55 protein-coding genes and 1 riboswitch (2 of these 56 running past the window's edge) are annotated in these 56,880 nt (G+C 64.0%); of the genes, 42 read left to right on the plus strand and 13 right to left on the minus strand.

The window, feature by feature from the left end:
• The 3 genes from AC27E8_RS12025 to rpoN form a co-directional block, all read left to right on the plus strand.
• Positions 1–541, plus strand: partial view of a sigma-54 interaction domain-containing protein gene (locus tag AC27E8_RS12025; RefSeq protein WP_487098988.1) — the 3' portion only. It extends 923 nt beyond the left edge of the window; only the last 541 of its 1,464 coding nucleotides appear in the window; its start codon lies beyond the left edge, outside the window; the stop codon is at positions 539–541.
• Between the two features lie 262 nt (positions 542–803).
• Positions 804–2,192 (plus strand): amino acid permease, encoded by a 1,389-nt coding sequence (locus AC27E8_RS12030; RefSeq protein WP_487098989.1) that lies wholly within the window; start codon positions 804–806, stop codon positions 2,190–2,192.
• On the plus strand, positions 2,192–3,457 hold the full coding sequence (gene rpoN, locus AC27E8_RS12035) for an RNA polymerase factor sigma-54 (RefSeq protein ID WP_487099042.1): 1,266 nt from the start codon (positions 2,192–2,194) through the stop codon (positions 3,455–3,457). Before AC27E8_RS12030 ends, rpoN begins: the two co-directional genes overlap by 1 nt.
• A gap of 102 nt (positions 3,458–3,559) precedes the next feature.
• On the opposite strand, the gene AC27E8_RS12040 is transcribed toward rpoN, so the two are convergent.
• Positions 3,560–4,003, minus strand: a complete 444-nt coding sequence (locus AC27E8_RS12040; protein ID WP_487098990.1) for a hypothetical protein — start codon at positions 4,001–4,003, stop codon at positions 3,560–3,562.
• A gap of 257 nt (positions 4,004–4,260) precedes the next feature.
• Positions 4,261–4,344, minus strand: a riboswitch (cyclic di-GMP riboswitch).
• A 219-nt stretch (positions 4,345–4,563) separates the two neighbouring features.
• On the opposite strand from AC27E8_RS12040, the gene AC27E8_RS12045 reads away from it, so the two are divergent.
• Genes AC27E8_RS12045 through AC27E8_RS12055 form a run of 3 tightly spaced genes read left to right on the plus strand, consistent with a single transcriptional unit; the run spans position 4,564 to position 10,011 of the window.
• Complete coding sequence (locus tag AC27E8_RS12045) at positions 4,564–6,183, plus strand: DUF4855 domain-containing protein (protein WP_487098991.1); 1,620 nt, start codon at positions 4,564–4,566, stop codon at positions 6,181–6,183.
• Positions 6,170–7,612, plus strand: a complete 1,443-nt coding sequence (locus AC27E8_RS12050; protein ID WP_487098992.1) for a hypothetical protein — start codon at positions 6,170–6,172, stop codon at positions 7,610–7,612. Before AC27E8_RS12045 ends, AC27E8_RS12050 begins: the two co-directional genes overlap by 14 nt.
• Before the next feature lie 11 nt (positions 7,613–7,623).
• Positions 7,624–10,011: a peptidoglycan-binding protein gene (locus AC27E8_RS12055; protein WP_487098993.1), complete on the plus strand. Its 2,388-nt coding sequence runs from the start codon at positions 7,624–7,626 to the stop codon at positions 10,009–10,011.
• A gap of 44 nt (positions 10,012–10,055) precedes the next feature.
• Here the strand turns inward: AC27E8_RS12055 and AC27E8_RS12060 are convergent, their stop codons facing one another.
• A complete protein-coding gene (locus AC27E8_RS12060; protein WP_487098994.1) occupies positions 10,056–10,952 on the minus strand; it encodes an SDR family oxidoreductase in 897 nt (298 codons plus the stop codon).
• A 134-nt stretch (positions 10,953–11,086) separates the two neighbouring features.
• Between AC27E8_RS12060 and AC27E8_RS12065 the strand changes: the two genes are divergently transcribed.
• Entirely contained in the window at positions 11,087–13,360 is a 2,274-nt protein-coding gene (locus AC27E8_RS12065) for a glycoside hydrolase family 3 C-terminal domain-containing protein (protein WP_487098995.1), read from the plus strand.
• Positions 13,361–13,819: 459 nt separating this feature from the next.
• On the opposite strand, the gene AC27E8_RS12070 is transcribed toward AC27E8_RS12065, so the two are convergent.
• Positions 13,820–15,256 (minus strand): catalase, encoded by a 1,437-nt coding sequence (locus AC27E8_RS12070; RefSeq protein WP_487098996.1) that lies wholly within the window; start codon positions 15,254–15,256, stop codon positions 13,820–13,822.
• A 132-nt stretch (positions 15,257–15,388) separates the two neighbouring features.
• Between AC27E8_RS12070 and AC27E8_RS12075 the strand changes: the two genes are divergently transcribed.
• The gene (locus AC27E8_RS12075) at positions 15,389–15,814 is read left to right on the plus strand and encodes a Fur family transcriptional regulator (RefSeq protein ID WP_487098997.1); all 426 of its coding nucleotides are present in this window, start codon (positions 15,389–15,391) and stop codon (positions 15,812–15,814) included.
• Between the two features lie 151 nt (positions 15,815–15,965).
• On the opposite strand, the gene AC27E8_RS12080 is transcribed toward AC27E8_RS12075, so the two are convergent.
• A complete protein-coding gene (locus AC27E8_RS12080; RefSeq protein ID WP_487098998.1) occupies positions 15,966–19,172 on the minus strand; it encodes an MMPL family transporter in 3,207 nt (1,068 codons plus the stop codon).
• Positions 19,173–19,424: 252 nt separating this feature from the next.
• On the opposite strand from AC27E8_RS12080, the gene AC27E8_RS12085 reads away from it, so the two are divergent.
• The 4 genes from AC27E8_RS12085 (at position 19,425) to AC27E8_RS12100 (ending at position 25,349) form a co-directional block, all read left to right on the plus strand.
• Positions 19,425–19,940 (plus strand): CcdC family protein, encoded by a 516-nt coding sequence (locus tag AC27E8_RS12085; RefSeq protein WP_014463340.1) that lies wholly within the window; start codon positions 19,425–19,427, stop codon positions 19,938–19,940.
• Between the two features lie 27 nt (positions 19,941–19,967).
• Entirely contained in the window at positions 19,968–21,182 is a 1,215-nt protein-coding gene (locus AC27E8_RS12090) for a D-alanyl-D-alanine carboxypeptidase family protein (RefSeq protein ID WP_487098999.1), read from the plus strand.
• Between the two features lie 19 nt (positions 21,183–21,201).
• Positions 21,202–23,802 carry a transglycosylase domain-containing protein gene (locus AC27E8_RS12095; RefSeq protein ID WP_487099043.1) on the plus strand — a complete coding sequence of 867 codons (2,601 nt, stop codon included), beginning with the start codon at positions 21,202–21,204 and terminating at the stop codon, positions 23,800–23,802.
• Positions 23,803–23,972: 170 nt separating this feature from the next.
• Positions 23,973–25,349, plus strand: a complete 1,377-nt coding sequence (locus tag AC27E8_RS12100; RefSeq protein WP_014463343.1) for a sugar phosphate nucleotidyltransferase — start codon at positions 23,973–23,975, stop codon at positions 25,347–25,349.
• On the opposite strand, the gene AC27E8_RS12105 is transcribed toward AC27E8_RS12100, so the two are convergent.
• Complete coding sequence (locus tag AC27E8_RS12105) at positions 25,346–25,666, minus strand: thioredoxin family protein (protein WP_487099000.1); 321 nt, start codon at positions 25,664–25,666, stop codon at positions 25,346–25,348. The two genes, AC27E8_RS12100 and AC27E8_RS12105, sit on opposite strands and share 4 nt — an antisense overlap.
• A 126-nt stretch (positions 25,667–25,792) precedes the next feature.
• On the opposite strand from AC27E8_RS12105, the gene AC27E8_RS12110 reads away from it, so the two are divergent.
• Both AC27E8_RS12110 and AC27E8_RS12115 read left to right on the plus strand, forming a co-directional pair.
• Entirely contained in the window at positions 25,793–25,918 is a 126-nt protein-coding gene (locus AC27E8_RS12110) for a hypothetical protein (RefSeq protein WP_008336326.1), read from the plus strand.
• Positions 25,919–26,200: 282 nt separating this feature from the next.
• The gene (locus AC27E8_RS12115) at positions 26,201–26,599 is read left to right on the plus strand and encodes a toprim domain-containing protein (protein WP_230088101.1); all 399 of its coding nucleotides are present in this window, start codon (positions 26,201–26,203) and stop codon (positions 26,597–26,599) included.
• Between the two features lie 56 nt (positions 26,600–26,655).
• On the opposite strand, the gene map is transcribed toward AC27E8_RS12115, so the two are convergent.
• Both map and AC27E8_RS12125 read right to left on the minus strand, forming a co-directional pair.
• Positions 26,656–27,420: a type I methionyl aminopeptidase gene (gene map / locus AC27E8_RS12120; protein WP_014463347.1), complete on the minus strand. Its 765-nt coding sequence runs from the start codon at positions 27,418–27,420 to the stop codon at positions 26,656–26,658.
• Positions 27,421–27,468: 48 nt separating this feature from the next.
• The gene (locus tag AC27E8_RS12125) at positions 27,469–27,657 is read right to left on the minus strand and encodes a hypothetical protein (protein ID WP_014463348.1); all 189 of its coding nucleotides are present in this window, start codon (positions 27,655–27,657) and stop codon (positions 27,469–27,471) included.
• A 101-nt stretch (positions 27,658–27,758) separates the two neighbouring features.
• Between AC27E8_RS12125 and AC27E8_RS12130 the strand changes: the two genes are divergently transcribed.
• Positions 27,759–28,460, plus strand: coding sequence for a hypothetical protein (locus AC27E8_RS12130; protein WP_487099001.1), 702 nt, complete (start codon positions 27,759–27,761; stop codon positions 28,458–28,460).
• 66 nt (positions 28,461–28,526) lie between these two features.
• Here the strand turns inward: AC27E8_RS12130 and AC27E8_RS12135 are convergent, their stop codons facing one another.
• A complete protein-coding gene (locus AC27E8_RS12135) occupies positions 28,527–28,874 on the minus strand; it encodes a phage holin family protein (RefSeq protein ID WP_487099002.1) in 348 nt (115 codons plus the stop codon).
• 152 nt (positions 28,875–29,026) lie between these two features.
• Here AC27E8_RS12135 and acpS point away from each other — a divergent pair, with 152 nt between their 5' ends.
• From acpS to AC27E8_RS12175, 8 genes are all read left to right on the plus strand, one after another.
• The gene (acpS, locus tag AC27E8_RS12140) at positions 29,027–29,425 is read left to right on the plus strand and encodes a holo-ACP synthase (protein WP_487099044.1); all 399 of its coding nucleotides are present in this window, start codon (positions 29,027–29,029) and stop codon (positions 29,423–29,425) included.
• Positions 29,426–29,508: 83 nt separating this feature from the next.
• Positions 29,509–31,011, plus strand: coding sequence for an NAD(P)H-hydrate dehydratase (locus AC27E8_RS12145; protein WP_487099003.1), 1,503 nt, complete (start codon positions 29,509–29,511; stop codon positions 31,009–31,011).
• Between the two features lie 9 nt (positions 31,012–31,020).
• Positions 31,021–32,052, plus strand: a complete 1,032-nt coding sequence (locus AC27E8_RS12150) for a LolA family protein (RefSeq protein ID WP_487099004.1) — start codon at positions 31,021–31,023, stop codon at positions 32,050–32,052.
• Positions 32,053–32,145: 93 nt separating this feature from the next.
• On the plus strand, positions 32,146–33,348 hold the full coding sequence (alr, locus tag AC27E8_RS12155) for an alanine racemase (RefSeq protein ID WP_487099005.1): 1,203 nt from the start codon (positions 32,146–32,148) through the stop codon (positions 33,346–33,348).
• 112 nt (positions 33,349–33,460) lie between these two features.
• Positions 33,461–33,709 carry a hypothetical protein gene (locus tag AC27E8_RS12160; protein WP_012809791.1) on the plus strand — a complete coding sequence of 83 codons (249 nt, stop codon included), beginning with the start codon at positions 33,461–33,463 and terminating at the stop codon, positions 33,707–33,709.
• Positions 33,710–33,713: 4 nt separating this feature from the next.
• Entirely contained in the window at positions 33,714–34,064 is a 351-nt protein-coding gene (locus AC27E8_RS12165; protein WP_008336350.1) for a type II toxin-antitoxin system PemK/MazF family toxin, read from the plus strand.
• Between the two features lie 89 nt (positions 34,065–34,153).
• The gene (locus AC27E8_RS12170) at positions 34,154–35,407 is read left to right on the plus strand and encodes an adenosylhomocysteinase (protein WP_487099006.1); all 1,254 of its coding nucleotides are present in this window, start codon (positions 34,154–34,156) and stop codon (positions 35,405–35,407) included.
• Between the two features lie 14 nt (positions 35,408–35,421).
• Complete coding sequence (locus tag AC27E8_RS12175) at positions 35,422–36,192, plus strand: gamma-glutamyl-gamma-aminobutyrate hydrolase family protein (protein ID WP_237700079.1); 771 nt, start codon at positions 35,422–35,424, stop codon at positions 36,190–36,192.
• On the opposite strand, the gene AC27E8_RS12180 is transcribed toward AC27E8_RS12175, so the two are convergent.
• On the minus strand, positions 36,132–37,688 hold the full coding sequence (locus tag AC27E8_RS12180; protein WP_487099007.1) for an HD-GYP domain-containing protein: 1,557 nt from the start codon (positions 37,686–37,688) through the stop codon (positions 36,132–36,134). The genes AC27E8_RS12175 and AC27E8_RS12180 overlap by 61 nt on opposite strands.
• A gap of 224 nt (positions 37,689–37,912) precedes the next feature.
• Between AC27E8_RS12180 and AC27E8_RS12185 the strand changes: the two genes are divergently transcribed.
• On the plus strand, positions 37,913–38,227 hold the full coding sequence (locus AC27E8_RS12185; protein ID WP_487099008.1) for a DUF1659 domain-containing protein: 315 nt from the start codon (positions 37,913–37,915) through the stop codon (positions 38,225–38,227).
• Between the two features lie 59 nt (positions 38,228–38,286).
• Positions 38,287–38,505 (plus strand): DUF2922 domain-containing protein, encoded by a 219-nt coding sequence (locus tag AC27E8_RS12190; RefSeq protein ID WP_012809796.1) that lies wholly within the window; start codon positions 38,287–38,289, stop codon positions 38,503–38,505.
• A gap of 44 nt (positions 38,506–38,549) precedes the next feature.
• On the opposite strand, the gene AC27E8_RS12195 is transcribed toward AC27E8_RS12190, so the two are convergent.
• Positions 38,550–38,816 carry a YuzB family protein gene (locus tag AC27E8_RS12195; protein ID WP_487099009.1) on the minus strand — a complete coding sequence of 89 codons (267 nt, stop codon included), beginning with the start codon at positions 38,814–38,816 and terminating at the stop codon, positions 38,550–38,552.
• A 2-nt stretch (positions 38,817–38,818) separates the two neighbouring features.
• Positions 38,819–39,439 carry a DedA family protein gene (locus tag AC27E8_RS12200; protein WP_014463362.1) on the minus strand — a complete coding sequence of 207 codons (621 nt, stop codon included), beginning with the start codon at positions 39,437–39,439 and terminating at the stop codon, positions 38,819–38,821.
• A gap of 153 nt (positions 39,440–39,592) precedes the next feature.
• On the opposite strand from AC27E8_RS12200, the gene thiL reads away from it, so the two are divergent.
• Genes thiL through tsaD form a run of 5 tightly spaced genes read left to right on the plus strand, consistent with a single transcriptional unit; the run spans position 39,593 to position 43,307 of the window.
• Positions 39,593–40,564, plus strand: coding sequence for a thiamine-phosphate kinase (thiL, locus tag AC27E8_RS12205; RefSeq protein ID WP_487099010.1), 972 nt, complete (start codon positions 39,593–39,595; stop codon positions 40,562–40,564).
• Positions 40,565–40,571: 7 nt separating this feature from the next.
• Positions 40,572–41,057 carry a tRNA (adenosine(37)-N6)-threonylcarbamoyltransferase complex ATPase subunit type 1 TsaE gene (tsaE, locus tag AC27E8_RS12210; protein ID WP_487099011.1) on the plus strand — a complete coding sequence of 162 codons (486 nt, stop codon included), beginning with the start codon at positions 40,572–40,574 and terminating at the stop codon, positions 41,055–41,057.
• Entirely contained in the window at positions 41,054–41,767 is a 714-nt protein-coding gene (tsaB, locus tag AC27E8_RS12215; RefSeq protein ID WP_014463365.1) for a tRNA (adenosine(37)-N6)-threonylcarbamoyltransferase complex dimerization subunit type 1 TsaB, read from the plus strand. The genes tsaE and tsaB overlap by 4 nt, the downstream gene beginning before the upstream one ends.
• The gene (rimI, locus tag AC27E8_RS12220) at positions 41,764–42,267 is read left to right on the plus strand and encodes a ribosomal protein S18-alanine N-acetyltransferase (RefSeq protein ID WP_014463366.1); all 504 of its coding nucleotides are present in this window, start codon (positions 41,764–41,766) and stop codon (positions 42,265–42,267) included. Before tsaB ends, rimI begins: the two co-directional genes overlap by 4 nt.
• Positions 42,264–43,307 (plus strand): tRNA (adenosine(37)-N6)-threonylcarbamoyltransferase complex transferase subunit TsaD, encoded by a 1,044-nt coding sequence (gene tsaD / locus AC27E8_RS12225; RefSeq protein WP_487099012.1) that lies wholly within the window; start codon positions 42,264–42,266, stop codon positions 43,305–43,307. Before rimI ends, tsaD begins: the two co-directional genes overlap by 4 nt.
• Before the next feature lie 265 nt (positions 43,308–43,572).
• On the opposite strand, the gene AC27E8_RS12230 is transcribed toward tsaD, so the two are convergent.
• Positions 43,573–45,546, minus strand: coding sequence for an ABC-F family ATP-binding cassette domain-containing protein (locus AC27E8_RS12230; RefSeq protein WP_487099013.1), 1,974 nt, complete (start codon positions 45,544–45,546; stop codon positions 43,573–43,575).
• 63 nt (positions 45,547–45,609) lie between these two features.
• Here AC27E8_RS12230 and AC27E8_RS12235 point away from each other — a divergent pair, with 63 nt between their 5' ends.
• From AC27E8_RS12235 to AC27E8_RS12290, 12 genes are all read left to right on the plus strand, one after another.
• The gene (locus AC27E8_RS12235) at positions 45,610–46,521 is read left to right on the plus strand and encodes a phosphatase PAP2 family protein (RefSeq protein WP_487099014.1); all 912 of its coding nucleotides are present in this window, start codon (positions 45,610–45,612) and stop codon (positions 46,519–46,521) included.
• Positions 46,514–47,086 carry a 5-formyltetrahydrofolate cyclo-ligase gene (locus AC27E8_RS12240; protein WP_487099015.1) on the plus strand — a complete coding sequence of 191 codons (573 nt, stop codon included), beginning with the start codon at positions 46,514–46,516 and terminating at the stop codon, positions 47,084–47,086. Before AC27E8_RS12235 ends, AC27E8_RS12240 begins: the two co-directional genes overlap by 8 nt.
• Positions 47,080–47,691: a molybdenum cofactor guanylyltransferase gene (gene mobA, locus AC27E8_RS12245; RefSeq protein ID WP_487099016.1), complete on the plus strand. Its 612-nt coding sequence runs from the start codon at positions 47,080–47,082 to the stop codon at positions 47,689–47,691. Before AC27E8_RS12240 ends, mobA begins: the two co-directional genes overlap by 7 nt.
• Positions 47,688–48,680: a molybdopterin-binding protein gene (locus AC27E8_RS12250; protein WP_487099017.1), complete on the plus strand. Its 993-nt coding sequence runs from the start codon at positions 47,688–47,690 to the stop codon at positions 48,678–48,680. The genes mobA and AC27E8_RS12250 overlap by 4 nt, the downstream gene beginning before the upstream one ends.
• Entirely contained in the window at positions 48,673–49,230 is a 558-nt protein-coding gene (mobB, locus tag AC27E8_RS12255) for a molybdopterin-guanine dinucleotide biosynthesis protein B (protein ID WP_487099018.1), read from the plus strand. The genes AC27E8_RS12250 and mobB overlap by 8 nt, the downstream gene beginning before the upstream one ends.
• A 157-nt stretch (positions 49,231–49,387) precedes the next feature.
• Positions 49,388–49,675 carry a co-chaperone GroES gene (gene groES, locus AC27E8_RS12260; RefSeq protein WP_008336392.1) on the plus strand — a complete coding sequence of 96 codons (288 nt, stop codon included), beginning with the start codon at positions 49,388–49,390 and terminating at the stop codon, positions 49,673–49,675.
• A gap of 66 nt (positions 49,676–49,741) precedes the next feature.
• Complete coding sequence (gene groL / locus AC27E8_RS12265) at positions 49,742–51,358, plus strand: chaperonin GroEL (RefSeq protein ID WP_012809810.1); 1,617 nt, start codon at positions 49,742–49,744, stop codon at positions 51,356–51,358.
• Between the two features lie 213 nt (positions 51,359–51,571).
• Positions 51,572–52,759 carry an NAD(P)/FAD-dependent oxidoreductase gene (locus AC27E8_RS12270; protein ID WP_487099019.1) on the plus strand — a complete coding sequence of 396 codons (1,188 nt, stop codon included), beginning with the start codon at positions 51,572–51,574 and terminating at the stop codon, positions 52,757–52,759.
• A gap of 17 nt (positions 52,760–52,776) precedes the next feature.
• Complete coding sequence (locus tag AC27E8_RS12275; RefSeq protein ID WP_487099020.1) at positions 52,777–53,364, plus strand: DUF1641 domain-containing protein; 588 nt, start codon at positions 52,777–52,779, stop codon at positions 53,362–53,364.
• A 54-nt stretch (positions 53,365–53,418) separates the two neighbouring features.
• A complete protein-coding gene (locus AC27E8_RS12280; RefSeq protein WP_487099021.1) occupies positions 53,419–54,834 on the plus strand; it encodes an MBL fold metallo-hydrolase in 1,416 nt (471 codons plus the stop codon).
• Between the two features lie 42 nt (positions 54,835–54,876).
• Complete coding sequence (locus AC27E8_RS12285; RefSeq protein ID WP_487099022.1) at positions 54,877–55,905, plus strand: sensor histidine kinase; 1,029 nt, start codon at positions 54,877–54,879, stop codon at positions 55,903–55,905.
• A gap of 20 nt (positions 55,906–55,925) precedes the next feature.
• The gene (locus AC27E8_RS12290) at positions 55,926–56,600 is read left to right on the plus strand and encodes a response regulator (protein WP_487099023.1); all 675 of its coding nucleotides are present in this window, start codon (positions 55,926–55,928) and stop codon (positions 56,598–56,600) included.
• A gap of 72 nt (positions 56,601–56,672) precedes the next feature.
• Here AC27E8_RS12290 and AC27E8_RS12295 read toward each other — a convergent pair whose 3' ends face one another.
• Positions 56,673–56,880 carry the 3' portion of a hypothetical protein gene (locus tag AC27E8_RS12295; protein ID WP_487099024.1) on the minus strand. The gene runs 194 nt beyond the window's last position, so only the last 208 of its 402 coding nucleotides appear in the window; its start codon lies beyond the right edge, outside the window; it ends in the stop codon at positions 56,673–56,675.

The following is a 56,880-nucleotide window of genomic DNA, read 5'->3' on the forward strand; positions in this document are numbered from 1 at the left end:
CACCGTGCCTCCACTGCGATCCCGCCGCGAAGACATTCCGCCGCTCGTGGCTCACTTCATCCGCCGGCTCAACGGCGCATTTGGGCTCCGGGTGGAGGGTTGCGAGCCGAGGCTGATGGACGCGTTCCTGGCGTACGACTGGCCCGGCAACGTCCGCGAGCTGGAGCACGTGATTGAGGGCGCCATGAACCTCATGGAGGATGAGGCGAAGATCGGGTTTCAGCATCTGCCAGGGCACGTGCGTCGCAGGCTGGAACAGGCGCTCGACGAGATGCAGGGAGACGGGGAACAGCGTGGGCGTGACGCGCGCGCCGAGGTGGTGCACGAGCCTGCGCCTGAAGGCGCTGCGGATGAGATCGGCCGAGATCGCCCATCGTTTCGCCAACTCGTCCGCGATTACGCTCGGACCGTGTTGCAGTCGGCGCTCGAAGAGACGCGCGGGAATGTCTCGGAGGCGGCCCGAAGGCTCGGCATGTCTCGGCAGAACCTGCAGTACTGGCTGCGAGAGGTGGGGGTCGATCCAGCGCGATACCGCGCCTGATGTATAGGCATGCAGGCTTGGATGGGCTGCTTGCATCGAAGCAAGCGCTTGTTTTACGTGCAAAGATGATGGGCACCGCCAAGCGCCATTGCACCCTGCTTCAGCGTGGGTGTGGCTCCGCGCGATGCAGGACGCGGGCGCGTCCGATGCTGCGCTCCGTCGCGCGCTTGGCACAAGATTTGCTAAACTACGGGAGTCAAACACGCCGCGGCCGCACGTGTAAGCGTTGTCGCGAGCCAGATGAGGAGAGACGACGTCGCGCATGAAGCAATTGGACGACATTCTGGAAAAGGAATCGAAGTTGCGCCGCGGGATGCAGGCGCGCCACATGTTCATGATTTCCATCGGCGGGGTCATCGGGACGGGGCTGTTTCTGAGCTCCGGCTACACGGTGAACCAGGCCGGGCCGGGCGGTGCCGTGCTGGCGTACGTGCTCGGCGGCGTCATTGTGGCCATCGTCATGATGTGCCTCGGCGAACTGGCGACGGCCATGCCGGTGGCGGGATCGTTCAAGACGTACGCGCAGGAGTTTATCAGTCCATCGATTGGCTTTTTGAGCGCTTGGCTGTACTGGCTAAACGGCGCGTTTACCATCGGCGGCGAGTGGATTGCCGCGGACATCATCATTCATCAGTATCTGCCGCACGTGCCGGACGTGGTCTGGTATGCGATTTTCGCCGCCATCTACCTGGCGCTGAACCTCACGCGGGTCGGGGTGTACGGCGAGAGCGAGTTCTGGTTTGCGAGCATCAAGGTCATCGGCATCATCGCGGCGTGTATCGCGGGCGTGCTGGCGCTGTTTGGGCTGACGGGTCACCCGGCGATTGGTCTGCGCAACTACACCGGGCAGGGCGGGCTCTTTCCGCATGGGCTCGGCGCGGTGTTCCTCGCGCTCGTGCCCGTGAGCTTCGCGTACAGCGGCACAGAGCTCATCGGCATTGCGGCGGGGGAGAGCAGGGACCCGGCCAGGTCAGTTCCGCGCGCTGTGCGGACCACGAGCGTGCGCATTCTGCTCTTCTACGTCATCTCGATGATCGTCCTCGTCGGCATCATTCCCTGGCAGAAGGCGGGCGTGAACGACAGCCCGTTTGCGACCATCTTCCAAGTGGCAGGAATCCCGTACGCGCACCTCATCATGGACCTCATCGTCATCACGTCGGCGCTGTCGGCCGGATCGTCCTGGACGTACGCCTCGTCGCGGCTGCTCTGGTCCATGGCGCTGGACGGCATGGCGCCGCGGTTTTTGACGTATCTCTCGAAGCAGAAGGTGCCCGTGTGGTCGGTCATCGTGACGCTCGTCGTCGGCACGCTGTCCCTGTGGTTGTACGACGTCTCGCCGAATACGCTGTACCTGTGGATTGTCTCCGGCATAGGGCTCATCGCCGTGCTGTCGTGGGCCATCATTTGCGCCTCGCAGATCGGCTTCCGGCGCAAGTACGTGCGCGAGGGCGGCGACGTGTCGAAACTCGCGTACCGCACGCCCGGTTACCCGGTGGTGCCGATTCTTGGCGTCGTGCTGAACCTTGCCATCGCGGTCAGCCTGCTTTTTATCCCGGGCCAGCGGGTCGCCATTTACGCCGGCGTTCCCATCATCCTGTTGGTGCTCCTAGGCTACTACTTCATCTACAAGCCGAGGATGGCGAAGTCGTGATGCAATCGCTCGGTCTCGAGCTCTCCATGAAACAGGAACTCAGGCTCACGGCGGAGATGCGGCTTTCGCTGCGCATCTTGGCGCTCTCGTCTGCCGATCTCGCCGACGAACTGGAGCGATTCGCGGAGGAAGAGCCGTGGTTTCGTTATGAGCGACCACGGCCAGCCATCGTCTCGCGCGCCGAGGACGTCGATCCCTTGGCGCGCGTCGCGAGCCGCGAACCGCTTGAGGAGCGGCTGAAGCAGGAGCTCCGCCTCATGGACCTCCCGGCCCCGGTGCTGCGCATCGCGCTCTATCTGGCGGACGATCTCGACGAGCGCGGCTACCTCGCCGAGCCCATCGACGTGATCGCCCGGCGCCTCGGCGCCTCGCCAGCCCAAGCGCGCGAGGCGCTCGCCGCGCTCCAGTCGTGCGATCCGCCCGGCATCGGCGCCGAAGATCTGACATCCTGTCTCCTCCTGCAACTGCGCCATGAGCGGGAGCCCCTGAAGTCGCTCATGGCTTCCATCATCCGCTGCCATCTGAGCGACGTCGCGGAAGGTCGCTTGGACGACATTGCGTCGAGCCTGTCGGTGTCCTTGGAACAGGTGGAGGAGGCCGTGCGCCGCATCCGCCGCCTGACGCCCGCGCCAGCCGTCGCCGCCTCGAACGATCCCGTCGCCCCGTTGATGCCGGACGTCGTCGTGCGAAAGGCGGAGGGCGAGTGGATTGTCGAAGTGACGGAGTGGGCCGCGCCGCGCTTGGAACTTCGCGCGGAATATCGGCGATTGATGCAGCGCGGAGAGGAAGAGGCGCGTCGGTTTGTCTCGGCGCGGCTCAAGCGCGCGGCCTGGCTCACACGCGCCATTGAGCGCAGACGCTTGACGCTCCAGATGGTGGCGGAGGCGCTCGTGAGGCGCCAGCAAGCTTATCTCGAGCGAGGGCCCGTGGCCATCCGCCCCCTCCGCTTGGCCGACATCGCCGACGAGCTCGGCGTGCACGAGTCGACTGTGAGCCGCGCCGTTAAGGACAAGATCCTCGGTTCTCCCCAAGGTCTGATTCCGATGGAGCGCCTATTTTCGGTGGAGGTGGCCCCGGGGTGGTCGCAGGAGGCGGCGAAAGCGCGCCTCGCGGAAATTGTGCGGGCGGAGGACAAGGCGAGCCCTTTGTCCGACCAGGCGATTGCGAATCTTCTGGCTTCCGAGGGCTGCAGGCTCTCGCGCCGCGCCATCGCGAAATACCGCGAGGCGCTCCGCATCCCAAACTCCTTTCAGCGCAGGCGCTGAGCTTGATGTTCTGCTGCCGCCCACTGGAAATGCGGTGCGGTGCGTTCGATTCGCGCGCCGCTGGACGAGAGCCCGTGCTTGCCGCAATAACCCAGCGGAACTTCATGCACCGTCCTGCACGGTGCCATCGCCGCCTTCCTCGCCAGCCTCCGCCTCGCCATTGGGGCGTGGCCCAGCGTCGTTCGCAGTCGAATGCCACGCGTTCAGCGGGCCATCTGCAGGGACTGAGCTTGATTCGGTGCGTTCGGCCACCGCCTCAGCGTCCGGCCACAGGTCGAACATCGCGACGAATTCATCGCGCACGCTCTCGACCGCCTTCAATTCGCCGAGGAGCGTCGGCCTTAGATCCGCGAATTCCGGCTGATCCAGTTGGCGCAGAAGCGTCGCTCGGCGAACATTCAAGAACTCGAGAAACTGCAGTGCGCGCCCACGGCGGAACGTCTGCGGGCCGGCAGGTCGGCCGAGCCCCAGGTGTTCTCCATGCCCGCGAAGATGGCCGCCGTGAACTTCCCGCCCGCGATGATGATGGGGATGTGCATGTCGCATGCGATCACGACCTTTCGAATTCTTTTGTATACGTTTGTATGCGATCTTACACGTCTCATCCGTGACTGTCAACTTTCTTCGGCGTACGCCGTGGTTTGCTGGGACCGCTGAAGACGGAAAAACGACCGGGACATCACGCATCCCGGCCGTTTTTCACGCCATCCGGCCATTTTTCTTTGGCTTTCCCCTTTACCCCTACATGGGGCCGCGCCAGATGACCACGAAGTTGGAGAAAAGCAAAGGCCACCCACGCGCTAACCGCGGGTGGCCGGTTGCACAACTCGCTCCCTCAGGCCTTATGTGCCCAGATGACGACCTGAGATCTTCGCGTCCACCGTCGTGCCGAATGTACACTATTCTATGCTGAGTATACCCCCGGGAGTGGGGCAACGTCAATCGCCTCGAACCTGGTCGTCGCATGGTTTCACCCCTGCCCGGCTGGTGACACCCCGAATCCAATGAGAAATGTTTCCGATCTGCCCTTAAAAAATCGTCTTGACGATCGAACCGTATCCATGTCGCTGGTTGTCGATGAGGTCCGATCACCAGGAGAGAAGGGTGTGTTCACATTGGCGTTCAGCTTCCGCGGAGCCATCGCTCGAAGCGCGAGTGCGGTGGTCGCCGCCATGGCCGCCTCGCAGGTGCAGCTGCACGCGCAGACCGCGCCGGCCGGTGCTCCGCAGGACCTGACCGGACTGGGCCAAGTTTCGGTGTCCATCGACGGTGTGCCGGATCCGGTGTTCGCGGCCGAAGAGGCCAAGTATCCAGGGGACGTCACCTCGTTCGACACGTGGCGAGGTTTCAGCCACCAGGGCAAGCGCGTGATCACCCTCGCGCTGCCGAAGGCCGCGGACGTCGTCTCCGTGTCGGTCCGAGCACTTCAGGATTTTCCTCTGGGCATCTACTTTCCGCGCTACGTCGAGTTTCAGTTCGAGTCGAACGGCAAATGGTATAGCGCCGGGCGCGAAGCTTCCGCATATCCATTGAGCACGCGCAATGTGATGGCGCAGACCTTTACGTGGTCGTCGCAAACCGGCGTGGAAGCGTCAGCGGTCCGAATCATCGTCCCTGTCGACGTGTGGGTCTTCCTGGACGGTTTTGACGTCAAGGGCTTCTTGAACGTCAATGGGGCGCCTGCCAGCACGCTGACACCGGTTGCTTCCAATCCGGACAAGCCGCTTGGGCCCCTTCTGCCTACGGCGCCGAACGCGTACGGGATCCGCAACATGTTGCTGGTCGAGACGGGCGCCAACGGCTTGCTTGGGACGTGGAGCGAGCAGGACTTCGTGCCGATGCTTGCCTACGTGAATGACAGTGGTCAGATCACGGCGCCTTTATTCGACACGATACTCTTCCTTCCCTACGGTTCCGTGCCGACAACGCAGGTGGGACTTTCCGCGTATCTTCAAGACCTGTTCTCGCCTGGTAAACAGCTTTCTGCGCTCAACGAGGCTGTGGGTTACGTCAATCAGGTGCTGCACCGTCCCGGTTACAAGGAGCGCGTTGTACTCTCGTTGCCCTACTTCGCCTACGGCCAGACCACCTTCGGCACCATCGGCGGGTCCACCGTGACCTTCGCCGGTTCCCCGGCCGATCCCGACGCCCTCGCGGCCCGCGAAACCGCCGAAACGTGGTACTTGCAGCAGTTGCTCGACGACTGGAACCGCGCGGGATTCAGCAATTTGCAGCTCGTCGGCCTGTACTGGAACGAGGAGCAGTTCCGCGAAACCATGCCGGGCGAAGCGGCGTACGTGGCGTTTGCCTCGCAGCTGGCTGCTGCGCATCATCTCCCTCTGTTTTGGATCCCGTTCTACGGGGCAGCGGGTATCCCCGACTGGAAGAGCCTCGGCTTCTCCGCCGCATGGATTCAGCCGAATTTCGTCGAGCAGGGTTCGCAAGCGTATCTCGCCCGCATGGTGAATGCCGCACAGACCGCGGCCCAGTACGGCATGGGGGTCGAGGTGGAGCTCACGGGCATCAGCCAGCAGGACCAGGCGCTTTACGACAGCTCGCTGGCGCAGCTGTCCGCGTATGGTTTCGGAACCAATCAGGCGTCGCACGCGTACTACGACGGATCAAAGCTTCTCTTGACCTCGGCGAAATCCACGGGACAGGCCCGGGTCGCGTACGACACGACGGCGAGCTTTATTGCGGGGGTGGCCATTCGTGGCGGTTCATAATGCCTGGTTCGCCGCGCCCTTGTGTGCGGGCGCGCTTTGTCTTCCCTGGCCGGTTCAGGCCGCGGCCGCGACCGCGTTGGCCAAGGGGCAGGCCAGTTTCTCGTCCATCCGCGTGTCGGTTGGCACTTCGACCCTGTCCGTCCCGACACTCCTCCAAGGCACTCAGACGGATATCGCCCTGTGGGACTTGATGCAGGTATTGAACCAGATCGGTTTCTCCGCCTCGTGGTCAAAGGGCCAGTTCGTCATCTCGGCGCCGGTGTCCGTGCCCGTCAACGACGCGCCGGGTCCCGCAGGCAAGGGAGGAGCTGAGGTCGTGATCGACGGCCAAGTGGTCGAGCGCGTTCCCACGGCCATCGCCACACCGCCTGGTGCATCGTCGCCTGAGGTGTTCCTCCCGCTCTCCAATGCGGAAGAGATCCTCGCGCGGCTGGGCATCCAGACGACGCTCAATGGGAACCAGTTGGACCTTGACACGTCGGCCGTGCCGCAGCCCTTGCCGAACAACGAGGTGGCGGTCTGGAACGTGCTGGCTGCGTTTGCGTCCGATCTCGGCCTGCCCTCGGCGCCGGCCGGATCGAGCGCCTACACGGATCTGTCGGCGGCGTCCCCTGCCTGGGGCGTGGTGCAGGCCGCGATTCGCGAGGGCTGGTACCAACCGCCTTCGCCGACATCGTCTGGGGCATTTCAGCCCATCACCTGGGGTGAGGCCGCGCAAATTCTGTGGAATGCCCTTGGCATTTCGATGCAGGATGCGGCGTATCAGCCCGGGGGATCGCCTACGGCGTGGGCAAGCGCCATCGGGCTCGTTCCAGAAAACTGGGATCCAGCTTCGAACATGACAGCGCAGGAATTGGACACGCTGGCGTCGAATTTGCACGAATGTCTGCAAGGTGATGTCGAAACGGCTGCAAACACCTGGCGGCTGTGGTATCCGCCGGCCGATGAATATCAAGCCACGCTCCAATCCGGGGGTGGTCAGCCGCTGTTTGCGTCCACGGCTGACGCGCAGGCAGCCATCTCGGCGACCTACCAATTTTTCAATGAGCTTGTGGTGACGCAGAGCGGCCAGCATTGGTTTCTGACCCTGCCCTCCGTCCCGAGCGGGTACGGGTTTGCCACGCTCTCCGCGCTCGGCGGTCTGTCGTACCAGACGAAGCCGGGAGGCGCGTGGATTTCGGCGCCGTCTCTGGATACGCGGGACGTGTCCGTCCCCAAGCAAGGCAGGCTCATCGTGACCATTCCTCCGGATGGGCTCATGATCACCCGGAACCAGATGATGCCATCCTTGGGCGGGACGGTGGCGCTCGGGGCATTGGACGTGAGCCCTGGCGTGTCGGGGCCGTCAGTCCAGCGCGTGAACATCGCATCGCCCAACTTGCCTCCACCCATCACGTCGTCGGTCGCTTCCCTGCATGTGCAGCAATGAGAATGGAGGTCATGGTTGTGAAGACGCATCGCCTGCTCGCGGTCATGGCGCTGCCAGCCACGGTGCTTTGGACGACGCCGGCGTCTGCGCTGGCGCAGACCTCGAGCTCGCCGAGCGCTTCGGCGTCGTCGCTTAACGTGCCCGTGGCGGCTCTCACACTTGCGGGCGTTCAATCGTATCCCATGTTGAGCTATGGATCCACGGGCGCCTATGTGGCCATTTTGCAGAATGCGCTGAATGCACTGGGCTATGACGTGGGACAAGCCACCGGTGTCTTCGACGCCACCACACAGGCACAGGTCAAGGCGTTTCAACAGGCCGAAGGCCTCGGCGTCGATGGAATCGTCGGGCCGCTGACGTGGGGGGCTTTGGCCAAGGCCGTCGCGGATTATCGCCAGGTGATGACCGTGCTCACGCGTCAAAGCTCCTTCGTTCAGAACGTCGAATGGAAACGGATTGTCTGGAACGGGCAACTCATTTCGAAGCCCGTCGGCTTCACGTATCAGGGGACGGCCTACATGCCCATTTGGTATGTGATGGAGGCGCTTCGCAAGGCCGGGATCGCGAGCACGTGGTCGGGGGGTGTGTGGACGCTCACACCGCCTAAGGGACAGAACGTGGACTACGGCAAAATCTCTTACGGCCCTGGCAGCGCCGCCATCGCCATCGGCCAGACGGTGGTCGCGAATGTGCCCGCGGTGGTGTATCCAGATCCGGCGTCGGGCAAGCTGACGACGTTCATGCCCGTGTGGTACGTGATGAACGCGCTTCAGCGGCTTGGAATCGCGTCGACATGGCAGGGCACCGAATGGGATATGAAGCCGGCTCCGGTCGTCATCGAAACGGGCGATCCGTCCTCCAACTCCACGGGTTCAGAGGGGCCTGGCGCGGACAACGGCACAGGCAACTCGACAGGCAATAGCACAGGCAACGCCACCGGCGCCCTGCCCGGCGGCAACACCGTGACCAACGTGACGAATGCGACCGGACCAGCCAACGCCACAGGTAACGGCGTGAGCAACGGAACCGGGAACGCCACGAGCCCCGGCAATTCCACGGGGAACGCTGTCGGAAACAGCACGTCAAATGGCACGGGCAATTCGGCGGGGAATTCCACCGGCAATTCGTCGGGCGGATCGAGTGGGCTGTCGTTCACCAATGTGGATCTCCGCTATCCGGCGCCGTCCAACATCAATGCGCAGAGCATCAATCAGTTCTTGCTCGAGAACAGCTCCCCGCTGAACGGGCTCGGCAATTCGTTCATGGACGCACAAAACCTGTACAGTGTGGACGCCAACTATCTGGTCTCCCACGCCATCCTCGAGAGTGCATGGGGTCAGAGCCAGATTGCTCTGCAGAAGAACAATTTGTTTGGCTATGGCGCGTACGACTCGAATCCGGGGCAGGACGCGGGCGTGTTCCCAAGCGACGACTACGCCATTCGCTTCGAGGCGTGGACGGTGCGGATGAACTATCTCACGCCCGGCGCGAGCCTGTATGTCTCTCCGACGTTAAGCGGGATGAACGTCAATTATGCGACGGCGAAGACGTGGGCGAGTGGCATCGCGGCCCTGATGACGCAGTTCGCGACATCCGTTGGGTCGAGCGTGAGCGCGTATGTGCAGTATTCGCCGTCCAACAATCCGCCAGCCCCGAAGTCGACGGCCGAGCCGGTGTATTACGTGAACGGGGCGCAGGGTGTCACACAGCCGGATCCGTATTACCCCAACCAAGGCGTTCCGTACTACCCGAGCATCGCCCAGGGCGAGAATCAGCAGTTCTTCGGCCAGCTCAGCGTCGGCAGCTTCGGGCAGCCTGTGGTGGAAATCCAGCGATTCCTCAACCAAACCATCAACGCGGGGCTCACGGTCGACGGCCAGTTCGGCCCCCTGACGCAAGCGGCGGTGGAAAAGTTCCAGTCGCAGGTCATGCACATGTCGAACCCGAATGGCGTCTGGACGTTCAGCATGTGGGTCCAGTACATTCAGCCCTCGCAATCCAATGCGAATCTCATCCCCGCGGGTACGACGGTGAAGATCGATCAGATTGCCGAAGGCATGGCGGGGCCGTACGTCGTACCTTGGTACCACGTCGTGGGCTACGGCTGGGTGGACTCGCAGTATATCAAGCTGACCAACGTGTATCGGGTCATTGTCCGGAACCCGGCGGGGACAGCGACGACGATCCCGGTCTATCAGGTAGGGGATCTGTCGAAGGTCTTGTTGAACCTGCACAGCGGCGATTGGGTGGTGGCCAATTCCGCGCAGCCCTCGGGCGGCGTGTACACGATTCAAATTGCCGCGCAGGATCCGGTGGTTTCGAACGGCTACGCGGCCGATACGCTGCTGACCGGCGTGATACCTGCCAACGGCACCGTGACCCTGGTGCCGCAAAGCTGAGGACGCAAGGGCGCCGCCTGCGACGGGCGGCGCTTTGCGCTTGATTATCCGTTGACCATCTCGCCGCCATTCACATGAAGAACCTGCCCCGTCATGTATGACGAGTCGGCCGACGCGAGGAACACATACGCTGGCGCCAACTCTGCCGGCTGGCCGGCGCGCCCCATCGGCGTGTCGCTTCCAAACTTGGTCACCTCGTCCGCCGCGAAGCTCGCCGGAATGAGCGGCGTCCACACGGGGCCAGGCGCCACGGCGTTTACGCGGATGCCCTGTTTCGCCAGCGACAGCGCGAGCGATCGCGTCAGGGTCACAATGGCGCCCTTGGTGGCCGCATAGTCGATGAGGGTCTCGTGGCCGCGATAGGCCGTGATCGACGCGGTGTTGATGATGCACGCGCCCGGCTTCATGTGCGGAAGCGCGGCCTGAATCATGTAGAAGTAGCCGAAGACGTTTGTTGCGAACGTCATCTGCAACTGTTCCGGCGTGATGTCGAGAATACTCGGCTGCGGATGCTGGCGTGCCGCGTTGTTGACCAGAATGTCGACTTTGCCGAATTGTGCGATGGCCTGCTGTACGACGCGATCGCATTCGGCCTTGTTGGACACGTCAAATGCCAACTGCTGCGCGCGGCGACCGTACCGCACGACGTGTTGCACCGTCTCCTCGGCGTCCGATTCTTCGTCTCGATACGCGATGACGACGTCCGCGCCCTCTTTGGCAAACGCGACGGCCACCGCGCGGCCGATGCCACTGTCGCCGCCCGTGATGAGTGCCACCTTGTCCTTCAGTTTGCCCGCGCCGCGGTACTCGGGGTGATCGAAAAACGGGCGCGGATTCATCTGTGACTCGATGCCAGGCTGGCGATCTTGATGCTGCGGCGGAAACGACGTCGGATACGACGGCGCTTGCGCCGCTTGGGGTGGGGCAATGGTGGTGGGCATGGGTCACGCTCCTCTCCATGGGGCATCATGCGTTAGCATGTGGGTGACTTGCGCCACGTATGCACGTGCGCGGACCCGCGTACACGTTGTGGTGGAGTCATGAGCAGGACGAATTTCAGAAAGGAGCGAAACCTTTGGCATATCACGATCTCGTCCCGCACCTCACCCTCGAAGAAAAAGCATCCCTCTGCTCCGGGCTCAACTTCTGGCAGACCAAGCCCGTCGAGCGCCTCGGTATCCCGTCTCTCTGCATGACGGACGGCCCGCACGGCGTTCGGCTGCAGCGGCCAGGCGGATCGTTCACCGATTCGGAGCCCGCCACGTGCTTCCCGACCGCCGCGGCACTCGCGAGCTCCTGGGATCCCGCGCTCGTGGAGCGAGTCGGCCAGGCGCTCGGCGACGAGTGCCGCGCGCTCGGCGTTCACGTGTTGCTCGGGCCCGGCGCCAACATCAAGCGATCGCCCTTGTGCGGGCGCAACTTCGAGTACTTCTCCGAGGATCCGCTTCTCTCGGGTGAAATGGCTGCGGCGCATATCCGCGGCGTCCAATCGCGCGGCGTCGGATCGTCGCTCAAGCACTTTGCAGCCAACAACCAGGAGTATCGGCGCATGACGACGAGCGCCGAGGTGGACGAACGCACCCTTCGCGAGATTTACCTCGCGAGCTTCGAAGGCGCGGTCAAGGGCGGACGCCCGTGGACGGTCATGTGCGCGTACAACCGCTTAAACGGCACCTACTGCTCGGAGCACCCGTGGCTTTTGAGCCAGGTGCTGCGCCGGGAATGGGGATTTGATGGCGTTGTGGTGTCGGACTGGGGGGCGGTGAACGATCGCGTCCAAGGGCTTGCCGCAGGGCTAGACCTCGAAATGCCCGGCGGGCCGTACGCGCAGGACGCCGAGATTGTCCAAGCTGTGCGAGACGGCCGCCTGGACGAAGCCGTGCTCGATGCGGCCGTGGAGCGCCTGCTCGCGCTCGTCGACCGGGTCTACCAGCCGCAGGGTCAACCCGCTGATTTCGACGCGCATCATCGCCTGGCCCGCCAGGCCGCGGCCGAGTCGATGGTGCTTCTGAAGAACGACGAGGCCGTATTGCCCATCGCGCCAGGGCGGCGGGTGGCGGTGATTGGCGCGTTCGCCGTGTCGCCGCGCTACCAGGGAGGGGGAAGCTCGCACGTCAACCCCGCGCGCCTCGACGAGCCGCTCGCGGAACTGCGCCGCGCGTTTGGGGATCAGCTTGTCCTGTACGCGCCGGGGTACGCGCTCGACGACGACGCGCCTCGCCCGGATCTCATCGAGGAGGCCGTGTGCGCTGCGGCGCAGGCGGATGTCGCCGTCATCTTTGCAGGGCTGCCGGAGAGCTGGGAGTCAGAAGGGTACGATCGCCCGCACATGCGCATGCCAGACGCGCACGTGGCGCTCATCGAAGCGGTGGCCTCGGCTCAGCCCCGCACAGTTGTCGTGCTGTCGAACGGCGCGCCTATCGAGATGCCGTGGATCCAACGCGTGCCGGCCGTGATCGAGGCGTATCTCGCGGGGCAGGCCTTCGGCGGCGCCATCGCGGACGTACTGTCGGGCGCTGTGAACCCGTCCGGCAAGCTGGCCGAGACGTTTCCGCTTCGGCTCGAGCACAATCCGTCGCATCCATTCTTTCCTGGCGAAGGTGACAGATCTGAATACCGAGAAGGCGTCTTTGTCGGCTATCGCTACTACGACACCAAGGAGATGGACGTGTTGTTCCCCTTCGGGCACGGGCTGTCGTACACCACGTTCGAGTACGAGGCCATCCGCGTGTCTCGCGAGATGATCCGAGACGACGAAGTGCTCACCGTGCAGGTGGACATTCGCAATACGGGGCAGCGCGCGGGGAAGGAGGTGGTCCAGGTCTATGTCGAGCCGAGGGCCTCGCGAGTGATACGGCCGCGGCGTGAGCTCCGCGCATTCGCCAAGGTGGCGCTGGCTCCCGGCGAGACGCGTACGGTCGAGTTTCAACTGGACAAGCGCGCGTTTGCCTACTACGACGTCGATGGCGGCGACTTCACCGTGGAAAGCGGCTGGTACGAGATCCGCGTCGGATCGTCCTCGCGCGATTTGCGCCTCACCGCCTCCGTGGAGGTGACATCCACCGCCCCGCGCAGGCCGGTGCCGGTGCATGCCCATGCGACGCTCGGCGACCTTTTGGACGATCCGGCCACAGGCCCGGTCCTCCGCGAACTGTTGAACGAGAAGCTCGCCGCTTCGCCGCTTGGCAGCGAGATAGACGCCAATCCCATGTTCGAAGCGTTCATGCGCTTCACGCCCATCGGTCGTGTCACGACGCTGTTTGGGGTGCCGCGGGACGAGATCGAGCGAGTGCTTGCGAAACTGCGGGCTGCGCAGGAAAGGTGGCAAGCGGAGAATGGGCAGGGGTGAGTGGATGCAAGCCAGCTTTGCGCGGGGGGCGAGCCGCGCGAACACAAACAAGGCTCAACCAGATATTGAGCCTCGTCCACATGGCTTCTCAGAGGAAATGGCAGGCGCCAAACACCCGAAAATATCTGAACATTCGGTTGAAATTCTGCGGCTCCCGTGGTATGATGAGTCTCAATCGAAAAGAGACGTGATTCCAACGGGAGTGGTGAGAATCATGCAGAAGACGGCGGAGACCACTACATGTGTGCTGTGCGGATCAGAGATCCCGGAGCCGTGCCGCCCTTGGGAAGAGCGCGAATGGGATCGGTTGTGCGACGACTGTGTGGACCGCTGGGTGCGTGATACGCAGTCGGAATGGTAACTCGTGTCAATCGTGAAACGCGCATGCGGTGGTCGCAGAAGAGGGCGCCTGTCCGGTGAGCCGGACGGCGCCCCTTCGCGTGTGCGCATACTCGAGCGTCAAGCTTTCCTGAGTCCTTCCGACACCCTCCGGGCGAGATCCGCGTCAATCTGCTCGAAGTGAACCATCTGTCGCTCGACGATCTCGCGATCGACCTGGCGCAGGGAGGCGGCGAGATTGTCGGCGAGGTCGGCCCGCTCTTGCTCCGGCATCACGTGGTATAGCTTGCGGGGCTGGGTGTAGAAGTCGCGATCGCGATACTCATAGTGCCCAACAAGCCCTTGCACGGGGTACTCAGGTCCGCGCGCGCGTTCCGTGGGCGCCGGATGGCCAAGGCGGTTCGGATAATAGTTCGGCGACGATCCTCCGTTGTCGTCGAAGCGCATGGCGCCGTCGCGCTGATAGTTCTGCGCCGTCGTGGCGTGCGGGCGGTTGACCGGCAGCAAGTTGTAGTTGGCGCCCAGGCGATACCTGTGCGCGTCTCCGTAGGCGAACAGCCGCCCTTGCAACATCTTGTCGGGCGAAAAGCCGATACCGGGCACCACGTGAGCGGGCGAAAAGGCCGCCTGTTCGACCTCGGCGAAGTAATTCTGCGGGTTGCGGTTCAAGACGAGTTTCCCGACGGGAATGAGCGGATAGTCTCCGTGCAACCAAACCTTCGTCACATCGAACGGATCGAACGTATAACGTTCCGCGTCCTCAAACGGCATAATCTGGACGTACAGCGTCCAGGAAGGATATTCTTTACGTTCGATCGCGTCGAACAGATCGCGCGTGGCGAAGTCTGGATCGCGACCTGCCATGTCCACGGCCTCGTGTCGCCGAAAGTTGCGAATGCCTTGGTTGGTCAGGAAGTGGTACTTGACCCACACCACTTGGTCGTCTTCATTGATCCAAGAGAACGTGTGCGAGCCAAATCCGTGCATGTGGCGATATCCATAGGGCGTCCCTCGGTTGGAAAAGAGAATGAGCACTTGGTGCATGGACTCCGGGGTCAAGCTCCAGAAATCCCACATCATGTTCGGATCCTTCAGGTGTGTCTGAGGATGGCGCTTCTGCGTGTGGATGAAGTCCGGGAACTTGAGCGGGTCTCGAATGAAGAAGACCGGTGTGTTGTTCCCGACGAGATCGTAGTTGCCTTCTTCGGTATAGAACTTGACTGCGAACCCCCTGGGATCCCGCTCCGTGTCTGCCGAGCCCTGTTCGCCTCCGACGGTGGAGAATCGGACGAACACCTCGGTTCGCTTCCCAATCTCACTCAGAAAGGCCGCTCGCGTGTAACGAGTGACGTCGTGTGTGACCTCGAAGTACCCGTATGCGCCGGCGCCCTTGGCGTGAACCACCCGTTCGGGAATCCGCTCCCGGTTGAAGTGAGCCAACTTTTCAATCAGATGGACGTCTTCGAGTGTCACGGGGCCGCGCGGACCCGCGGTTCTCGAATGCTGGTCGTCATAGACGGGTGCTCCCGTTTCGCGCGTCATGGGACGTTCGGTCATAAACTTCACCTCATATCAAGTATTAGTGTTAGACTAAGTATAAATTCAATATCTGTTCTTCGCAAGAGCAGCATCGAAAGTCCGAGTTGGATCCTTTATCATAGTCCGCAGAGGGCAAAAGAGGTGTTGATGATGACGAAGGGAGTCAACTGGACCGCGCAGCGGCGGGCCGTTTTCGATATCGTGCAGGCGTCGCCCGATCACCCGACCGCGAACGAGATCATGGAGCGGTTGACGGCGCGCGGGCACCGCTACGCGTACGCGACTGTGTATAACGCGCTTCGCTACTTGACCGAAAAGGGACTGCTGCGCGAGGTGAAGATTGGGGAGTCGGCAAGCCGGTATGACGCGAATACGCACGAGCACGCGCATGTCGTGTGCGAGCGCTGCGGCGCCATTGCCGAATTTGAGCAAGCCTTGCCCGAAAGCTGGATGAACGACATGGCCCAACAAACGGGATACCGGGTGGTGGGGGCTGACTTGGTGTTTCGTGGCATTTGTCCGGATTGCCAGCGTGTCGCCACCACCCATGCCGCACCCGGTTTGGAGAGAGGCTAAGCACCGATCCGCCATGATGCGGATCGGACCCGGCTCGCTTGGGTCGCCAGTTGGCCCGGAGCACCGGAGACAGGCCAAACGCCACCTGCTGCACCCTGGTGAGCAGGTGGCGTTTGTCTTTCGCCTTCCTCAACCCTGAACGCTTTCCCATTTACTCCGCAGCCAGTTCTTGTGGCAGCCTGAGCTCCTGCTCCTCCCGGGGCACTCTGCGAAACGGCCAGAAGTGCGCCGCTCCGACAATCGAGGTGCAGGCCGGCACGAACAGCGCCAGCACGATGAGCGCGTACAGCGCGAGGCCGATGATGACCGACAACCCAATTTCCACAAGCGTCGTCACGCCGGAGACCGACAAGGAGCCAAACGTGCCCGCCATAATGGCGGCGGCCGAGAAGACGACGTTGCCCATCTGCCGCATCGCGTAAAGCATCGCGCTGCGCAGGTTCAACTCCGGATGGCGCCTTAGTTCCTCGTCGAAGCGCGACATCAAGAAAATCGAGTAATCGACGCCGAGCGCCACCAACAGCAGAAGCGAGAAGAACGGAACCGTCCAGCTGATGCCCGCCTTGTGCATCACATCCACGGCGACAAACTGCAGGCACCCCATCGTCACGAAGTACGTGCCGGTGAGTGAAGCAATGACGTACAAGGGTGCGATGAGGGAGCGCAGCATCACCACGAGCAGGATGAAGATGGAACCCAGGATGAGCGCCATCATGCGGACGAAGTCCTGATTCGAGAGTTGGTTCAGCGCATACTGCGTCGGTGTCGTTCCCGTGAATCCGACTTGCCCAGTGTGGATAGGCGCGGCCGTGAAGGCGGCCTGGGCCACGGTTTCGAGCTTGGGCATTTCATCAATTGCCGTCATGGAATACGGGTCCGATTTGAGGGTCACGCGAATGTCCGCCACGTGCCCATCCGGCGAGATGTAGCTGTCCAGAGCTTGGCGCAGGCTCTTGTTCGACGAGATGGCGGACGCAGGCACGTAGAAGCCGGGATCGCCCGAGGTCTGCGCCTTGGCGGTCTCGTCGAGCGCGGACTTGACCGTGCCCACGCCGTTCGAGAGCTTGACGAGCGCGCTGTGAAGCTGATTTTCTCCGGCGCCCGCGTTCGCGAGGCCAGCGCCCAATTGCGAAGCTCCACTCGCCCACTTGCCAAGCCCTGCCTGAAGTTGGCGAGCGCCGCCACTCAACTGATTCAGTCCCTGGGCCAACGACGAAGCGCCTTGGCCCACTTGGGCAGCCCCATCGCTCAGACGCGTGGCGCCAGATGCCGCGCCGAGGTTTCCGTTCGCAAGCTCATTCGCGCCAGCGGCGACTTTACCCGCTCCTTCTGCGAGTGTGGATGCGCCATCCGCCCACTGATTCGTGCCGTTCGCCAGCTGGCTGGCCGCCTTCGCCGTCTGCTGAGCACCGGAGGCGTTGCCCTGCGCCAGCGCGACAATCTGCTGCCAATTGGGATCGGACGCTTCCGCTGGGTGCGCCTTCGTCCAGGCCGCGATGGCGTTTGCGAGCTGCTGCGCCGCCTGTGCTTCGCGGGCCGCGCCATTCGCCAGCGCCGTCTGTCCTGATGCAAGGTTGCGCGCGGAAGCAGCGAGCTTGTCAACGCCTTGCTCCAACTGTTGCGATCCGGCCGCGACCTGCGCTGCCCCCTTCGCCAACTGCTCATTCGCTTGCGCCAGCCGCGCCGCGCCGCTCGACAGCGCCTGTGCGCCGCCAGCAAGCTTCGAAGCCCCGTCCTGCGCTTGCGCTGCGCCTTGGCTGAGTTTTCCGCCGGCTTGCGCGAGCGCCGCCGCTCCGCTTGAAAGCTGCATCGCTGCGTCGGCCGCCTGGTGAGCGCCCTCCGGGCCGACGCGGCTCGCCACCTGATTCAGGCCGCTCTGCACCTTGGCCAGGCCGTTGGCCGCGAGCTGGTTCTGCTTGGCCAACTCGAACTCGCTGATGACGCTGCCTGTGGGACGGGTTGCGCTCTGCACCTGTTGCACAAACGGTAGCTTCGCGAGGGCCTCGGACACCTGTTCGATGGTCGCCAGCCCTTCCGGCGTGCGCAAATTGTCCGGCGTATCGATCACGACGTCCATCGGCAGGACCTTGCCGGGGCCGAACGCCTTGGACACCACGTGAAAGCCCACGACCGAAGGCGCCGTCGGGATGTCGGAGGTCGGATCGAACGTGCGCTGGTCCGTGAAGGAAAGCGCAATGGGTGTCAGCACCACGAGCACGCCGGCAAGCGTCCACCAGGGATGCCGGAGTGCCGTTCTGCCGGTCAGATCCCAGATGCGCGAGGGCTTGTGGCTTGCGCCGTCGATGTCACGCCGTGGCCAGAACACGTAGCGCCCGAGCGCCATCATGAGCGCCGGGAGGAATGTGAGGCAGGCGAACAGGGTCACGGCCAAGCCCACTGCCACACCGACGCCGGATCGGAACAGGCCAAAGCGCGCGAAATACAGCGTGGCGAACGAGAGAAAGACCGTGAGCGCGCTGTAGACCACCGTCTTGGCAATCCCCGACATGGCCCGCGCGAGGGCGTCCACGGGGGCGAGGCCTCGGCTCGCCTCCTCGCGGAATCGATTCAGCACGATGATGCTGTAGTCGGTTCCCGCACCGAAGATGATGGCGATGAGAAACGTGTCCGTGAAGGTCGAGACCGGCAGGCCGACGTTGGCCAACACGGCCACCAGATTCGTCGTCAGGAGATAGGAAAGCCCGATGCAGAGCAGGGTGAGAAACGGGGCCACGATGGATCGAAAGACGACGAGCAGAATGACCAGCACGAGGGCGATGGTCACGCCGGCCGTCTTTGAAGCACCGTCCATCGAGATGTTGATGTTGTCGTTCTCGATAGGTGTGTCGCCCGTAAACAGCACCTGCGCGTCCTTCGGCGGCTTCTGAAACACTTGGTGAAGCTGGTTGAGCGATGCGTCGGTGGCTTTGGATACGTCGTTTCCCGGAAAGCCGACGGTCGCGATCTCCACCGTACCATCCGCGCTGAAAAACTGATTCTGCACGGACTTCGACTGGTTGTAGGCAGCCGTGACGGTTTTCACCCCGTAGGCGGCCTTGTGGTCGGCCACCTGCTTCAGTTTCTGCGTGAACCACGCCTTGTCCGCTGCTGTCAATCCGTGCGGGTTGTAAATCGCGACGACGGCGCTAGACCCCGCCTGGCGCGCCGGATCGACCCGCTTTAACCAATTGCTCGCGATCACGACGCTCGACGAGTTCGGCAAAAATTCCGTGTTCTTGTGGGCGACAATCGCGTTCAGCTGCGGCAAGAACACGTGCGCCACCGCCACGGCCAGGACCCAGATGGCGATGATGGCATACTTGAAGCGCGCGACGAAATGGGCGTAACGCTCTGCCACGGACTCGCCTCCTTCCGCAAGATGGGCTTGACAACTGATTTAGTGGCCGAAAGAATTCTACCAGGGAACTGTCAGGTTTTCCAGACGATTTTCCTCACGCTTTGCCGACTCGTGTGCAAAGTTCGCAGTTTTGTAGATCGCTGTTCAAGAAACCGTTGAGTCAAAGGTGGTATACTCACACGTAGTCCGCATGGGGGAAGCGATTGCCGCTCGGTCAGCTCGTCGGATCTCGCAGGAAAGCGAGGGGAGAGCGTGAATCACAGCGAAGTCACTACGCTGATTGCAACCGTTGTCGCTGTCGTGTTCGCCATCACGGTCATTTTTGTGCGGCTACGGGCGTCCAAGCGCCCGACCAATGCGCGGAAGATCCTCATCCCGCCGCTCGCCATGAGCACGGGGTTCCTGATGTATGTCTTTCCGTTCACGCGCGAGCCGATTCTCTACGCCATTGCGGCGTTTTTGGTCGGCTGCATGTTCAGCTATCCGCTGATAGCCACGAGCCATTTTTACGTTGGAGAAGATGGCGTCTATCTGAAGCGGTCGAGGGCGTTCATCTATATTTTGCTCGGACTGCTGGTGGTGCGCATTGTCCTCCACAGCGTCGTCGAGCGGTATGTGGACGTATATCAGACGGGATCGCTCTTCTTCTGCCTGGCATTCGGCATGCTCGTGCCCTGGCGCATCGCGATGTTTGTGCGCTACAAGCGCTTGGTGCGCGAGATGGAGGCGTCGAAGTCGGGCGCCAAGACAGAACAGCCCGCGACCTGATGAGCGCGGGACGAGCAGCATAGGAGGATGGTTGTGCGTAGTCTGCGCGGGTTCGTCATTGCTATCGTGATTGCCATCATCGTCATCGGCGTGCCCATTGTCCAGTTGGTGCGCCCCGTTCCTCAGGCGGCCGCCGATGTGGCCGCGCCACTGCCGCGCGCCATTCCGGGAGAAAAACCTGTCATCCATTGGCCCTCGCAGGGTGAGGCCGCACTGATGGCCGATGGGGTGGGCAGCTTCGGGACGTACGGGCCCCAGGTGGCGGTACCTATCGCGAGTGTGACCAAGGTGATGACGGCGTATCTTGTGCTTCAAAAGCACCCGCTGCAACTGGGGCAACAGGGCCCTTCCATCACCATCACGCCGGACGACGTGAAGGTGTATCAGCAGGATAAGGCCTTGGGACAGTCCGTGGTCAAGGTGGCTGCGGGAGAACAAATCACGGAATACGAGGCACTCGAGGGATTGCTTTTGCCTTCCGGCAACAACATGGGCACACTCTTGGCGAAGTGGTGCGACGGTTCCGTGCAGGCGTTCGTCCGGGAGATGAACGCGACCGCGAAGAGGCTTGGGATGACTGAGACGCACTACGCCGATCCCACGGGGTACTCGCCGGCGAGCCAGAGCGATGCGGTTGATCAGATGAAGCTGTTTGCGCTCGCCATGCAGAATCCGGTGTTTCGCCAGATTGTGGGAGAGGCCCAGGCGGAACTTCCCGTCGCGGGGCTTGTGTACAACGTCGATTCGGTGGTGGGGCACGGAACCATCATCGGAGGCAAGACGGGATCGACCCTCGAAGCGGGCGGCTGTTTTGTGTTTGCCGCGCGCAAGGTCATCGGCGGCCGCGAGGTGCTGATCATCGGTGCGGTTTTGGGTCAGAAGGGCCCGCAGCCTCTTGCTGAGGCACTGAACGCAGCCGTCGCGATGTCGCAGGACGCCCAGAAGGCACTTCGGTCGGTTCCACTCGTCTCCGCCGGTCAGACGGTGGGGACGCTGTCTGCGCCGTGGGCGAAGCCCGTCTCGCTCGTCGCGACGGAACCTGTGCAGGTCATTGGCTGGGGAGGGCTCCCTGTCAAGCAGTCGTATCGGGCGGATGTGCTCGATTCGAAGAAGCCGATTGCGGCTAACCAAGTGGTGGGCCAGCTCCAAATCCAGGTTGGGGCGCAGACGGTGCGCGTGCCCGTTGCGGCCGCATCCTCCGTTCCGGCGCCCACGCTCAGTTGGCGCATGAAGCGTCTCTGAGAAGTCCATATCGATGGAGGTGGGCCGTTTGGTTCGACGATGGATTGCCATCGCCTTCGGAACGGTCGTCGCGCTTGTCGTGGTGATTGCGGTTGGGTTTTACCTCGCGGTCCGGCTCACGCCGTTCGACGCAAGCCTCTTGGAGGAATCGCATCAACCGACGGTCGTGTACGCCGCCGATGGGACGAAGCTCCTGACGCTCGGCTCGCCGAACACGGATTTAACGTATAACCAAGTTCCGAAAGACATTCAGGACGCGATTGTTGCAACCGAAGATCACACCTTCTGGACCAATCAGACAGGTATTGATCTCAAATCCATCTTTCGCGCGCTGTTCGTGGACGTCTCTTCAGGCAGCTTGGCTCAGGGCGCGAGCACCATTCCCGAACAGTTGGCGAAGATGGTCTATCTGACGGATCAGAAGACGTTTGCGCGGAAGTTCAAGCAGATCATCTTGGGTCTGCAGATCGAGCGCAACTTCACCAAGCAGGAGATCCTCACGATGTACCTGAACCGCATTCCGATGGGCGAGAGTGCGGTGGGCATTGAGCAGGGGGCTCTGCGGTATTTCGGCATCGATCTCAAGACGGAACCGAACAAGCTGACGCTCGCGGACGCGGCGCTCTTGGCGGGGCTGCCCCAAGCGCCGTCGGCGTATGACCCGCTCGTGCATCCGCAAGCGGCGCTCGAGCGGCGCAATCAGGTCCTGCAGAACATGGTGCGTTACGGCTATATCACGCAAGCGCAGGCCGATGCCGCGGAGAAGCAGCCACTAGGCGTATCGTTTCATTCGTTCCCGGGGGACGGTTGGGACACCCAGCCGCTTCTCACGAACTTCCTGCTCGACTATCTGAATCGGCACGGCATCCCGCCTCAGGAGGTCATGCAGGGCGGGTTGAAGATCTACACCACCATCGCGCCGAACGTGCAGAACGCGATTAACGAGGTGTTCTGGAGCGGGAAGTACGACTCGGACTTCCCGGGGCCGACGACCGGGACCGTCGTGGAAGGTGCGGCCATTTTCGTGGATCCGAAGACCGGTGCCATTCTTGGCGCGGCGGGATCGCGCAGGCAGGGGTATGTGCCGCTCGGGCTGGATCGCGTCTACCAGGCGAGCTCGCCGGGATCGTCCATCAAGCCTATCATGGATTACGCGCCGGCTCTGGCTACGGGCAAGTGGACGTACACGTCCATCCTGGACAACACGCCCCAGGATTTCGGCGGAGGTTACATCCCGCAGAACTGGGATCCAAACGCGCCCCCAAAGGTGACCCTCCAGTACGCGCTGGAATGGTCGCAGAACGTCGCGTCGGTGTGGCTTTTGTCGCAGATCGGCATTGACACGGGGGCCAACTTCGCCAAGGCGGACGGCATCCCGCTCACGCTGAAGGACTATGAGCACCTCGGCATCGCCATCGGCGGTCTGGAGAATGGGGTCACGCCGATGGAGATGGTCGCTGCATATACGCCATTTGACAACAACGGCATTCGGTCTCAGCCGTATCTCATCACGAAGATTGTGAACAGCCAGGGCGGGATCATCTATCACGAAGGGCCGCAGCAGACGCAGGTGATGACGCCGCAGGTGGCGCTCGACATGACGCGCCTGATGGAGGACGTCGTGGATTACGGCACGGGCCAGAATGCCAAGCTTCCGGGCTGGGGCGTCGCGGGCAAGACCGGGACCGTGCAGTACAGCGCCGGCCTCGTGAGCGATCATCCGAACTGGGTGCGCGACGGCTGGTTCGACGGCTACACGCCGAACCTCGTCGGCAGCATCCACATCGGGTATGACGTGTCGACGCCGGAACATCACATGACGATGTCGCCGGTCGATCCGTCCGCGAACGCGGCGCAGATCTTCCACGACATCATCGCGCTGGCGCTGGCGAACGAGGCGCCCGAGCAGTTCCCGGTGGGGCCGTATCCTTACATCACCGGCACGGCGCAAGGGGTCGACTACGTCAATCAGATGAACAGCGGGCAGAACAACTCGAACCCGACGAACGCCATCTCCAACCTGACCGCGACGTACAACCCGAGCGCCAACACGGTCACCCTGTCCTGGTCCGGCAGCTTCTCGCAGCCTGTCACCTACGTGGTGACGCGCGTGTCTACGAATGGCGCGGATGAGACGGTGCCCGTGGGGCAGACGACGGCACAGACCATCACGGACACGTCCGTACAGCCCAATGAGACGTACATCTACACGGTTCAGGCCACGAGCCAGGCGACCGGACAGGCCGTGGGCAAGCCGGCATCGGTGACGGTGACGACAAGCCAAGCGCCACCGAATGGGAACAACCAAACAAACACGGCGCCGCCTGGAAACGGCTTGAACAACACGCTCCCGGGAAACGGGACGGGCGGCCTCGGGAACCAGAGCTTGGGGAACACGACCGTTGGAAACACCACCACAGGCACGAGTAACGACACCGGCAACACGGCGAACGCGTTGCCGACCAACAGCGCGGTGACGTCGACACCTCCCGAGGCCGCCAGCCCGACCCCCAAGTCCCAGGTGATGTCGTCTGGGAAAGGCGGCCATGGCAATGGGAACGGGGATACCAACGGGTCGACCTCGAATGGCACCCAAGCGAACATCGCTAATACACCATGAGCAAGCGGGGCTGCTCCCGGCCATGCGGATGGCGGGCCGGCCCCGTTTTCGTTTGCCCGAGAGCGTCTCGAACCCATGGACGAAATGTGAGCCCATGTTTTATAGTGGGAACTGTGAGTGATGGGGGCTGTATCCATCCGCCACGACAACACGTGGGAAGGGAGTGGTGCATGGTGAAACTGGTACTCCTGAGCGGCGGATCGGGCAAGCGCCTGTGGCCGATGTCGAACGACGTTCGGTCCAAGCAATTTTTGCGCATTTTGCCTCGTCCCAACGGCGAAGGACTCGAGTCGATGCTCCAGCGCGTCTGGCGGCAGATTGGCCAGGCGGGCCTTGCCGCGAACGACGTGTTCGTGTGCGCGTCGAAGCCTCAGGTGGAGGTCATTCACGCGCAGATCGGCGAGATCGACGTGATTGAGGAGCCCGCGCGGCGGGACACCTTCGCGGCCATCGCCCTGTCGACGTTGTACCTCGTCGACGAACAGGGCATGGATCCCGACGAGCCCGTGGTCGTCTGCCCCGTCGACCACTTCGTGGACGATCACTACTTCCAGGAAATCCAAAACCTCGGACCGATCTTGCTCCGCGAAGGCGCCGAAATGGCGCTCATGGGGGTGTGGCCGACGGAGCCGACGAGCAAGTTTGGCTACATCGTCCCGGAGGCGCCCGCCGACGGGGACTGCTTCCGCGTGAAGCGATTCGTCGAGAAGCCGGAGCGCGCCGTGGCCGAGGAACTGATTCGCCAAGGGGCGCTGTGGAACTGCGGCGTGTTCTGCTTCCAGCCGCGAACCATCGTCCGCATCCTGCGCGATCGCGGCCTGCCGTCGACGTATGCGGAGGCGCGCCGCGGCTTCGATCAGTTTCCCAAGCGCAGCTTCGACTACGAGGTCGTGGAGAAGCTTTCCTCCATCGTGGCGCATCCGTACCGCGGCACCTGGTCCGATCTCGGCACCTGGTCGTCCCTCGCCGAGCAGATGGAGAGCGAGGCGGTTGGCCGTGCGATTCTCTCCCAGTGCGAGGACACGCACGTCGTGAACGAACTGGGGCTGCCGGTCGTGGCACTTGGCTTGAAGAGGGCCATTGTGGTGGCCACGCCGGACGGGATTCTCGCGGCGGACAAGGACATGGCCGCGGGGCTGAAGGACGTTGTGGCGCCCCTCGACAATCGGCCGATGTACGAGGAGCGCCGCTGGGGGCGCTATCGCGTGATTGACTATCAGTTGCTCGACGACGAGACCGAGGTTCTGACCAAGTGCGTGGAACTCCTGCCCGGCCGCAACCTCAGCTATCACCGGCACAAGTGGCGCGAGGAGATCTGGACCATCATCGAGGGCGAGGGCGAGATCGTCGTCGACGACCGGTGGCAGAAAGTGGCGGCGGGCGACATCGTGCGCGCGCCACAGGGGGTGTGGCACGCGATTCGCACCGAGACGGGCATGCAGTTCATCGAGGTTCAGCGCGGTCGGGGGCTCGTGGAAGAGGACATCGAGCGCAAATACCTCACCTGGGAAGAGCTCGCGGCGGTGCTGCCCGGCATTCCGCGTTAACGCTCGAGAAACTGCCGGATGGCTTCGGCGAGGTCGACCACGTCGCCAAACCGGTATTGGACGTGGGCGATCTCGCCGTTTTTCACGTACAAAAGCGCCGGCACGCTCTCGATCCTCCACGACTGCATGGCCTGGGGGGCGAGGTTGGCGTCGAGATCGTAGAGCGGAAGCCGGTTGGCGTGCGCCGCGTCGACCACCTCCAGCATGCGCCGCGCGAGTTGACACGTGCCGCAGAGCGGCGTGTGGACGAAGACGAGGGCCTCGTGGGGCAGGGCGCCGAGCGCCTCGGGTGTGTCTCCTGGAAACGGGGTGAACATGGGAATCCGTCTCCCTTCGGCATGGACTTGGCGGGGGCCCTGGACATTCGCCCGCACCATCGCGTTCTTCCCGCATTCTATGGCAATGTGCCGACCGGCACAAACCTGTCGGAGGAGGGAACGCGGATGTACGGTGTGTTTGGTGGCTACACGCGTTGGGCAGTGGTGTTTCTGATCATCTTCGTGCTCTTCTTCCTGCTCGTTCCCGCGTATACGTGCTCGACGACCACGACCTGCACGCCCGTGGCGTGAGGCCGCAAAGCGTCCGCACCGCCGCCCCCATCGCGGAGGCGGCCTTTTTCTACATACCGGTCCCGTCCGTATGGGGACGAGGCGGCCCTGCATAGACTGCGAAAAAGGGGGCGAGATCGCATCGGGGCACGCGCGCCATACCGCGCACGCTGTGGCGCCGCGACTTCCAGGGACGACCTCTGCCGATGGGGCGCGACTCGTGCTATGATGGACGTGATCCGACGAAGTCACCTTCGTGGCGCGGCGAGGGCCGCGCGCGATGACGGAAGGAAGTTGAGCGACATGCGGACGCACGCGACTTCGCGAAAAGTCATCATCGTCGAAGGCAAGACGGACAAGTCGAGGATTTTGAAGGTGCTGCGCGAAGAGGTGGACGTGGTGTGCACGCAGGGCACGCTGAGCTACGAACAGGTGGAAAACGACATCGTCCCGCTGCAGCACGACGAGGTGTATATCCTGGTGGATGCGGATGCGGCTGGGAATCGCTTGCGCAAGCAGCTGAAGCGAGAACTGCCGAACGCGATTGACCTCTACACGCGCAAATCGTACCGCGAGGTCGCCCGCACGCCGCTCGAACACTTGGCGAAGATTCTTGCGGACGCTCACTTTGAAATCGATGAGCAGTGGCTGCAGGTCCGGCCTCCCCGTCGGGAGCGGGTGCCGAAGACGGTTCACGGATGAAGGATGAATGGAGGCCGCTCGGGCGCGGAAATACGCGCCGGGCGGCCTTTTCGCATTCATTCGCCATCCTGCTTCGTGATGATCTCAGGGCCGTTGTCCGTGATGATGAGCGTGTGCTCGTATTGTGCGCTCAGGCTGCCGTCGGCGGTGCGGGCCGTCCAGCCGTCGGGATCGAGCTTTGTCTCGTACGTACCGACGTTCACCATGGGCTCTACGGTGAACGCCATACCCTTTCGGATCTTCGGCCCGCGGTGCGGTGGACCGAAATGAAGGACCTCGGGGCTCTCGTGCATCTGGCGCCCGATGCCGTGGCCGATGTAATCGCGCACGACGGAGAACCCCTGCGCCTCGACATAGGTCTGAATGGCGTGGCCGATATCGGAGATGTGGTTGCCTGGAATCGCCTGTTCAATGCCGATATAGAGCGCACGCCGCGTCACGTCGAGCAAACGGCGCGCCGTCTCGCTGACCTCGCCGACGGCGTAGCTCCAGGCCGAGTCGGCGTGAAGGCCCTTGTAAACGGCGACCATGTCGACTGTGACGATGTCGCCCTCCTGGAGGACATACTCGCCCGGGAAGCCGTGGCAGATGACGTCGTTGACCGAGGTGCAGGAGGCGAAGGGATATCCTCGGTAGCCCTTCTGCGCAGGCTCCATGCGGTGCCGGCGGATGAAGTCCTCGACAAACTGATCAATCTCGATGGTGCGAATGCCGGGCCGGATGAAGCTGCGCAGCGCCTCGTGGCAGCCGGCGACCACTTTTCCCGCTTCCCGCATGAGATGTTGTTCGTGCCGGCTCTTCAGCGTGATCAAACCTTGCATCGTATGTATCGCTCCGTTCGCGGTCGTGCCCGGGCGGGGCTCAGTGACTCACAGCCCTGTCGTGGGCGCGTAGATGTGGTCAGTCGTGATGAAGATGACGCCAATCACGACGCCAAGCACAAAATAGGCGATCATCTTCGCCCGCGACATCGGTTGCGCGCCTGGGCGTATCTTCATGAGGTAGGTGAAGGCGACGCCGACGAAGAGAATGAAAATGGCTTCGAGCACGTGATGCACGTCCGTCCGCCCTTTCCGTGGACATATCGGCATCATTGTGCCATAAACGAAGTTGAAATGCACGAGCGCGGCGAACGCTTGTTGCGGAAGGAGGCTGCGCCTTGGCCTGGGTGTGCGGCGTGGACTTAGGGGGACTGGGCTTCCTGAGCTATGTGGCTTGGCTGGACACAGAAACTCGCAAATTTGCGCTGGATCACTACATTCCTCGCTTCTCTTCTTCGCCCACCCTGCTTCCGGCAAGCCCCGACTTCATGCCTGCAGGGGCGAAAGCGTACGGCTTCGATGGCCCGCAGGGGCTTCCTCAACCTCATTCTGGCAGGACGCGGCGGTTGTGTGACGAAAAGGCCGATACGCCGACGCGCAAGATGCCCCTGACGCTCTCGCAGATGTACAAAGGGCCGTACGCTTCATTGATCAAGGTGAGCGTTCGACTGTTTTCCGAGGCCGTGTCGACCGGGCAGGCGCGGCTCCACGGGTACCATCCGTCGTCGAACGCCGCGGGCCCCACCATCTTCGAGACGTATCCCCGAAAGATTCTGAAGGATCATTTCGGACTGAGCTCGATCCCGTCGAAGCGGAAGGAGCCGCATAAGTACGTGGAAGAGGTTTGGGAGGCGTTCAAGGAGCGCGACTACCGCTGTTCCGGTGTCATTCGGCCGACGGTCGATCAGCTCGATGCCATGCTCTGCGCCGTCGCGGCGGAACACCTGCTGAAAGGTCAGTCCAAGGATCTTGGGAAAGCACCCATCTGGGATCCCGTGCAGAAGATCTTCCGAGAAGGGTATATCGTGGTGCCCGCCTAGACAGGGGCAAAAACGAGGCTGGCCCCGCCACGGCGTGCGGGCCAGCCTCTGCCTTTCACTCGAATCTCACTCGTTTCTCGGACGGCGGAAGCTCGTCGGGATGAACAGGTCGATGATGCCGATGACGAGCGACGCGAGCAGTGCACCGATGATGCTCACGTGCATGCCGTGCACAAAGATCTGTGCGACATAGATGACGATGGCACCGCTGATGAAGCCGATGATGCCGCGCCCGTACGGCGAGATCCTCCGCCCGAACAGGGCCTCCATAGCCAATCCCAACAGCGTGATGACAATCGCGGCAATGATGGCGCGCCAGAATCCGTGGATGTAAAAGCCGTGAACGATGTGGCTGACGAGCAACAGGACCAACGCAGAGACGACAAAGCGGACAATGTGACCAAGGATATGCATGACCATCCCCCCTGCTCCAGTTTACCGTACATGTCCGCGTTCGGAAAGGGGTTCCGATTCATCCACAGAATTACGGTATCTGCGATGAATCTTTTGCCGCAGCGAGATGGAAACCACCTGCGCCGTAGTACAATCGAGCCAAAGAGGTGGTGATGCGTTTGATCCTCGGAATTGGCAACGACGTGATCGAGATCCGCCGCATTCGCGCGGCGCTCGAGCGGCGAGGCGACGCGTTTTTGGAGCGCGTGCTTGCCCCCGAAGAGCGGCGCCGCGCGCGAGCCATCTCCGACGCGGCCAGGCTCGCGGAGTTTGTGGCGGGTCGGTTTGCGGCGAAGGAGGCCATCGCGAAGGCGGCTGGCTGCGGCCTTGCACGGCTCTCGATGCCGCATGTCGCCGTGTCGCTGGGCCACGCGGGCTTGCAGGTCGCCTGGGAGCCGCAATCCGCGCTCTGGGCGCAGTTCGGCCCGCCGGATGCCGCGCGCGTTCGCCTGCACCTCGCCATCACCCATGGCGCCGGCATCGCGTTCGCCGTTGCCGTCCTGGAGCAGTAGTGACCGTCGCGCGCTTGTCAGCGTTGTACATACTTCGTGGACACGGCTCATATCCATATACCAATCCTCGGGGAGGGCACTCTGTGTATCTCGTCACGAGTGATGAAATGCGGTGTTTCGATCACGACACCATCCATCGCCTCGGCGTCCCGGCCATTGTCCTGATGGATCACGCGGGCCGCGCCATCGCCGATCGCGTCCGGGAACTTCGCCCGGACAAAGTGGTGGTTCTGTGCGGCAAGGGCATGAACGGCGGCGACGGCTGGGTGGCGGCGCGATGGCTGCGCCACGCGGGCATCGAGGTCGAAGTGTTGTCCTCGTGCGATCCGGCCGCCCTTCAGGGCGACGCGCGCGCCGCGCAGCAGATGGCGGAGCGATTTGGCGTTCCGTGGCGGGTCTACGAGCCCGGGAGCATTCACCAGTCGCTCTCCGAGTTCGGCCAAGGCGGACGCCTTCGCGCCGTGCTCATCGATGCGCTGCTTGGCACCGGGGTTTCCAGGCCGGCCGAGGGCGTGATGGCGCAGATGATTGAGGAGGCCAACGCGTCCTCGGCGTACATCGTGAGCGCCGACCTTCCGTCCGGCGTCGACGCGTCCACCGGGGAGGTCCCTGGACCCGCCATCAAGGCGCACGAGACCATCGCCATGGCGGCCGAGAAGCTTGGCACGGCGGTGACGCCCGGCGCCATCTACGCCGGCCTCGTGCGCGTGGCAGACGTGGGCATCCCTGTCGATCCGGCGCGCGTCCGGGCGTCCTACGTATCGCCCGCGGCCTTTGGAAAACGGTTCGGCTTCCGCAGCCCCATGAGCCACAAGGGCACCTTTGGCCGAGTAGGCATCGCCCTCGGCCAGATGCCGGGCGCGAGCCGGCTTGCCTCGCTCGCGGCGCTTCGCGCAGGCGCGGGGCTGGTGGTCGTCGCGGGTGCCCGGGTCGACGCGTCGCTGTTCGCGCCCGATGTCGTCGTGCGAGAAGGCGGCGATCCCGCGCAGTTGCTGCAAGATGTGGACGCCGTGATCGTCGGGCCCGGGCTTGGGTTGCTCGGCCGCGAGGCGCGCACGTGGCTGTACGATCTCGTCCGGGCGGGCGTGGCGCGCGGGGTGATTGACGCGGAGGCGCTCGCAGCCGTGGCGCACGCGGGCCAGTTCGATCCGGTGGCGGGCGAATTTGTGCTGACGCCGCATCCCAAGGAGGCCGCGCGCATGCTCGGCTGGGATGCGCGCCAGGTGCAGGCTCGGCGGCTGGAGGCCGCGAAGACCATCGCCGCGCGGAGTCAGGCGGTGACGCTCCTCAAGGGGCACCGGACCGTCATCGCGCACCCGGATGGGCGGGTGCGGGTGAATCCCACGGGATCGAGCGCGCTTGCGGTAGCGGGGACGGGCGACGTGTTGGCCGGCGTCATAGGCGCCCTCATCGCGCAGGGGCTGGACGCGTTCGACGCCGCCTCTCTCGGCGCCTGGCTGCACGGTCGGGCCGGCGAGCGCGCGGGAGAAGAGCTGACGGAGGTCGCCGTCACGGCTTCGGACGTCATTGCTCGGCTGCCGGATGCGGTGCGCGCGTATCGCGCGGAGGTGGACGCCTCGGAGTGAGGATGGTGCGTGGCGGAGAAAGGCGAGGTGGCTATGCGAAAGCTAACGGCAGTCCTGTTGTCGCTCGCCCTCGCGGGGGGCGTCGTCGCTGGCTGCGGCATCCCCGGCACCACGAGTTCCGTGAGTCACAAGATCCAGTCGGAGGCGCAGGCCCTCGAGAACAAGAACTACCAGAGCGAGGCCATCATGACGGTGCAGATGGACAACAACGTCCAGAAGTACTTCGTGCGCGTCTCCTACGAGTCGAAAGACATGTACAAGATTGAGCTCGGCAACGCAGACAAACAGATCAATCAGGTCATTGTCCGCACGCCCAACGGCATGTTCATCGTCAGCCCGTCGCTCGGGAAGGTGTTTCGCTTCAACGGCAACTGGGCGCAGAACCAGGGGCAGATCTACCTCTACGATCAGCTCCTGCAGCGCATCGCATCCGACAAATCCGTCAAGGTGAGCCGGGAGAAGGACGCCTACGCGTTCGAGGTACCCGTGGTCCCCGCGAGCGACGTGGTCAGTCGAGAACAAATTGTGCTTTCCAAGGACCTGAAACCGCAGTCGGTCACGCTGCTCGACAAGAACGGCAAGGCCGCGGTCGTCATCACGTACCAGTCGTTCGAAACCGGCGTCGAGTTCCCGAAGAATGCTTTTGATCCGCAGACCATCGCGCAAGCCGGGCAGGCCGTCAAACCCACCCTCGCATCCGATCACGCCTTCGACTACATCGAACCACCGGCCATGTACGGCACGAAGCTCACCGATCTCGCACAACCCGACGAGTCCAGTATCATCATGCGCTATCAGGGAGGCGGCCATCACTACGTCCTCACGGAGTCAGCGTTGACCCCGGGCGCCGCGGGGCTCCCGAACGCCGAATTGGTCGACCTCTACGGGGTCCCGGCCATCTACGACGAGGCACCCGGCACCCGAGTCGCCAATCTGACCTGGATGCAAAACGGCATCGAGTTCGATCTCACGTCCAACGATCTCTCGCTGCCCGAACTCGAACACATTGCCATCTCCACCTTTGCCGAGGTCGGAAAGTGACGCCATTCCTCCTTCCACCGCGCCATCTCAGAGGAAGCCCGAGGCCTCTGGGTGGCGCGTTTGTGTTACACTCGGCACATGAGGTGACCCCGAATGTACCGGCCCCTGTTTGCCGTGATCGATCTCGCCCATCTTTCCCACAACATCCGGTATCTGAAGAGCAGGTTGCGCCCGGGCGCGAGCCTCATGGTGGCGGTGAAGGCGGACGCTTATGGCCACGGCGTGCGAGCGGTGGTTGAACGGCTCGTGCGCGAGGGGGTGCATCACGTGGCGGTGGCTTCCCTCGAGGAGGCGCTCGAGATCCGCGCGTTCCATCGCGACGTGAACATCCTGGTTTTGGGCGCGGTGACGCCAGACGCGTGCGCGAAGGCGGCGGAGGCTGAGATCGAGATTGCCCTGACCGATCTGAGCCCCGTTGAGGAGATCCCGCGCCTGCCGAAGCGGCTTCGAGTCCACCTGCCGCTGGACACGGGCATGAACCGGCTGGGGGTCAAGCGTACGGACGAGGCGGTGGCGCTCGCGCGGGCCATTGCGGCGCGAGAAGATCTGGAACTGGTGGGTGCGGGCACGCACCTGGCCGCCGCCGACGCGGATGATCCCGCGCACGCGGCGGGGCAGATGGAGCGCCTCGGGGCGTTTGTGCGCGCGCTCGAGGAGGCGGGACTTCGCCCGCCGCGCATCCACGCCGGGAACAGCGCGGCGCTTTTGCGCAATCCCGCATGGCACCTCGATATGGTCCGCGTGGGCATTGCCGCGTACGGCTATTCGCCGGATCCGTCGGTTCTCCCGGCGCCCTCGCTGCGCCCGGTGATGAGCCTCTACGCGGGCGTGCTGCGCGTCGCTCGCGCACAGCCTGGGGAAACCGTGGGGTACGGAGCAACCTTCACCGTGACGCGGCCCATGACCATCGCCACCGTTGCCGGCGGGTACGCCGACGGCTACCCGCGGCAGTTGTCGAATCAGGGCGAGGTGCTCATTCGCGGCGAGCTGCGGCCTGTCATCGGCCGCGTCTGCATGGATCAGCTGATGGCGGACGTGACAGGGCTCGACGTCGCGATCGGAGACATCGCGGCGCTCTTCGGCTACGATGCGCCCTCCGCCTGGCGCGCGGGGTGGTGGAGCCGCTTGCGCCCGGAAGAACGAAGGGTTCGCGTGCAGGAATCGTATCGAATGGCGTCGAATGTGGAAGAGAGGCGCGTGTTGTCGCTTCATCGACTGGCGGCGCGGGCGCAGACCATCCCGTACGAGATCTTGTGTCGCGTGCACCGGCGCGTGCCGCGCATCGTGTGCGATTGACAGGGGCGCCCGGCGCGTTTCGACGCCTTTTTTGCGCCACGAGAAACGGGCGGCTATAATGGCGGCATGGAAGCCGTCTGGGACGTCGCTGCAAACAGTGGAGGTGCCGCGCTTGTCGAGTTCGAAATTCAACGCCTGGAATCAAGCTGCGGGTCGCGAATCCGGAGACAAACGCGCGCGTGACATCGTGCGCGAGGCGCTGCGTATGTATGTATCGAGGAGAGAGCCCGGAGATCTGCGCGAGACCATGCAGCGCGGGTATCAGGAGATGGCGCCTCTCAACCTGCGCATCGCCTGTGAGGCGTTTCTGGTCGAGCAGGAGGCCGGCAACACCGTGGAGCGCTTGGTGAGCGGGGTGTGAACGATTGAATGTCAGGCGTGGGGACATCTTCTTTGCGGATCTGTCGCCTGTGGTCGGCTCGGAGCAAGGAGGATTTCGCCCCGTACTCGTGGTGCAAAATGACATCGGCAACCGCTTCAGCCCGACGGTGATTGTGGCGGCCATCACCGCGCAGATCCAGAAGGCCAAGTTGCCGACGCACGTGGAGATCAAGGCGGAGAAGTACGGTCTGGAGCGCGATTCCGTGATTCTGCTCGAGCAGCTGCGCACCATCGATAAGCAGCGCCTGACCGACAAGATCACGCATTTGGACGACGAAGCCATGAAGCTCGTCAACGAGGGGCTGTTGATCAGCCTCGGCCTGGTGGATTTCTGAAGATTCGCTTTGGAACGCGGAGTAGAAACGGAGAAGGACGGATGGGCCATCCGTCTTTTTTCATGCGCAAAAGGAGCGAGGGAATCGACATGCCGCAACCGAAACCATCCATGATCCGCAACCCGGACGCCTATCCTTCGGGGGATCAGAAGATCGAATGGGCACGGGCGCACATGCCGCTCGTGGGTGAGATTGAGCGCCGTTTCGCCGAAGAAAAGCCGTTTCTGGGCAAGCGCATCTCCATGTGCCTGCACCTGGAGGCCAAGACGGCCCGCCTTGCGCTCGCCATTCAGGCCGGGGGCGCCGAGGTGGCCATCGCCGGTTCGAATCCGCTGTCCACCCAGGATGACATCGCGGCTGCCCTGGTGCGCCGCGGCGTGCGCGTGTACGCCTGGCACGGGGCGACGCCCGAGGAGTATCGCAGCCACCTCGAGGCTGTGCTCGACTGGGAGCCCGAGGGCGTGATTGACGACGGTGCCGATCTCGCCACGATGCTGCACCGCGAGCGGCCGGAGCAGGCGGCGCGGATCCGCGGGGGATGCGAGGAGACCACCACGGGCATCCTGCGGCTTCGGGCCATGGCGCGCGAGGGTGTCCTGCGCTACCCGATGCTCGCCGTCAACGACGCCCAGTGCAAGCACCTGTTCGACAATCGGTACGGCACTGGGCAGAGCGTGTGGGACGGGTTTATGCGCACCACGAATCTGATGATTGCCGGGAAGACCGTGGTTGTGGTGGGCTACGGTTGGTGTGGCAAGGGCGTGGCCATGCGCGCGCGAGGGCTCGGCGCGCAAGTGGTGGTGTGCGAGGTGGATCCGATTCGCGCGGTGGAGGCAGTGATGGAAGGATTCCAGGTGATGCCGATTCGCGAGGCGGCCGAGGTGGGCGACATTTTCATCGCGGTCACGGGCAACAAGGCGGTCATCTCGCGGGACGCGATGGAGCGGATGAAGGATGGGGCCATCCTTGGCAACGCGGGCCACTTCGACGTCGAGGTGGACAAGGAGGCACTTTCCGATCTCGCCGTGGAAGTGCGCACCGCCCGCCCCAACGTGGACGAGTATCGATTGGCCGACGGGCGCAGGTTGTATCTCATCGCCGAAGGCAGGCTCGTCAACCTCGCGGCGGGGGACGGCCATCCCGTCGAGGTGATGGACATGACGTTCGCGCTTCAGGCGCTCGGCCTGCGCGAAGTGATGACGAAGTCGTACCCGCCTGGGCTGCACGCCATCCCGGCGCATATGGATGAAGAGGTGGCGCGTATGCGGCTTGCGACGTGGGGCGTCGAGATCGACGAGTTGACCGAGGCGCAGAAGCGGTACCTGGCGAGTTGGAACGCTTGAGCGCTGGGGCGGAGGTGGGGTGCTTGACGCGGCCATTGATTGGACTGACGGGATCGCACGAACTGAGGCAGAGCGCGGTCCCGGGTGTGCCGCTCCAGGCGGTGATGCTTGCGGACGACTACGCGCGCGGCGTGGAGCGGGCTGGCGGGCTGCCGGTGGTGTTGCCGTATCTCGCGGATGAGGCGAGCGCTATTGAACTGGGCATGCGGCTCGATGGGCTCGTGCTGACGGGCGGCAACGATGTCGATCCGAATCTGTACGGGCAGGAACCACTGCAGGGACTCGGGACGCTCGAGCCGGAGCGAGATCGGCTGGAGATGTTGCTCGTGCAGGTGATGCGGCGGGAACAGAAGCCGGTGCTTGGGATTTGCCGCGGTATGCAGATGTTGAACGTGGCGCTTGGCGGAACGCTGTATCAGGATCTGCCGCGCCAGTGGAAGGGTAAAATTCAGCACAGCCAAAAGGCCCCGCGCAACGCGTACGCGCACACGGTGAAGCTGAAGCCGGGATCGCGCGTGGCGCGGTGCTACGGCAAGACGGCGATTCGCGTCAACAGCTTTCATCATCAGGCGGTGAAAGACTTGGCGCCTTCCTTGAAACCGGTGGGTTGGGACAGCGAGGGGCTGGTGGAGGCCGTGGAGTCGGAGGGGCGCTGGCCCATCGTCGCTGTGCAGTGGCATCCGGAAAATCTGTGGCGTGAGGACGAGGGCGCCCTGGCCCTTTTTCACTGGCTCGTGGAGGCTGCCGCCTCACGGGCGGCGGACTTGGCTTCGTCCGGAATGTAGACCTCTTGAACCACCTCGATGAACGCATCCACGAAGTGCGGATCCCACTGGGTCCCGCGCCCTTCTCGAAGCACCTGAAGGGCCTTCTCGACGGGCATGCCGGCGCGGTACGGGCGGTCGGACGTCATGGCGTCAAAGGCGTCGGCCACGGCGAGGATGCGGCCAAACAGCGGAATCTCCTCGCCGGCGAGGCCGTCGGGATATCCCTTGCCGTCGTACCGCTCGTGGTGAGACCGGATGCCCGGCAGAAGCGGTTTCATGGCGTCGTCCGGCTGAATCTGCCGAATGATGTTTTCGCCGATCACAGGGTGCTGTTTGATGATGGCGAACTCTTCGTCCGTCAGCTTGCCTTCCTTCAGCAGGATCTCGTCGCGGATCCCAATCTTTCCGATGTCGTGCAAGAGCGCCGATTGCCTCAGTTCGCGCACCGTCTGCGGCGACAGGTTGACCTTGCGGCCGATGGCCTCGGCGTAGCGCGCGACGCGCTGCGAATGGCCCGCCGTGTACGGATCCCGCGCGTCCAGGGCCGCGGCCAGCGTGGCGAAATAGCTGTCGATAAGCTGGCGGTTCATCGCGTCGCGGTGCGCGAGGCCGTTCAGCATCAGGTTGAAGCCTTGGATGAGATCCGAGAACTCATCCATGTACGTGTCGTCCGCGCGCAAGGAAAAATCCCCCCGCTCCACGCGGCGCATCAGCGCCTCGAGCCTGCGGATGGGACGCTGCACGTCGCTCGCCAACAGGTATCCGCCGAATGCGGAGAACAGGGAGCCGAGCGCCAGGATGCCGCCGGCCCACGTCCAATAAGTGGACGATCCGAGTCCCGCGTTGGTCAGACGAACGGCGTTGGCCAATCCAAACAAGAGCAGGGGAAGGGCGCCAAACACGACGGCGCTCATCGCGAACTTGAACGCGAGCGGCACAACGACCTGGCCGCGCAGCAACACCGACGCGCCATACAGGTGCTCGCTCCTGCGCCGGATGGTGACGAGCGTCGGTTCAATGGAGCGCGACGTCAGGAAGAATTCGATCACGGCGTGCATGGAGGCGACAATGAGCGTGCCGAGCGAAGCGAGCCATACGTACGCCATGGGCAGGTGCAGGAGCCCGCTGTGCACGAGGATGGACGATGACACGAGCCCCGGGATGAGGAACGACAGCCAGTGAGGCCCCATGACGCGGAGCACAGCCAGCGCCGGCAAGTGCAGCGCCCGTTTATAGCCCTTCGTCAGCACGTCTTCTGTCGGATGAGCCGTGAGAAGCGCTTTCCGAATCGGGCGAATTTGCACGCGAAACGCGATGGAGTCCGCCGTGAGCATCAGCACGAGCGATCCGCCGAGGATACCGCAGATGATCCACAGGTCCGTTGGAGTCAGATGGAGGGTGGTGAAGATGAGCACACCGCCCACGCCGAGGACGGCGATGACGGAACCTGCGAAGTAGTTCAGGATGAGCCGCTTGACCAAGCGCTTGAATTCGTAGTTCGCCGTCCAGCTCATACCGCACCCCACATCCCGTCGAACGCATAGCTCACTCGAATGAATTCCACCTGTTGCGCTCAATTCCTGCCGCCGCGGTCGTCGAGCGCGCAAATTTGGGCGGGCGCACCAACGCCATAAGGCCCGGTCCTGGTTTCTCCGAGAGTGTCCACGCGCGGAGCCCCTCGCTGCATGTCCTCTGGTGCCCGCCCGGGCGGGCGAATCCGCGGAAGGAGGAACGAGCGATGGCACAAACGAGCCTCGCACTCGGCACGACGTTGCAGCTGCAGACGCAGTCGGGCACGCGCGCCAATGGGCAACCCAAACTGAAGGTGCACAAGTTCAACCACGTGTCGCCGCAGGCGGCGGACGAAGATCTGCTCGCGGTCGGCCTCGCGTTGGCGCAGCTCATCGATGAGCCGCTCGTGCAGGTGGAGCGGGTGGATGTGGCGCTCCTGACAAACGCGCCCACTGGCGGAAGCGGCGCGGGCACAGGGGGTTCCGGTGGCAGCGGCTCCACTGGCGGCACGGGTTCCGGCGGGCAGGGGCCGAGCGCGTGAACGCGAAGCCCGACGGAGATGGGCGTGGATTCCGATTTGAATGGACAGGAGGCGCGTCGATGGCCGCGAAGGTATCACTCCACTTGATGTTCATGACGGATCGAAACAAGAAGGTTCGCATCGCGATTCCCAATCCGAAGCAGCCGGTCGATCCGACCGCTGTGCAGAACGCTGCGCAACTGATTGTGGAAAAGGGCGTCTTTGATCTGCCGCAGGGCAAAATTGTGCAGGCGCTCCCGGCGGAACAGACGCAGACGGACACCTCGAGCGTGTCGTAAAACGGCAGCCCTCCCCGGCGGCTTCGCTGCCAGGGAGGGCCGTCTCATGGGGGCGGAAGCCGTGACTGGCCGTTCCCGCCCATGGCCTCGTCGACGGCGTCGAGGAGGCGCTGCGCGAGGCACTCGGGGCTCTCGGCCTCCACCACGGCTCCGCCGACCAGGGCGAACGGCCCGCGCGCGCACAGGCCGCACTGCTCCACGCATGCGTATTTCCTCACCGTCACGCCCGGGCGCTCGGCCCGGACGCGATGGATGGCCTCTCGCACCCCCGTTGGGGCGTTTTTCACGCACCATTCCAGAACCACGCTCATGCCTATCTCTCCCGGCGCCTGGCCTTCACGTGCCTCCACGCCCAGTACAGGCCGGCGGCCATCACAAGGCTCACCGTGATCCAGCTGAGTCCTGACTGCACGTGCTTCATCACTTCGTCCATATTTTCGCCGAACCAGTAGCCAAACGCGAGCCAAGCCCCGCACCAGACCATCGAACCGACGATGGAGTAGAGTGCAAACGTCGCGTACGGCATGTCGGACAGCGCCGCGGCGTACGTGCTGAGCGAGCGGATGCCGGGCAGAAAGCGGCCGGGGATGAGGACGAGCCAGGCGTAGCGATCCAGCAGGCCGCCGGTATGCTGAAGGCGCGTTTCATTGAGGAGGCGCAGTCGGTAGAGCGGGTTCAACAACAGCGATTCGAAGCGGCGCGTGAGGAGAAAGACGATGGTCACGCCGGTGAAGTACCCGAGCGCGCTGAGGCTGAAGACGGCGGGCGCCCGCATGGTTCCGAGGGCAATGGCGTAACCGTAAAAGGCCAGAAACACGTCGCCTGGAAACGGGAGGCCGAGGCCCTCCATCACCATGGCGGCGTACGTGCCTGGATAGCCTAGCAAGAGGAGGCCTGCGTTCAGCGACTGCAGCATCTCCCGGATGGCGTCCACATGTCCACCCCGCTTCCGTCGTGGGCCCAAGGCCCTAATGGATGTCTATGGACAAGAAGCGCGGCTCATGATTGACGCAGACCTCGGCGGCTGTCATTGTTATGGTATTGGCAAAGGCAACGACTCGGCGCGCTGGAAGGAGGGGATGTCGGGATGGACGAGTTCGCGCTGATTCGCTCGCTTGTCGCGAAGCTGCCGTCGCCGGGCGCGGACGTGTTGGTCCCCATCGGCGACGATTGCGCGGTGGTGGAGGGCAGTGGCCGCTTGGCCATGACGACGGACGCGGTTGTCGAGGGCGTGCACTTTCGGCGCGATACGATGTCCCCGCCGCAGGTGGGCTATCGGGCCATCGCGGCCGCGGTGAGCGACATCGCGGCCATGGGCGGCCAGCCTGCCTGGATCACGGTCGCGCTCGCCGTCCCGCCCTCTTGGCCCCAGGACGACGTGGTGGCTATCTACGACGGCGTCGCGGAGGCGGCCGCGGCTTTCGGCGCGAGCGTCGTCGGCGGGGACGTCGTCTCCACCCAAGGTCCGCTCTGGATGTCCATCACGGCCGTGGGCCGTGTCGAACGGCCTGTCACGCGCGCCGGCGCCAGACCTGGGGACGTGTTGTTTGTCACCGGCAATCTCGGCGGGAGCGCCGCAGGGCTCGACATCCTGCTCGGCCGGCGGGCCGGATCGGCCATCGCGCAGGCGGTTCTCGTCGATCGGCACCGGCGCCCCACACCGCGCATTGCCTTCGGCCGGGAGGCGGCGCGCCTGGGCGCCACGGCGCTCGACGACATCAGCGACGGTCTGGCGAGCGAGCTGAACGAAATCGCCGAGGCGAGCGGCGTGCGGCTTTTGTTCGAGGGCGATCGCGTCCCGATTCAGCCGGAGGTCACGGAGTACGCGCGCGCGGTAGGCAAGGATCCTCTGGAGTACGCGCTCTTCGGCGGGGAGGATTACGAGCTCGTGGGCACGGCGCCGCGAGACGTGTTCGCGCGGTTGCTCGCCGTCGCTCCTGTCGTGGGCACTCCCCTGACGGCCATTGGGCGGGTCGAGGAGGGCGACGGCGTGGTGATGCGCCGAGACGGAAAGCTCTCCGTGATTGCGCGCAGAGGATACAATCATTTTGAGAGGTAACGGACGCATGGAAGCACGCGAATGGCGCGTCGATGACGAGTTGGCGATGAAGCGCCTCGGCGAGCGCCTCGGCGCGCTTCTCGCGCCGGGCGACGCCGTGCTGCTCGAGGGGCCGATGGGCGCGGGCAAGACCACCTTCGCGGCGGGCGTCGGCGCGGGCGCCGGCGTGGCGCAGCCGATGACGAGCCCCACTTACGTCCTGCGGCAAGAGCATCGCGGCCGCTTCCGCGTGGCGCACTACGATTTGTACCGGCTGTACGCCGACCCAAAACGCCCGGAGACGCTTGACCTTGAGAGTGTCTGGGCCCTGGGGCTGGACGACGATCTCGCGGGCGGCGCCATTCTCCTCATCGAGTGGCCTGGGCCGCTCGCCGAGGAGATGGAGGCGTATCTCCGGATCATCCTCCGTCCCGAGGGCAGGGCGCGCACCGTGCGCGCGGAGGCTTTTGGAAAGCGCCCGGAATCGATACTGAAGGAGTGGACGGCTTCATGAGCGTGATCGCCATGGATACTGCGACCGACGTGTTGGCGCTTGCAGTCGCGGACGAGGACGGGAGGCTGATGTCTTCCCTGGTGGAGTTTCTGCCGCGGGCCCACTCGCGCCTGTTGCAGCCGTCGCTCGGCCACCTCTTGGCCGGCGCGCGCATGAACATTCACGACGTCAAGCTGTGCGTCACCGGCGTCGGCCCCGGCAGTTACACCGGCGTCCGCATCGCAGTGGCGGCGGCGAAGGCCATCGGGCACGCGTGCGGCATCCCCATCGTGTCTGTGCCGACGGTCGACGGCATGGCCATGGCGCTGGCCTGCGCGGAGGGCCAACGGTTCGGCGCGTTCATGGCGCTCATCGACGCAAGGCGGGATCGCGCCTTCGGTTGCTGGTATAGACTGGAGGACGGGCGGCTGTGGGCGCAGTGCGAGCCGACGGTACAGGCGCTCGCCGACTGGTTTGCCATCGCGGACAGGGAGCGGGCGTCCATCGTGGCGAGCGGCAGGCGCCTCGGCGATTCCGCGGAGGCGCAGGGCGTGCGGGTGCGGCCGTGGAATGAGATAGCCCCGATGATGCCGACGGCGCTCGTGCGGCTCGGGCTGTCGGGATCGTACGAGCGATTCGAGGGCGAGCGCGTGCACGATCTCGCCCCGCTCTACGTGCTGCCCACGGAGGCCGAGGCCAAGCTCGGCGCGAAGGGAGAGGGCGGCGAGTGAGCCCGGCGGCGTTCGATCCGCAGAAGCTCTCCATCCGCCGCATGATGCTGAAGGATCTCGACGACGTCATGCGCGTGGAGACGCGATCGTTCACGGCCCCGTGGTCGCGGCAGGCGTTCGTGGGCGAGTTGGTGGAGAACCGGCTCGCGCGCTACGTGGTGGCGGAATACGACGGGCGCGTGGTGGGCTACGCCGGCTTCTGGATGATCATGGACGAGGGGCACATCACGAACATCGCGGTCGATCCCGACTTCCGCGGGCTGAAGCTGGGCGAACGGCTGCTCGAGGCCATCATGTCGATGTGCATGGCCCTCGGCGGCCGCAAGATGACGCTCGAGGTGCGGGTCACGAACCACGTGGCGCAGAATCTGTACCGGAAGTACGGCTTCGAGCGCGTGGGCGTGCGCAAGGGCTACTACACGGACAACAACGAGGACGCGCTCATCATGTGGGTGGACCTCCCACCCAAGGTCATGCGCGACAGAGAGGTGCAAGCATGAACATCCTCGCCATCGAGACGAGCTGCGACGAGACATCCGCGGCCGTCGTCGCGGACGGGGCGCGCGTGCTCGGCCAGGTGACGGCGAGCCAGATGGAGATTCACCGCCAGTTCGGCGGCGTGGTTCCCGAGGTGGCCTCGCGCCGCCACGTGGAAGCCATCACGCGCGTGGTGGACACCGCGCTCGGGCAGGCGGGACTTGGGTTTTCCGATCTCGCCGCCATTGCGGTCACCATGGGGCCGGGACTGCTCGGCGCGCTCCTCGTCGGGGTGGCTGCCGCCAAGGCGTACAGCCTCGCCACAGGGCTTCCCATCGTCGGCGTGCATCACATCGCCGGGCACGTCGCGGCCGCCATGTTGGAAGAGCCGGATCGACCGGCCGTGCGGCCGCCCTTTTTGTGCCTGGTGGCCTCCGGCGGCCACACGGAACTGTACGAGGTGGATGTGTCGTTTCGGTTCACGCGCCTTGGCGGAACGCGCGACGACGCGGCGGGCGAGGCGTACGACAAGGTGGCGAGGCTGCTCGGCCTCGCCTATCCCGGAGGACCCGAGGTGGACAGGCTGGCGCGCCAGGGCGATCCGGCGCGCTTTTCCTTTCCGAGAGGACTCTTGGACGATCCGTCGCTCGACTTCTCCTTCAGCGGCATGAAGACGGCCGTGCTCGTGGCGCTCGACAAGATCAAGCGCCACGGGCAGGCCGTGCCTGTGGAGGACGTCTGCGCCAGCTTTCAGGCGGCCGTGATCGAGGTGCTCGTCGAAAAGACGCGGCGCGCGGTCCGGATGACCGGCCACAGGACGGTGGTGGTGGCGGGCGGTGTGGCGGCGAACCGCGGGCTGCGCGCGGCCATGCGCGCCATGGCGGCGGAGGAAGGGCTTCAGGTCTACTTTCCGTCACCAGAACTCTGCACGGACAATGCGGCGATGATTGGGGCGGCCGCGTATTTCCGCGCGCGGGAAGGGCGTTTCGATACGCTCGAATTGGGCGCGTACGCCGACCTGACGCTGGACGAATGGCAGAGCGGGCTTTATCCCGTCGACTGAACAGCATTCGGTGCGGCAGTGGGCGAGGCTTCGGCCTCGCCTTGGTGTTGAATGGGGCACCGCAGGGCGGGTGGACGAACGCGCAGCTGTGCCATCGCGAACAGCCGTTCTTGTGTATAACTCGGGCATATCGCGCTGTGGATGTTGTGGAAAGGTGTCGAAAAGGCTCGAAACGGTCGGGATCGAGCTTGTGGATAAGTCGGTGGACAATGTGGATAACTGAACATTGTCCGCATTCGAACGGGCGCTTCCCGACGAAATCTTTCTAGCCGTGCCAGTCCTCGAGCGCTTTTCGCAGTTCCTCGAGTTCCAGCGATTTGGCTTCCCACTGCTCGAGCGCGCGCTGATACTCCGCTTCGAGGCGCCGGTAGCGCGCGTCGAGTTCGCGCAGGCGCTCAATGTTCTGCGCCACCGCAGCTTCGCTCTGCTCCTGCGCCACCTGTTCCATCTCTCGCTCCATCTGGTGTGCGGCCTCTTCCCAGCGCGCGATCTCGGCCTCCAGCTTGCGCGCCTCGCTGGAGCGGATGCGCCGCCGTGCCGGTGGCTCTTCCGCGACCTCCTGCGTCTCATTGTCGCCTGCCTCGGTTTCGTCCTCCGCGCCTTCGATGCGCCTGAGCCGCTCGTTCTCCATCACCTTCTCCAAGTAGTCGGTGTAGTTGCCGATGTACCACTCCACGCCGTCCCGCGTTAACACCGCGACGTGCGTTGCAATCTGGTCGATGAAGTAGCGATCGTGCGAGACGAAGATGACTGTGCCGTCGTACTCTTCGAGCGCCGCCTCGAGCGCCTCTTTGCTTGGGATGTCGAGGTGGTTGGTGGGCTCGTCCATGATGAGGACGTTGGCGCCGCTCTGCATGAGCAGGCACAGCCGGAGTCGGCTCTGCTCGCCGCCGGAGAGCGCGCGCACGGGTTTGAACACCTCCTCTCCTCGGAACAAGAACTGCGCTAAGAGCTTTCGCACGGACGTGTGATCGAGGTCCGGGTAGGCGTTCCATACGACGTCGATGACGCGCTCGTCCGGCGGAAGCCCCCCGTCCTCCTGCGCGTAATAGCCGAGATCGACGCCCTGGCCAAAGCGGAACCAGCCTTCGATGGGCCGGAGTTCCCCGACGAGCGTGCGAAGAAGCGTCGTCTTGCCGGCGCCGTTCGGGCCGAGAATGGCGAGTCGCATGCCGCGCTGCACGCGGAAGCTGATGTGGCGCGCGAGCGCCTGGCCGCGATGGCCAATGGCGAGATCGCGCACCTCGAGCACGTCCTCGCCCGAGGTGCGCCGCACGGAAAACCGCATCCAAAGCGACGGGTCGTCCGCGGGCGGGCGTTCCAACCGCTCCATGCGCTCGAGCATCCGGCGGCGGCTCTGTGCCCTTCGGTGCGTGGACGCCCGCGCGATGTTCCGCTCGATGAACGCCTCCATCCGGGCGATCTCGTCCTGCTGCGCCTCGTATCGCCGCCACATCTCCTCGCGCTCGGCGGCCCGCATCTCCAGGTAGACGCGATAGGGCCCTGGATAAGCCCTCGTCTGTCCGCCCTCCAGCGCCACCGTGAGGCGCGTGACGCGATCGAGAAAATACCGGTCGTGGGAGATGACCACGAGCGACATCTCCCCGTGCGACAAAAAGTCCTCCAGCCAGGCGAGGGTGTCCATGTCGAGGTAGTTCGTGGGCTCGTCGAGCAAAAGGACGTCCGGGCGAGCCGCGAGGAGCCTCGCCAGGGCGAGCCGCGTCCGTTGCCCGCCGGAGAGCGCGGAAATGGGGACGTCGTACATCTCGCTCGGAAAGTTGAGCCCGGCGAGGACGCGGCGGACGTCCGTCTCCCACTGGTAGCCGCCGAGGGACTCGAAGCGCCGCGTCTTCTCCTCGTACAGGTGCGCGATATCTGCAAACCGCGCCTCGTCTTCATACAGCGCCGGATCGCTCATCTGTACCTCGAGCGCGCGCAGTTCGCGCTCCAGTCGCTGAATGGGCCGCTTCGCCTCGGCGACGAAATCGTACACGCGCATGTCGTCCCCACGGCCGATGAACTGCGCGACGTAGCCAAGTTCCACACCGCTCTTCACGTACACGCTGCCTTCGTCCGGCGCCTCTTCCCCCGTGAGAATGCGCAGCAGGGTCGACTTGCCCGCGCCGTTTGGGCCCACAAGGCCGATTTTGTCGCCCTCGCGGACGGTCATGGAAGCCCCGCGCAGCACCTCCATCCCGTCGTAACTCTTTTTCACTCGATTCGCTTGCAAAAGGATCATACGTACGCTCCTTTGTCCATACACTCTAGCAGCCAAGTTCGGACGAGGTGGGGAGGCTCCTTCATGTCCAGCGCGTCGTTCCCGTTGCCGCAAGGCTTCACCTGGCAATATGACCTCATCGTGTGGCTGCAGTCGCATCACTCGGTCGTCCTGGATCGGCTGGCCGTGGCGTTTTCCTACTTGGGCAACGAGTCGTTCTATTTTGCCGCGCTGCCCGTCCTGATGCTCGCCGTCGATCGCGTCCTCGGAATGCGGCTTGCCTACGTGTTTTTCACCAGCATGTACCTGAACGCGTGGCTCAAGTCCTATTATCACATCGCCCGGCCCATCGGTGTGCCTGGGATTCGGTCCGGCGACATTCGTTCCGCGACGGGGCTGTCGATGCCGAGCGGCCACGCGCAGGGGACCATGACGTTCTTCACGGCCTTCGCGATGTGGCTGCGCCGCCCGCTGTGGCTCCTTCTCGCCATTTTCCTGTCGGTCGCCGTCGGCATCTCGCGCGTCTATCTCGGGCTTCACTGGCCGATGGATGTGGTCATCGGCTGGGTAGCAGGACTTGCCATTGGCTTTTGCGGCTGGCAGATTGGGCGGTGGTGGACGTATCGCGGTATCCCGTTTGGCGTCGCCCTGGCGCTCGCCGTCCTCTTCCCGGCCGCGCTCCTCGTCCTCGCGCGCGACGTCACGTCGGCGGTCTACGCGGTGTTTCTGCTCGTGGGCGGTGTGGGTGCAGCGCTCGAGAAGCGGTTTCTTCGCACTTCCCTCGATCCCGTCCTGTGGAAGCGCGTGGCAGCGGGCGTGATCGCGCTGGGGGGTGTGGTTGCGGTACAATTGGCGGTACAAGCGCATCTGGAGGAGCCCTTGTGGCAGTACGCGCGTGCGGCGGCTCTGGCCGCCTGGGCCACCGTGCTCGCGCCGTGGCTGTTTCAATTCCTCGGACTGTACACGCGGGAGGCAGATTCCCATCGAGATGGATAAGCAGGCGCTGCGCCAACAATATCGCGTGAAACGAGCCGCCATCCTCCCGGACGCGAGGCGCCGTCAGGAGGAGGCCATCTGCGCACACGCGCAGGCGTGGCTCCGCGAGCTTTCCACCAACGGATTTCTCGGGCTGTATGCGGCTGTCCACGGCGAGGTCGATCTCGCCCCATTGGCCGAGGCACTGCTTCGGGAAGGCGCGAGCGTCGCCTTCCCGCGCGTGGAAGGGCCGGCGCAGATGGAGTTCTGCGCTGTCCAGTCCCTCGCGGATCTGCATGCCGGCGCGTACGGCATTCCGGCGCCCGGGCCTCGCGCCCCGGTCGTCCCGCCCGGCGAGATGGCGGCCGTCCTCGTTCCGGGCCTTGCGTTTGCGGCAGACGGCACGCGACTTGGGTACGGTGGCGGCTTTTACGATCGCTACTTCAAACGGCCGGAGGCGGCATCCATCCGGCGGATTGGCGTGTGTTTCGTCGAACAGTTGGCGGATGCGTTGCCTCGCCACCCGCACGACGTCCGCATGCACCAGCTTCTCACCGAGAGGGGGCTTGCGCCCTGCAGGTGGTGAAATGGGCCGCCGTGCTTGCGGGCGGTGCGTCGAGGCGGATGGCAGAGCGGGGGAATAAGCTTTTGCTTCCGCGAGAACCGGGCGGGATTCCGATGGCCGGCCACGTCGTGCGCGTGGCGGAATCGGTCGCTCCGCGCGTCGCCGTGCTCTATGCGGACGAGTCTGTGCGAAGCGCTGTCGAGCCTTGGCTGACGGGCGAGATCGCCTGGATGAAAGACGAGGAATGCTACCAGGGGCCGCTCGCCGCGCTCGGCCGCTTTGCGGCGCGCGAGCCTTCGGACGTCTCGCCGCTCCTCGTGCTGGCGGGGGACCTGCCGGGGATTTCGACGGACGCTGTGCGGGCGCTCGTGGACGCGTTGACGCGCACCGGTGCCGACGTTGCCGCCGCGGAGCGCGAGGGGAGGATGCAGCCGCTCGTTGCTGTCTACGCGGAGCGCGCGGTGCGAGCTATCGCGGATGCCGCCGCGCGCGGGGAGAAGCGGATTCTCAAGGCTCTTGAGGGGCTTTCGATTTGTACCGTCGCGTTTGACGATGCCTGGGCCGTCCGGCCGGTGCACCGGCCGGAGGACTACGAGGCGTGGCTGAAGAGGGAGGGAAAGGCGTGATCCGGCGAGAAGTGCCTGTCGAAGAGGCCATTGGCCTGGCGCTCGCGCACGACATGACGCGCATCGTGCCCGGAGAGTTCAAGGGGCGCCAGTTTAAGCGGGGCCACGTGGTGCGCGAGGAGGACATCCCGGTCCTGCTCGACATGGGGAAGCGGCACCTGTACATTCTGGAGCTCGAGGCGGGCGAGTTGCACGAGGACGATGCGGCCGTCCGCATGGCCCAGGCCATCGCGGGCGAGGGCGTCGAGCTCTCCGAGGTCTCGGAGGGCAAGGTCATCCTCCGCGCGAAGCGGGACGGCATGCTGTGGGTGGACGCGCGGCGCGTGACGGCCATGAACACCATCGACGAGATCTCCATCGCCACCAAGCGGCCGTTCCAGCACGTGACGCGGGGGACAAGCCTCGCCGCCGTGCGCCCCATTCCGCTGGTCATCGCCGAGGACAAGGTCCGCGCTGTGGAGGTCATCGCGTCGCAGGCGCAGAAGCGCGCCGTGATCGACGTGTTGCCGTATCAGCCCCAGAAGGTGCGGATTGTGACGACGGGCAGCGAGATCCTGCACGGGCGCGTGGAGGACAAGTTCGGGCCCGTGCTAAGGGCCAAGCTCGCGCGCTACGGCATCCAGGACGTGCACCAGGTGTTTGTCGGCGACGAGCGGGATCGGATTGCGGACGCCATCGTCGAGGCGTGCGAGAAGGGGGCGACGCTCGTGCTCGTCACGGGGGGGATGTCGGTGGATCCCGACGACCGCTCCCCGGGTGCTATCCGGGATGCCGCGACCGAGGTGGTGACGTACGGCACGCCCATGCTGCCCGGGTCCATGCTCATGCTCGCGTATCGGAACGACACGGCCATCTTCGGACTCCCGGGCGCCGTCATCTACGATCCCATCACGTCGTTTGATCGCCTTCTTCCGCGCGTCCTCACCGGGCTTCGCGTTCGCAAGCGGGACATCGCCGTCCTGGGCGTGGGTGGCTGGCTCAATGCGTGACGCGGAGGGGCCTGTCATCCTCGGCATTGCGGGCTTTTCGGACTCCGGCAAATCGTGTCTCGCAGAGGCCCTCGTCCAAGAAGCGGCGGCGCGAGGACTTCGCGTGGCCTACCTGAAGCACGACGGCCACGCGGACGAGGCGCCCGACGACTGGGAGAAGCTCGGATCCGACACTGCGCGCGCAGCGGCCGCCGGCGCGTCCGTGACGATGGTCGCGAGCAAGCGCGGCTTTCTCCTGCGATCGCGACAGGAGGGCGGATTTCCCGAGTGGTTCGCGGCCATCCGCGCTGTCGCGGATGTGGACGTCGTGATCGCAGAGGGAGGCAAGCGGGCGGCGCACGCGAAAGTTGCGGTGGTGCGGGGCGAGGGCGAGTGGACACAGCTGCTCGCCGCGGGCGCCGTGGCCATCGCGGCGGTCGTCTCGCCCGATTGGGCGCCCATGAGGTTCCCAGTGCCGGTGTTTCGGCCTCATCAGGCAGCGGATCTCCTGGCGTGGTGGCAAGAACGGTGGCGCCAGGGCGCGCTCGACGCGCCTATGGTTCCCGAATGACGGTCTCAACCGAGTCTTTCGCGGTCGGCGAAAAAAAGTTGAATTCCCTGTTGCACTCTCGCAGCGAACCGATTATCATAGTCCATGGTGTTAGCACTCACCGAGCGAGAGTGCTAACAAAGGTTCGGAACTACATCTCGTAAGGAGGTCGTTCGCAATGTTGAAGCCGCTCGCTGATCGCGTGGTGGTCCGTCCGGTGGAGCGTGAGGAAAAGACCGCTAGTGGGATTTTCCTGCCGGACAACGCGAAGGAGAAGCCGCAGGAGGGCGAAGTGATCGCCGTTGGCCCGGGGAAGCTCGATGAAAAGGGCAACCGCGTGGCGATGGAGGTCAAGGTCGGCGATCGCGTCATCTACTCGAAGTACGCGGGCACTGAGGTCAAGGTGAACAACGAGGAGCTCTTGATCCTGCGCGAGAGCGACATCTTGGCGATTGTCGAGAAGTAATGCCGGATTGACGTGAAAAGCGCTCCATGAACGGAACATTCCACAGTCGTCAGGGAGGTATGCAACATGGCAAAAGAGATTCGCTTTGGTGAAGAAGCTCGCCGTGCGATGATGCGCGGAGTCGATGCGCTTGCGGATGCGGTCAAGGTAACGCTCGGGCCGAAGGGCCGCAACGTGGTGCTGGAGAAGAAGTTCGGATCTCCGCTCATCACGAACGACGGTGTGACCATCGCGAAGGAGATCGAGCTCGAGGATCCGTATGAGAACATGGGTGCTCAGCTCGTGAAGGAAGTCGCGACGAAGACCAACGACGTCGCGGGTGACGGTACGACGACGGCGACGGTGCTGGCGCAGGCGATGATCCGCGAGGGTCTGAAGAACGTCGCTGCCGGTGCGAACCCGATGGTGCTCCGCCGCGGCATTGAGAAGGCCGTGACGGCTGCGGTCGAGGAGCTGAAGAAGATCGCGAAGCCGGTCCAGGGCCGCAAGAACATCGCGGAGGTTGCTGCCATCTCGGCTGGTTCGAACGAGATTGGCGAGCTCATCGCGGATGCGATGGAGAAGGTCGGCAATGACGGCGTGATCACCGTCGAAGAGTCGAAGGGCTTCACGACTGAGCTCGAGGTCGTCGAGGGTATGCAGTTCGACCGCGGCTACATCTCGCCGTACATGGTGACGGACGCGGACAAGATGGAGGCCGTGCTGGACGAGCCGCTCATCCTCATCACCGACAAGAAGGTCTCGAGCATCCAGGAGATCCTGCCGGTGCTGGAGCGCGTCGTGCAGGCTGGCCGTTCGCTGCTCCTCATCGCCGAGGATGTAGAGGGCGAAGCGCTCGCGACCCTCGTGGTCAACAAGATCCGCGGTACGTTCAACGCCGTGGCCGTCAAGGCGCCTGGCTTTGGCGATCGCCGCAAGGCCATGTTGCAGGACATCGCCATCCTCACGGGTGGTCAGGTCATCAGCGAGGAGCTTGGGCTTGAACTGCGCAACACGACGCTGGATCAGCTCGGCCGCGCTCGCCAGGTGCGCGTGAGCAAGGAGAACACCATCATCGTGGACGGCGCTGGCGACAAGTCGGCTATCCAGGCTCGGATCAATCAGATCAAGGCGCAGATCGAGGAGACGACCTCCGACTTCGATCGCGAGAAGTTGCAGGAGCGCCTCGCGAAGCTCGCGGGTGGCGTCGCGGTCATCAAGGTCGGTGCGGCGACCGAGACCGAGCTCAAGGAGAAGAAGCTCCGCATCGAGGACGCGCTCAACTCGACGCGCGCGGCTGTCGAGGAGGGTATCGTGCCTGGCGGTGGCGTTGCGCTCGTCAACGTCATCAAGGCGCTCGACAACGTGCAGGCTGAGGGCGACGAGCTGACGGGCGTGAACCTCGTCCGCAAGGCGCTCGAGGCTCCGGTGCGTCAGATTGCGGAGAACGCGGGCGTCGAAGGCTCCATCATCGTGGAGCGCCTGAAGACGGAGCAGCCGGGCATCGGCTTCAACGCGGCGACCGGCGAGTGGGTCAACATGTTCGAGGCCGGTATTGTCGACCCGGCGAAGGTGACGCGCTCCGCGCTGCAGAATGCGGCGAGCGTCGCGGCGACCTTCCTCACGACCGAAGCTGCGGTTGCCGACAAGCCGGAAAAGGAGAAGGCTCCGGCTCCCGGCGCGGGCATGGGCGACATGATGTGAGCATTCACCGGGACATCCAGGCATCCGAAGGGGCGACCCTTCGGGTGCCTTTTCGCTTTTTCTAAGACGACGGCGAAGGCGGCTCCCTCTTCGCGTAGGGCTCCCCCTCATACCCCGCCGCGATTGTGAAATCAGGGTTTTCCCGGATGGTCGGAAATCGCGGGCAGGAGTAGGTTTGGAGATGAAAAGGCTTTCACAAGAGGAGGGAGCCCCATGCGCTATCCCATCGTCATCGCGGGCGGCGGAACCGCGGGGATTTCAACAGCTGCGCGATTGCTTCGGGAACACCCAAGTTGGCGGGGACAGGTGGCCATCATTGAACCTGCCGACAAGCACTACTATCAACCGCTCTGGACCCTCGTGGGCGCGGGAGCGGCACCGCGGGAGGTTACAGTGCGCGATGAAGCGTCGCTCATCCCGCCGGGTGCGGTATGGATTCGCGATGCCGTGGTCGCGTTCCACCCGGAGCAGGGCGAAGTGGAGCTCGCTTCTGGAGACACCGTGGCCTACGATGCACTCGTGGTCTCCATGGGGATACAAATGGACTGGCACAAGATCAAAGGACTCGAGGGCAACATGGGCCGCAACGGGATCTGCAGCAACTACACCTATGAATACGTGCAAACGACCTGGAGCGCGCTGCAAAACTTCCGCGGCGGCAACGCCGTGTTCACCATGCCGGAGACCCCCATCAAGTGCGGCGGCGCGCCGCAGAAGATCGCTTACCTCGCGGACGACTATCTGAGGAAAAAGGGCGTTCGTCACAAAGCGCAGATCCACTACGTCACCGGAACGCCCACCATCTTTAGTGTGAAGAAATACGCCGACGCGCTGACGAAGGTGGTCGAACGCAAGCAGATTCATCCGCACTTCAAGCACCGCCTTGTCGAGGTGAAGGCGGACGACAAGGTCGCCGTGTTCGAGAACCTGGACACGGGCCAGACCATGGCCCTCGAGTTTGAGCTGTTGCACGTGGTGCCGCCGATGAGCGCGCCCGATGTCATCAAGCAAAGCCCGTTGGCCAACGAAGCTGGGTGGGTCGACGTGGACAAATTCACCTTGCAACACGTCCGCTTTCCGAACGTCTTCAGCCTTGGCGACTGCTCGAGCCTCCCCACGTCGAAGACGGGTGCGGCCATTCGCAAACAGGTGCCCGTGTTGGTGAACAACCTGACGGCCTACCTGAAAGACCGACCGATCGAGGCCGAATATCATGGCTACACCTCCTGCCCTCTGGTGACGGGCTACGGCAGACTGATCCTCGCCGAGTTCGATTACAGCCACGAGCCAGAGGAGACCTTCCCGTTCGATCAGGGCCAGGAGCGGTTCAGCATGTACGTGCTCAAGAAGTCGTTCTTGCCGGTCCTGTACTGGGACGGCATGCTCAAGGGCCTGATGTAGGCGTGGGGGGTGGGATCATGGCGAACAACCATACGGTCGAAGTCAATGGGGCCCAACGAGCCCTTGGCGATCCGGATTTTCAGGCGAAGTTCGTGCGCGTGATCGAGCGCTTGGCCGAGTGGGACGAGGCGCTCGGCAACTTGCCCACCGCCATCGCGTTCGGACGGGAACTGGTGCAGGATCGGGAATCGATCCGCTACCTGATGGAGTCGGCGTCGGAAGAGATTCCGCTGCGCGTCGATCGCGACACGCTCGTAGCGCTCGCCGAAGTCTTGAACGCGCTTCCGACCCTCGCGGAGCTCATGCGGCCCCTCCTGCAGTTCGCCGAGTTTGCGAAGGCGGTACTCGAGGACCGGGCGTCCGTCGAGTATCTGTTCGCGAGCCTCACATCCGAGTTCGAATCGATGCAGCGGATGATCGAGGAGGCGCGCATCATCGCGCGCGAGGCCGGACGGATCGCCGCAGAGGACCGCACGCCCGTGACCGTCTGGTCGCTGCTCCGCCTGCTGAAGGAGCCCGTCGTTCAGAAGGGCCTGCGTTACGCGAAGGCTTTCGTGCAGGTGGCTCAGGAGCGCGCCGACGCGCCAATGATCAAGAGCCTGTGAAGGGCGGACGCCATCGCGTCGAGAACAGAAACAGATGGGGAGAGGATGGGTGACATGTACCTTCGCCGTTTCTACGATGAAGGGTTGGCGCACGCTTCCTACCTGGTCGGCTGCCAGGAAACGGGCGAGGCCTGCGTGATCGATCCCGCCCGCGACGTCGAGCCGTATTTGCTCACGGCCAAGCGGGAGGGGCTGCGCATCGTCGCTGCACTCGAGACGCATATTCACGCCGATTTCGTCTCCGGGGCCCGGGAGCTGGCGGATCGCGCAGGTGCGGCCATCTGCGTGTCAGACGAGGGCCCGCCGGAGTGGAAGTCCGAGTACGTCAAGGCGTACCCACACCGGCTGTTGAAGGACGGCGACGAGCTTCACTTTGGAAATGTGCGGATCGTCGTGATGCATACGCCCGGGCATACGCCGGAACACGTCTCGTACCTCCTGTACGACGGCAAGACCTCGCCGGACGTGCCTATGGCGCTTTTTTCCGGAGACTTCGTCTTTGTGGGAGACGTCGGGCGGCCGGATCTGCTCGAGCGCGTGGCGGGCGAGAGCGGTAGTTCGGAGGCGCTCGCTCGCCAGATGTTCCGCTCGCTGCGCAAATTTGAGGCGCTGCCCGATCACGTTCAGGTGCTGCCGGCCCACGGCGCGGGCAGCGCGTGCGGCAAGGCGCTCGGCGCCGTCCCGTCGTCCACGGTCGGCTACGAGAAGCTGGTGAACTGGGCCCTTCAGCACAAGGACGAGGACGCGTTCGTCAAGGCGCTGCTCGCCGGGCAGCCCGAAGCGCCGGTCTACTTTGCCCGCATGAAACTGGTCAACAAGGTGGGGCCGCGCCTGCTCGCGGAACTGGGCACGCCCGAGCGCGTGGACCTGTCGCCGGAGAAGCTTCGCGCGTGGCGAGAGGGCGGCGTGGTGCTGGATGTGCGGCCGACGGACGCGTTTGCGAAGCGCCACTTGGCCGGAAGCCTCAACATTCCCTGGAACAAGTCGTTCGTCACGTGGGCGGGGTGGCTTCTTCCCGCCGATCGGCCCATCCATCTGCTGGCTGCGGACGGGGTGGCGCCTGACGTGATCCGCGCGCTTCGGTCCATCGGCATCGATGACGTGGTGGATTGGACCGAACCGGCCGCGGTGGAGCGCGCAGCGCCGGACGACGTCGCGTCCTATGCGAACGTGTCGCCCGACGAGGTGCACGGAGCGCTCGCGCAGCAGGGGCTCTGGCTTCTGGACGTCCGCAACGCCGACGAGTGGGCGGGGGGTCACCTGCCGCAGGCTCACCACATTCCACTCTCGAAGCTCGCGGCTCACATCCACGACGTGCCACGCGATCAACCGGTCTACGTGTATTGTCGGACGGGCGGTCGATCCGCCATCGCCGCGAGCCTGCTTCGGGCCCATGGCGTGGGGGATGTGCGCAACATGGTGGGCGGATATGAGGCGTGGCACGGCAAGGGTTTCCCTGTTGAGGCGTGATGTCGTAAGGTAGAGGAAACTCGGGTGGCGAGGGTGGTGGGGGTGGCCACCAGAACGATGGGCTACAGCACGGAACGGCTGCGGCAACTGTTCAATGCGCTTAACGACGGGATTATCGTCATGGACAAAGACCGCATCATTGTTTTCATCAATCCATCGGCGACGCGCATGACGGGTTGGGAACTGGGCGATTGGATCCCGTATTGCAGGTATTGTGAAGCGCGCGAGGTGGGAGCGGGTGAAGAGCGGTGTTTTCTCGCCGGTCAGACCGAAGTCTCGTATTTTGAGTCAGAACTACCGACGAAGGATGGGGCCTATGTCCCCGTCGGCATGAGCCGCACGTTTCTTGAACCGTCTGGCGGCGAGGCCAGCCGCGACATGGTCATTGTCATCCGGGATGTCACGCGCGAGCGGCAGGCGAAGGAGTTGGAGATGCGAGCGCGGCTGAACCGCATGACGCTCGAGGTGCAGGAACAGGAGCGCAAGCGCATCTCTCAGGAGCTGCACGACGGGGTGAGCCAGTCGCTGTACGCGGTGGATCTCGGCATGGAGCACCTCAAGCGCCAGGCGCCACCTCGTCTGCACAGGGCGCTCGACGACCTGCGCGCGCAGGTCAAGCGGTGCTCGCAAGAGGTTCGCGCGCTGTCGCACACGCTGTATCCGTCGCTCCTGTATGATCTCGGCCTCAGCGCGGCCATCCGCATGTTGAGCGACGAGATGTCGACAAGCGGCTGTCGGATCGAGGTCAGTCTGAACAAGGAGTGGCCCGGTGGCGATCTCGGCGGCATCGCGATCCACGTGTACCGCATTGTGCAAGAGGCGGTGCACAACGCGATTTCACACGGGCGGGCTCGACACATTCAGATTCACATGACGTGCGCCGAAATGTGCGAAGTGGAAATTCGCGACGACGGGTGTGGCTTCGACGCGGACCAGATCAAGCTGCTACCCGGCTACGGGTTGAAGAACATGCGCGAGCGCGCATCTGCGCTGCATGGGGTGCTCGAGATCGAGAGTCGGCCTGGGCAAGGTACGCGTGTTCGCGTCATCTTTCCCAATCCGCTCGGCTGAGGAGAAGGGGGCGAATCGGTATGGCTCACACGCGCGTGGTCATCGTCGACGATCACGCCTTGGTCCGCCAAGGTCTGCGCCTGATCCTGCACGGCGTAGCCGGGATTGAGGTGGTGGGGGAGTGCTCGTGCGGCGAAGACGCGCTCAAAGCCGCGATGAAAGATCGGCCCGACGTCATGCTGATGGACGTGCACATGCCTCAGGGGCTGGACGGGATCACGACCGCGCGTCACCTCCGCCAAATCGCCCCTCAGGTCCGGGTCATCATGCTGACGATGTTCGACGATCGCGCCCATGTGGAAAAGATGTTGGACGCTCGCGTCTCCGGCATTGTGTTTAAGCACGACGACTCGAGCGAGATTGTGGCTGCAATTCAGCACGGCCAACCAGGGCGTCCCTATCTTTCCCGCAGGTGGGGACAGCGCGCGAATGCTGAAGCCGTCAGCCCCTCGCGAACGGCGGAACGGCTGTCGCCGCGGGAGACCGAGGTCCTTGTGCTCCTGGCGCAGGGCTACACCAATCGAGAGGTGGCCGACGCGCTGCACATCAGCGTCAAGACGGTGGAAACACACCGCCAGCACATCATGCGCCGGATCGGTCTGCATTCGAGAGCGGCGCTCGTCAGGTACGCCTATCAGAACGGCCTTGTGGATCCGCCCGTGCCTGGCGCCACGGAAGATCATCGAGGAGGCTGAGCCGCCTTCGCACGCTGAGCAGCGCGAGAGGCGCCCTAAGCACGTTCAGTGCCTGGGGCGCCTCGTCTTGTCTCACGAAAGGCTCACAGTCCGCTCCGACTTCTCCTCGCGCAGCGCCTCGCGCAAGCTGCGAAGGGCTTTGCGGAACGCCTTGGTCTGTTCGAACGTCACGCCGTAGGTCTTCAGCTCCTGAAGCTGTTTCAATCGGCGCTTCGCCGACTTGTACGCGGCGCGCTTTTCCTCATAAGACCTGCGCGGATCCCGTTGGATCTCTACAGCG

This window comes from Alicyclobacillus sp. CIJ1 (genome assembly GCF_057538885.1).

What these genes read in the sequence shown, in the direction of transcription:
- acpS (WP_487099044.1), top strand. Translation starts at nt 29,027, where the DNA reads ATGCGTTTGATCCTCGGAATTGGCAACGACGTGATCGAGATCCGCCGC.
- tsaB (WP_014463365.1), top strand. Translation starts at nt 41,054, where the DNA reads ATGAGCGTGATCGCCATGGATACTGCGACCGACGTGTTGGCGCTTGCA.
- AC27E8_RS12055 (WP_487098993.1), top strand. Translation starts at nt 7,624, where the DNA reads ATGGTTGTGAAGACGCATCGCCTGCTCGCGGTCATGGCGCTGCCAGCC.
- alr (WP_487099005.1), top strand. Translation starts at nt 32,146, where the DNA reads ATGTACCGGCCCCTGTTTGCCGTGATCGATCTCGCCCATCTTTCCCAC.
- AC27E8_RS12275 (WP_487099020.1), top strand. Translation starts at nt 52,777, where the DNA reads ATGGCGAACAACCATACGGTCGAAGTCAATGGGGCCCAACGAGCCCTT.
- AC27E8_RS12100 (WP_014463343.1), top strand. Translation starts at nt 23,973, where the DNA reads ATGGTGAAACTGGTACTCCTGAGCGGCGGATCGGGCAAGCGCCTGTGG.
- AC27E8_RS12090 (WP_487098999.1), top strand. Translation starts at nt 19,968, where the DNA reads ATGGTTGTGCGTAGTCTGCGCGGGTTCGTCATTGCTATCGTGATTGCC.
- AC27E8_RS12230 (WP_487099013.1), bottom strand. Translation starts at nt 45,546, where the DNA reads ATGATCCTTTTGCAAGCGAATCGAGTGAAAAAGAGTTACGACGGGATG.
- AC27E8_RS12280 (WP_487099021.1), top strand. Translation starts at nt 53,419, where the DNA reads ATGTACCTTCGCCGTTTCTACGATGAAGGGTTGGCGCACGCTTCCTAC.
- AC27E8_RS12235 (WP_487099014.1), top strand. Translation starts at nt 45,610, where the DNA reads ATGTCCAGCGCGTCGTTCCCGTTGCCGCAAGGCTTCACCTGGCAATAT.
- AC27E8_RS12170 (WP_487099006.1), top strand. Translation starts at nt 34,154, where the DNA reads ATGCCGCAACCGAAACCATCCATGATCCGCAACCCGGACGCCTATCCT.
- tsaE (WP_487099011.1), top strand. Translation starts at nt 40,572, where the DNA reads ATGGAAGCACGCGAATGGCGCGTCGATGACGAGTTGGCGATGAAGCGC.
- AC27E8_RS12180 (WP_487099007.1), bottom strand. Translation starts at nt 37,688, where the DNA reads ATGAGCTGGACGGCGAACTACGAATTCAAGCGCTTGGTCAAGCGGCTC.
- AC27E8_RS12070 (WP_487098996.1), bottom strand. Translation starts at nt 15,256, where the DNA reads ATGACCGAACGTCCCATGACGCGCGAAACGGGAGCACCCGTCTATGAC.
- AC27E8_RS12270 (WP_487099019.1), top strand. Translation starts at nt 51,572, where the DNA reads ATGCGCTATCCCATCGTCATCGCGGGCGGCGGAACCGCGGGGATTTCA.
- thiL (WP_487099010.1), top strand. Translation starts at nt 39,593, where the DNA reads ATGGACGAGTTCGCGCTGATTCGCTCGCTTGTCGCGAAGCTGCCGTCG.
- AC27E8_RS12190 (WP_012809796.1), top strand. Translation starts at nt 38,287, where the DNA reads ATGGCCGCGAAGGTATCACTCCACTTGATGTTCATGACGGATCGAAAC.
- AC27E8_RS12135 (WP_487099002.1), bottom strand. Translation starts at nt 28,874, where the DNA reads ATGCATATCCTTGGTCACATTGTCCGCTTTGTCGTCTCTGCGTTGGTC.
- AC27E8_RS12195 (WP_487099009.1), bottom strand. Translation starts at nt 38,816, where the DNA reads ATGAGCGTGGTTCTGGAATGGTGCGTGAAAAACGCCCCAACGGGGGTG.
- AC27E8_RS12060 (WP_487098994.1), bottom strand. Translation starts at nt 10,952, where the DNA reads ATGCCCACCACCATTGCCCCACCCCAAGCGGCGCAAGCGCCGTCGTAT.
- AC27E8_RS12115 (WP_230088101.1), top strand. Translation starts at nt 26,201, where the DNA reads ATGCGGACGCACGCGACTTCGCGAAAAGTCATCATCGTCGAAGGCAAG.
- AC27E8_RS12290 (WP_487099023.1), top strand. Translation starts at nt 55,926, where the DNA reads ATGGCTCACACGCGCGTGGTCATCGTCGACGATCACGCCTTGGTCCGC.
- AC27E8_RS12040 (WP_487098990.1), bottom strand. Translation starts at nt 4,003, where the DNA reads ATGCGACATGCACATCCCCATCATCATCGCGGGCGGGAAGTTCACGGC.
- AC27E8_RS12075 (WP_487098997.1), top strand. Translation starts at nt 15,389, where the DNA reads ATGACGAAGGGAGTCAACTGGACCGCGCAGCGGCGGGCCGTTTTCGAT.
- AC27E8_RS12185 (WP_487099008.1), top strand. Translation starts at nt 37,913, where the DNA reads ATGGCACAAACGAGCCTCGCACTCGGCACGACGTTGCAGCTGCAGACG.
- map (WP_014463347.1), bottom strand. Translation starts at nt 27,420, where the DNA reads ATGCAAGGTTTGATCACGCTGAAGAGCCGGCACGAACAACATCTCATG.
- AC27E8_RS12105 (WP_487099000.1), bottom strand. Translation starts at nt 25,666, where the DNA reads ATGTTCACCCCGTTTCCAGGAGACACACCCGAGGCGCTCGGCGCCCTG.
- AC27E8_RS12110 (WP_008336326.1), top strand. Translation starts at nt 25,793, where the DNA reads ATGTACGGTGTGTTTGGTGGCTACACGCGTTGGGCAGTGGTGTTTCTG.
- groL (WP_012809810.1), top strand. Translation starts at nt 49,742, where the DNA reads ATGGCAAAAGAGATTCGCTTTGGTGAAGAAGCTCGCCGTGCGATGATG.
- mobB (WP_487099018.1), top strand. Translation starts at nt 48,673, where the DNA reads ATGCGTGACGCGGAGGGGCCTGTCATCCTCGGCATTGCGGGCTTTTCG.
- groES (WP_008336392.1), top strand. Translation starts at nt 49,388, where the DNA reads ATGTTGAAGCCGCTCGCTGATCGCGTGGTGGTCCGTCCGGTGGAGCGT.
- AC27E8_RS12240 (WP_487099015.1), top strand. Translation starts at nt 46,514, where the DNA reads ATGGATAAGCAGGCGCTGCGCCAACAATATCGCGTGAAACGAGCCGCC.
- AC27E8_RS12030 (WP_487098989.1), top strand. Translation starts at nt 804, where the DNA reads ATGAAGCAATTGGACGACATTCTGGAAAAGGAATCGAAGTTGCGCCGC.
- rpoN (WP_487099042.1), top strand. Translation starts at nt 2,192, where the DNA reads ATGCAATCGCTCGGTCTCGAGCTCTCCATGAAACAGGAACTCAGGCTC.
- tsaD (WP_487099012.1), top strand. Translation starts at nt 42,264, where the DNA reads ATGAACATCCTCGCCATCGAGACGAGCTGCGACGAGACATCCGCGGCC.